Genomic DNA, 56,690 nt, shown 5'->3' with positions numbered 1-56,690 from the left:
ACGCCGGTGGTCGGGGGCCACACCAGGGGCCCCGCCCAGTAGTCCAGCTCCGCGAACCGGGTGGCGCCGATCACCCGGCCGTCGGCGGCGCCGACCAGAGCGAACGGCAGCGAGCGGCCCGCCGCCTGGTCGCGCAGCGCGCGGGCGACGTAGTCGTGTGCCGCCTCCGGACCGTCGGGCACGGGGGTGTAGGCGTACGCGGCGCGGTCCTGCGCGCCGGCCCGGGCGAGGCCCTCCGCGTGGCGCGCGGCCAGCGGCTCCAGGCGCACGGTGCGCCCGGCGAGGACAACAGGTACTGGCACGGAACCTCGGGTCTTCCACGAGCAGGGGGCCTCCCGCGCCGGCAGGGCGGCGCGCGAGGGAGGGGAGGCTCGCCGGGTCGGTGCCTTCCGCGTCACGGGGTGCGCGCGGCGGACGGACCGGTGCGGCACCGGGGGCGAGGAGGAACAGTATGCAGCCACCGCCCCGCCGGGAACAGAACCCCGCGCGAACCTCTTCGCACGCCCTGGTGAAGACCCGTCCACCGGGCGTCCCACCAGCGGTTACACCCGAAGCGGCGAGGCCGGATACGGGGCGCCGGCCGGCCGCCGCCGGGTCCTCGCGGGGGTGGGAACCGGCCACCGGGCCCCGCGGCGGGGAGCCGGTCGGGCGGTACGCGTCCCGGGCCGGCCGGGCGCTGGTTAGGCTGCCGCCCGACGGGGCCGCCCGTCGGGGTGCCGCCCGGCGCCCGCGTCCCGCCGGAGGTGCCCGTGCCGCCGTTCGCCGTGACCCCCGGGGGGTTCCTCCTCGACGGCCGCCCCTTCCGCGTGCTCTCCGGCGCCCTGCACTACTTCCGCGTCCTGCCGCCCCAGTGGCCGCAGCGGCTGCGGGCGCTGCGCGCCATGGGCCTCGGCACCGTGGAGACCTACGTCCCGTGGAACCTGCACGAGCCGCGCCCCGGGGAGTACGACTTCGGCGGACCGGCCGACCTGGACGGCTTCCTGCGGGCGGTGCGCGAGGAGGGGATGTACGCGATCGTGCGCCCGTCGCCGTACGTCTGCGCCGAGTGGGACAACGGCGGACTGCCCTGGTGGCTGGCGGCCGACCGCGAGGTGCGGGCGCTGCGCTGCCGGGACCCGGCCTATCTGGCGCACGTGGACCGCTGGTACGACCGGCTGGTCCCGGTCCTCGCGCCGCACCAGGTGACGCGCGGCGGGCACGTGCTGATGATGCAGGTGGAGAACGAGTACGGGTCCTACGGCTCCGACACCGGCTACCTGGAGCACCTCGCGGCGGGCCTGCGGGCGCGCGGCGTCGACGTGCCTCTGTTCACCTCCGACGGGCCCGACGACGTCCTCCTGACCGGCGGCACCCTCCCCGGCACGCCGGCCACGGTGAACTTCGGCAGCCGGCCGCGTGAGGCGTTCGCCGCGCTGCGGCGGCTGCGACCGCACGACCCGCCGTTCTGCATGGAGTTCTGGTGCGGGTGGTTCGACCACTGGGGCGAGGAGCACGTGGCGCGGGACGCCGCCGACGCGGCCGCGGAGCTGGCCGCGGTCCTGGAGACGGGCGCCTCCGTCAACCTCTACATGGCGCACGGCGGGACGAACTTCTCCACCTGGGCGGGGGCCAACACCGCCGACCCGGCGACGGGCGCCGGCTACCGACCCACCGTCACCTCCTACGACTACGACGCGCCCGTCGACGAACGGGGCGCGGTGACGGCGAAGTTCCACGCCTTCCGCGAGGTGCTGGCCGCCCACGCGGACGGCCCCCCGCCCGAGCCGGAGCCGCCCGCCCCGCTGCTGCCGCCGTCGCGGGTGGCGCTGACGGGGGCCGTGGCGCTGCTCGACGTGCTGGACGCGGTGGCGACCCCGCCGGTGACGGCCCCCGAGCCGCCCTCCTTCGAGGAACTGGGCCTCGCGCACGGGCTGGTGCTGTACGAGAGCCGCGTCCCGGGCCCCCGCGGCCCGTGTCCGCTGTCGGTGCGGGGGCTCGCGGACCGGGCGCACGTCCTCGTCGACGGACGGCCCGCCGGAGTGCTGGAACGGGACGCGGGCGAGTCGCTCGACGTTCCCGCCGTGCCCGCGGGCGGGGCGCGCCTGGCGCTGCTGGTGGAGTCGATGGGCCGGGTCAACTACGGCGTGGGGCTGGGCGACCGCAAGGGCGTCCGCCGCGTCCTGCACGGCCGGCAGCTGCTGCACGGCTGGACGGCGCGGGCGGTGGAGCTGGGCCACGGCACGCCGGAGCGGGTCCCGTGGGGGGCGCGCACGGCCGGGGCGGGGGCGGCGGGGCCGGTCTTCCTGCGCGGGTCCCTGGAGGTCGCCGAACCGGCCGACGCCCATCTGGGCCTGCCGGGGCTGCGCAAGGGGTACGTGTGGGTGAACGGCTTCTGCCTGGGGCGGTACTGGCCGGAGCGGGGGCCCCAGCGGACGCTGTACCTGCCGTGGCCGCTGCTGCGGGCCGGGCGCAACGAGATCGCCGTGCTGGAGCTGGACGGGGCGGTCGACCCGGCGGTCGAGGTCCGCCGCGCCCCGGATCCGCCCCGGCCGTGACCCCCCGCTCCCGGCGGCGCCGCCCCGGGCCCGGCACCACCGGCACCGGGCCCGACACCGGCACCGCCCCGCGCACCGGCACCGGACGGTGTGTCATTCCGTGCCGGGCCCGCGGACGGTTACGGTCCCGGAAAGGGGCGCCGCCCCGCCGCCCGTGCCTCGCCGGGGCTTCGTACAGGAGCAGCCCATGCCGACGATCCCTCCCACCGCACCGACGACCGGGCCGCCGACCGGTCCCTCCCCCGGCCGGCGGCCCAGAACCGTGCTGGCCATGGACCCGCCGGTGCGGAACGCCCTGTTCGACGCCGCCGCGCTGGAGCGGCTGGCCGCCGTCGCCGACACCGATCCGGCGCTCGTCGTCCGGGACTTCGCCGACCCGGCGCACGCTGAGGCGCTGGAGCGGGCCGAGGCGCTGCTGACCGGCTGGGGCTGCCCGCCGGTGACCGCGGCGGCGCTGGAGCGGATGCCGCGGCTGCGCGCGGTCGTGCACGCGGCGGGCTCGGTGAAGCACCACGTCACCGACGCGTGCTGGGAGCGGGGCCTGGTGGTGGCCTCGGCGGCCGCGGCCAACGCGCGGTCCGTCGCCGAGTACACCGTCGCCTCGATCCTCTTCGCCGGCAAGCGGGTGCTGGAGGCCCGGCGCGCCTACCGGGAGCGGCGCGGCGCGGTCGACCCGCTCGCCCTGCTCGCCGGGGCGGGCAACCACCGGCGGACGGTCGGGGTCGTCGGGGCGTCCCGGATCGGGCGGCGGGTGATCGAGCTGCTGCGCCCGTACGACCTGGAGCTGCTCCTGCACGACCCGTACGTGCCGGCCGTGGAGGCCGCCCGGCTCGGGGCGCGGCCCGTGCCCCTCGACACGCTGGCGCGCTCCAGCGACGTGGTGACGCTGCACGCGCCGGAACTGCCCGAGACGCGGCACCTGTTCGATCAGGACAGGCTGGCGCTGCTGCGGGACGGGGCGACGCTCGTGAACACCGCGCGGGGCTCCCTGGTCGACACGGCCGCCCTGACGGCGGAGCTGGTGTCGGGGCGGCTGCGCGCCGTGCTCGACGTGACGGAGCCGGAGGTGCTGCCGACCGGCTCCCCGCTGTACGACCTCCCGAACGTGCTGCTCACCCCGCACGTCGCGGGCGCCCTCGGCAACGAGCTGGGCCGTCTGGCGCACGCGGCACTGGACGAGCTGGAGCGGTACGGGCACGGCCTGCCGTTCGCCGAGCCGGTACGGGTGGAGGACCTGCACCGCTCGGCGTGAGAGGCGCGGGGGACGAGTTCGCGCCACGGGCCGACTCGAAGCCGATCACGCCGGTGCGATGGTCATATCACGGACACGACCGCTCGCTACCATGCGGGCATGGATCATACGAACGGCGGTTCCCCAACCGATCGTCGTGCCCTGTTGGCAGCCTCCGTGACCGTGGTGCTGTGGGCGTCGGCGTTCGTCTCCATCCGCGCGTCGGCGCCGCACTTCCATCCCGGAGCGCTGGCGTTGGGGCGGCTGCTGACCGCTTCGATCGTCCTCGGGCTCCTCTTCGTCCTCAGAGGGGGCACGCTGCCGGACCGCAGGGCCTGGCCCGGCATCCTCGCCTCCGGCGTGCTGTGGTTCGGCGTCTACATGGTCGCCCTGAACTGGGGCGAGGAGCTGGTGGACGCGGGGACGGCCGCGATGGTCGTCAACATCGGCCCCATCGTCATCGCCCTGCTCGGCGGGTGGCTGCTGAAGGAGGGCTTCCCCCCGATGCTCCTGGCGGGCATGGCCGTGTCGTTCCTGGGCGCCGTCGTGGTGGGCTGGTCCATGTCGGGCCACGGGTCGTCGTCGGTGACGGGCGTCCTGCTGTGCCTGCTCGCGGCGGTCACCTACGCGGGCGGGGTCGTGGCGCAGAAGCCCGCGCTGCGGTACGCCAGCCCGATGCAGGTGACGACGTTCGGCTGCTTCGCGGGCACGCTCGCGTGTCTGCCGTTCGCCGGCCTGATGCTGGACGACCTGGCCGAGGCCCCGTGGTCGGCGACGCTCAACCTGGTCTACCTGGGCCTGTTCCCGACGGCCCTGGCGTTCAGCACGTGGGCGTACGCGCTGGCCCGGACGAGCGCGGGGAAGCTGGGCGCGACGACGTACGCGGTGCCGGCCGTGGTGGTGCTGATCTCCTGGCTCTGGCTGTCGGAGGTCCCCGGCTGGATGACGCTGCTCGGCGGTGTCGTCTGCCTGGTGGGCGTCGCCGTCTCCCGGCTGCCGGGGCGGCGGAAGCCGGCGGCGCGGGAGGCGCCGGAACCGGGCCGGCAGACCGCCTGACGCCCGCCGGGTCGCCGGCCGCCCGCCCCCGGGCGGCCGGCGGCCCCGCGGGCCGGGGAACAGCGGTGCGCTCAGACGATGTACGTGGTCTCGTTGCGCCCGAGCAGGTAGCCGAGCTGGAGGCGGTTGTGCGCCCCCAGCTCCTGCTTCATGGCGGCGATATGGGCCTGCAGCGACCGCTCGCTGATGCCGATGCGGCGGGCGATCCGCTTGTCGGAGTACCCCTCGACGAGCAGTCGGCTGATCGACTCCCGTATGGCGGGCATGACCTCGTCGGCCGCCTTGGCCGCGTGGACGGGGTCGAAGGGGAAGGGGCTCGCGCGGTCCCAGGCCCGCTCGAAACTGCCCATCAAAAACCGGACAACGGCCGGTTCGGTTATCGCGACGGCCGTCGTGCGGTCGTCGTTGGCGGATATGAAGGCCACCGACGCGTCAATGATGATGAGCCGGTCGAAGAATTCCTCCAGGGTGCGCACTTTCACGCCGTATTCCGCGACGGCGCGCACATAGCTTTTGGTCGCCTCGTCGAACCGCGCCGTGTGCTGGTAGAGCGTGCGCATCGCGACGTCCCCGGCGATGAGGCGGCGCACGGATTCCAGCGCGTCCTCCAGTACGGCGCCGGGGCGCGGGCCGTCGGGCTGCGCGGTGAGGATCTCCCGCCTGGCTCCGCCGAGCATCTCGTCGATGGCCTCGCCTATCGCCTCCAGACCGTGGACGTAGCGGATCCCCGAGCGGCCGGAAGGCGCCTCTCCTACGGGGCCGCCGGCCCGTGCGGCGTGGTCCTCGGCCAGCCGGGCCAACTCGTCCAGGTGCTCGGCCATGCACCGGAGGAACTGCGCGGGGCGCGTGGTCGCGGTTGAAGGTTCCACATCTCGTTCGTCCCAATTGACATCCCGTGCACCATTCATCCCTATTCCCCACTCGGCAGGTATGTCCACTTTGACGCGATAAAGACCCCGTGACTTGCCGCACTGCGCAAACCCGAGCCACTGTAGATCTTTGTCCCCTGAGCCAGGTGCGCAAGATTGGAATGCGTCAGGTGATCTCCGGCGAATGCACATGACCGACCGCCTTCCGGAAGTCCCGCGATCCGGCGACCCGGCACAGCGGGCGGACGAGCTCCGGGGATTCACCCGTCATTCACCAGTTTTTCCTCCCCCAGAAGGGCACGAGGGCCATGAAGAAGAACACCCCCGCTCCGCACACCGGCACCCAGTCGCTCGCCCCCTCCCTCCCCCTCCGCGTGACGGTCGGCGCCCTTGCCGTCGGATTCGGACTCGTGACGTTCGGTCTCGGCACCGGCACCGGCACCGGCGTGGACACCTCCGCCACCGGGAAGCCCGTCCTGTCCGACGTCGGCTGGGACGCGGCCAAGCCGTCCGTCGCCGTCTGACCCGTACCGGGACCGAAGAAGGGTGGTGCGTTCTCCCGTGACCGATTCCCCCTGGTTCGTCACCGCCGCCCACGCGGGCGAGCCCCCCGTCCGGGTCTACTGCTTCCCGCACGCCGGCGGGAACCCCCGCTCCTTCCTCGGCTGGCAGCAGGCCCTCGGGGCCGCCGGCCGGATCGTCGCCGTCTGCCCTCCCGGCCGGGCGCACCGCTTCCGCGAGCCGACCGCCGCGTCCGTCGACGCACTCGCCGACGGGGCCGCGGAAGCCATCGCCCGGGCCGAAGGGCCCTTCCTCCTCTTCGGGCACAGCCTCGGCTCCGTCGTGGCCTTCGAGGTCGCCCGCCGACTGCGCGGGACGCCGGGGCTGCGCCATCTGGTCGCCTCCGGCTGCTCGGCGCCCGCGCTGCTGCCGACCCGGCGCGTGATCGAGACCGCGCGCCTCGAAGGCAGGGAGTTCACCGAGGCCGTCGGGTTCTTCGGCGGGCTGCCCCCCGAGGTCGTCGCCGACGAGGCCCTGGCCGAACTGCTGCTGCCCCACCTGCGCGCCGACTTCCGCATGGTGGCCCGCTACGCGTACCGCGCGGACGCCCCCCTGACGGTGCCGGTCACCCTCGTCAACGGCGTCGACGACCCGCACGTGACCGACGCGAGCCTGGAGCCCTGGGCCCGCGAGTGCGCGGACACGCCCGAACGTCGGTGGGTGGACGGCGGCCACTTCTACTTCGAGGACGACCCGGGCGCCGTGACGGGACTGCTCGGGTCGCTCGTCCGTGTGGCGTGTGACGACGGCGTGGACATCGACACGGCCGACCACGTTGAACTTATCTGAACCGGTCAGGCCACCCGTCACCCACCACGAGGACACCACCATGACCCACGCGACCGCCGACCAGCGCCGCAAGGCGGAGCACTTCCGCGCCCTGCACGCCGCCGACGAGCCGTTCGTCGTCGCCAACCCCTGGGACCGCGGCACCGCCCGCCTGCTCACGGGGCTCGGCTTCGCCGCGCTCGCCACCACCGGCGCCGGGCTCGCGTACAGCCTCGGCAGGCCGGACGGCCGCGTCACCCGCGAGGAACTCCTGGACAACGCGGCGGCGATCGTTGACGCCACGCACCTGCCGGTCACCGCCGACCTGGAGAGCGGCTTCGGCGACACGCCCGACGAGGTGGCCGAAACCATTCGGCTCGCCGCCCGGGCGGGCCTCGTCGGCGGCTCGATCGAGGACTACACGGGCCGGGCCGACGACCCCATCCGCCCGCTGCCGGAGGCCGCCGAGCGGGTCGCCGCCGCCGTCGCCGCCGCCCGCGGACTGGACTTCCCCTTCACCGTGACCGCACGCGCCGAGAACTTCTTCCAGGGCCGGCCCGACCTGGCCGACACCATCCGCCGCCTCCAGGCGTACGAGGAGGCGGGCGCCGACGTCCTGTACGCGCCGGCGCTGCCCGACGCGGACGCCGTGCGTGCCGTGTGCGCGTCGGTGAGCCGTCCGGTCAACGTCCTCATGGGCGGCGCCCTGCGCCTGTCCGTGGCGGACCTCGGCAAGCTGGGCGTGCGCCGCGTCAGCGTCGGTTCCTCGATGTCCCGCGCCGCGTACGGCGCCCTCGTGCGCGCCGCCGAGGAGGTCCGCGACCGCGGCACCTTCACGTTCGGGCCGGACGCCGTGCCCTACGCCGACCTCAACAGGCTTCTCGACACCGGAGAGTGATCCCGCACCGTGACGCCGTCAGCCCCCTTACCGTCAGCCCCCTTGCCGCCGGCTCCCTCACCGTCCGCCGCCGTCCGGGCGGACGACCCGCCCCCCGCCACCCGGACGCGCGCCCCCTCCCCCGTCGACCGCCCGCGCACCGGCACCGTCCACCTGTGCGGTCCCGCCTACGTCCTGGGTGAGCAGGACGCCGACCACACCACCCTCGCCGGACTGACCGAACGGGCCCGAGAGCTCGGCATGCCGCCCAAGGCGTCCCTGTGGGGCTGGGGCCGGGTCCGCCGCACCGAGAAGGACCTGGAGTCCCTGGCCGTGGAGAGCGGCACCGCGACCCTGCGCGCCTGCGGCGCGGACCCCGGGTCCGTGGACGCGGTCGTGCTGTGCTCGACGCGCTTCCCCGGCGGCCCCGTGACGCACGGCACCTTCGTGGAGCGCGTCCTGCGCGGCCTCGGCGTCGGGGACGCGGCGTTCACCGGCGTCACCCTCAACCGCTGCACCAACCTGCTGGTCGGCATCCGCACCGCGCAGGCCCTGGTCGCCGCGGGCCACCACCGCCGGGTCCTCGTCGTCACGACCGACAAGATCACCGACGAGTCGGTCCGCATGGAGGGCTACGCGCTGTTCAGCGACGGCGCGGCGAGCTGCCTGGTGAGCGACGAACCGCTCGGCCCCGGCGCGTACGAGATCGTCGGCGGCTCGTCCGCGCAGGACACCGGCGCGCTGGACTGGTCGCACGAGATCAGCGCCGACCTCGCCCGCACCGTGAACGAGCGGATCCTCGGCGCCCTCGGGATGACCGTGGACGACGTCGACGGGGTCCTCCACCCCAACCTGTTCCGCCCGGTCGTGGTCCTCAAGGAGCGCCAGGCCGGCTTCGCGCAGGAGCAGCTGTTCCTCGACAACGTCACGCGGACCGGCCACTGCTTCGCCGCCGACCCGCTGATCAACCTGGTGGACCGCGCCGCCGCGCACGGCACCCGGCCCGACGGGCACTACCTGCTCGTCTCCAGCGTGCCCGGCGTACGGGTCGGCGTCCTCCTCCGCACACCGCCACAGGATCCGGACCGGATACCGGCCGTCGACCTCGGGAGCCCCTCATGAGCGCGCGTTCCACGGTCCCCCCGCCCGACCTGACCACCTCCCTGCCGAACGGCCCCGTCCGGGCCGGGCACCGGGCGGTCGAGGAGGCAGCGGCGGTCCTGGCGGGTGATCCGGCGGACCTCTTCCGCCGGCTGCTCACCGACCAGGAGAGCGAGACCGCACTTCTGACGGCCCGTCAGGTGCTGCGCGGCTTCCTGGCCGGGGACGAGGCGCCCGACACCGACCCGCCGCCGTCCGCCGCCTTCGACATCGCCGCCGACACCGATGTCGACGCGGACGCCGTCGCCGCGTACGTGCTCGCCGCCCGCGGCCGCGTCGCCCCCGCCCTGGCCGCGCTGACCGGCGCGGACGCCGACCCCGAGGTGCGCGACGCCGTGCTGCGCCAGCGGGCCCCGCTCGCGCTGCTCGGCGCGTGCTGGCTGGACACCGTCTCGCAGGCGGCCACCCAGCCCGCCCTCGTCGTCAACGACCTGTTCGGCCACCACTTCCTCCTCGCCGGCGAGGGGACCTGGGACGAGGGCGCGGTCGCCCGGCGCCGCCGGGCGCTCGCCGGGCAGGGCGTCCACCTCCCGGACGTGGCGGCCGCCGCGTTCCTGACCGACGCGTCGGCGAGGCCGCTGACCGCCCTGCACGGCGCGTTCCGGCTCGCGCTGTCCCGGCTGCCCGCCTCGTTCCTGCCGGAGGTCGTCGGCTTCCACTACGCGATCCACGCGCTCGGCGTGGACGACCTGCTCCTCGGCACCGAGCCGATGCTGCCCGAGGAGGCGGTACGGGACCTGCTCGCCTCCTACCTCCGGCTCGTCGCGCAGAGCCCGACCGGCGCCGACGACCTGCGGCGGCTGCTGGCCGCCGTCCGGCTCGCGGTCCGGCTGGAGGAGGAGCACACCGCGTCGCTCACCGAGCTGGCCGCCTGGCAGTCCGGCCTGTCCCTGGACGCGAGGGTCGCGGCGATCGTGGCGAAGCACGCGGCGTTCGCCGGCCGCCAGCACCGGGCGGTGCGCCTCGGCGACCGGCGCCTGTCGGAGTGGCTGGACGACGAGGGGCTGGACCTCGCCGCCTTCATGGCGGAGTTCCGCGCGTCCCGGCAGGTGCGGCCGTCGCGGGACGGCGGCTGCCGGTTCCTCAAGGCCATCAAGTTCGGCGGCCCCATGTTCGGCATCTTCGACGAGCGCGAGGCGGCGACGTTCACCGCCTGGACCGAGGCGATCGCGTCGGGCGAGCCCGCCGACCTCGACTTCCCCCCGAACACGGCGGGCGACGCGGCCGCCGGGCACTGGGCGCGGGCCCTGGTGCGGGCGCGGGCCGCCGACGAGGTCGTCGGGCAGGAGGAGCTGCTGGCGGAGTGCGCGGCGCTCGGCCACCGCGAGCTGCTGCACCGCCTGGTGAACTTCGAGCGCTTCCCCGGCGTCCTGCCCGCGGCCCGCGCGCACGCCGAGGCCCGGCTCGCCGACGCCGAGCTGCTGTTCACCCACGGGTCGGACGGCCGGCAGACCGACGCCACGTACTTCCCGTACACGCCCGACGCCCTGATGCGCCGCGTGGAGGGCATCTACTGGGACAAGCTGGTGGACCCGTACGAGCCGCTGTCCGCGATCCCCGACCGGGACGAGGTCGTCTTCGGCCAGTCGACGTCCGCGCTGGCCAGCCTCATCGACGGCACGTGGGCGCACCGCATCGGCAACGTCGGCCGCCGGCACCGGCCCGGCGACGGCATGCTGTTCGCCATCTACGCGGACGAGATGGGGCGCGGGGACATCGCCAAGAACCACATCACGCTCATCCACCGGGTGCTGGCGAGCATGGACATCCACCTGCCGCACATCAGGGACGAGGCGTTCCTGGACCAGGACGACCTGCCGGACGACGTCTACGGGTTCGCGCTGCACCAGGCGAGCCTGGCCCTCTTCCCGGACAGCCTGTACGAGGAGATCCTCGGCTACAACCTCGGCGTGGAGATGTTCGGCCTCGGCGCCCTGCGGATGCACGAGATACAGAAGCTGCGCAGCCACGGCTTCGACACCTCCTACGAGGAGGCGCACCTGTCGATCGACAACTTCTCGGCGGGACACGCCCGCCAGTCGGCCGACATCATCGTCGCCCACCTCGACTCGCTCGGACGCGACGGGGGCGACGAGGCGGTACAGCGGGCCTGGCGGCGCGTCTGGCGGGGCTATGCCTCCTTCGCCTACTTCGTGGAGCAGCCGCTGGTGAAGCGGGCCCTGCGGGCCGAGGCCGCCCGGGAGGCCGAGGCGGCCCGGGACGGCGGGGCGGCGGCCACGGGCGAGGCCGCGCACCGGCCGGGACCCGAGGCGCCCGCCCGGGGCGACGACGACGTCGCCGAGCTGCTGCTCTGAACGCGCCGCCGCGGCGGCGCCCCGGCCGCCCGTTCCCGACCACCCCGACCTCCCGCCCCCGATCCCGCACGGAGTGACCCTGTGGACACGACGACGAGCTTCGACCCCGAGATCCTGCACCTGCCGTTCCACGACGCCGGCCACCGGCGGCTCGCCGCGGAGATCGGCGCCTGGTGCGACGACGGCACGGCGCTGTGGGAGAAGGTGCGCGCCATGGACCCGGACGAGGCGGGGCGCACGCTGGCACGGCGGCTGGGTGAGGCGGGCTGGTTCGCCGCGCTCGACCCGGCCGCCGCGCGGGCGGGCGGGACCGGCGCGGCGGCCGGGCCCGGGTCCGGTACCGAGGCCGCCTCCGGGACGGGGGCGCCGGGGTACCGCCCCGGAGACGCCCGCGCGCTGTGCCTGATGCGGGAGGCGCTCGCGTACGCCGAGGACCTGGCGGACTTCGCCTTCTCCATCCAGGCGCTGGCGGCGACGCCGGTGATCCGGTTCGGCAGCGAGGAGCAGCGCGCCCGCTGGCTGCCGCTATTGGCGCGGGGCGAGGCCATCGGGGCGTTCGCGGTGTCGGAGCGGGAGGCCGGGTCGGACGTCGCCGCCGTCTCCCTCTCCGCCGAGCGCACCGGGGACGGCGGATACGTGCTGAACGGGCAGAAGGCGTGGATCGCCAACGGCACCATCGCGGACGTCGTGGTCGTGATCGCCCGTACCGGCGAGGGCCCGGGCCCGCTGGGGCTCACCGCCTTCCTGGTGCCGACGGACACACCGGGTGTGGCCGCCGAGCGGATCGACGCGATCGCGCCCCGCTCGTTCGCGCACCTGTCGTTCACGGACGTCCGGCTGCCGGCGGACGCGGTCCTCGGCCGGCCGCGCAAGGGCTTCGTCGTCGCGGTGGACCTGCTGGAGCGGTTCCGGATGACGGTGGGGGCCGCCGCCCTCGGCTTCGCGCGCCGGGCCGCCGACACGGCCCTCGCCCACACGCGGTCCCGCTCGGCCTACGGCGGCACCCTGTCCGACCTCCAGCTGGTCAAGGCGGAGCTGGCGGACATGGAGGTGCGGCTCAACACGGCCGCCCTGCTCGTGTCGCGCGCCGCCTGGGAGTGCGACCGGGGCAACCGTGGCTACGCGCGGCACTCCAACATGGCCAAGGTCCACGCGACGGAGGCCGCGCAGGAGGTCGTCGACGCGGCGGTGCAGCTGCTCGGCGCCGCCGGGGTCGTGCGCGACGGGGTGACGGAGCGCCTGTACCGGCAGATCCGCTCCCTGCGGATCTACGAGGGCTCGACCGACGTGCTGCGGCTCGCGATAGCCGGCTCCCTGGACGTGCGCCGCGCCACCCGCCCCGCCGCGGCCCCCTCCGCTGCCTCCCCCGCCCACGCCGGCGCGGCCGCGTCCGCCGCCGGCTGAGCGACCGCCGAACACCGAGGAGACCCTGGTGCCCACCCCGATCGAAGCCGTGCGGCTGCCCGACCCCGGCCCCGTCTACACGGCGCTGCTGCGCGAGCGTCCGTTCGCCTTCGACGAGCGCGTCGGGGCGTGGGTGGCTGCTGACGCGGCGGCCGTGCGGGCCGTACTCGGCTCCGCCGCGGTGCGGGTGCGGCCGCCGTCCGAACCGGTGCCCGCCGGTCTCACCGGCACCGCGGCGGGCGAGGTCTTCGGCGACCTCGTACGGATGACCGACGGGGCCCTGCAACAGCGGCTCAAGGCCGTCGTGGTGGAGGCGCTCGCCACCGCCGACACCGCGCGCACCCGCGCCCTGGCCGCCGGCCACACTCGCGAGGCCCTGGCCGCCCACCGGGGCGGCGGGGGCCTCTTCGAGGAGCTGATGTACGGGGTGCCGGCGCGGACCGTCGCCTCGCTGTGCGGACTCGACCGCGACGCGGGCGCCGAGGCGGCGCGGGCGGTGGGCGACTTCGTCCGGTGCATCCCCGCGTCCGCCACGCCCGAGCACCAGCGGGCGGCCGCGGCGGCGGCGGCCCGGCTGCGGGAGCTCCTCGGCCCCGGCATCGCGGCCGGCGCGGACGGCACGGGCCTGCTGGCGGGCCTCGTGGCGGCGGCGACCCGGGCGTCCTGGAGCCGTACGGCACCGCTGCTCGCCAACGCGATCGGCTTCCTGTCGCAGACGTACGACGCCACGGCCGGCCTCATCGGCAACACCCTCGTCGCCCTGGCGCGCGGCACGGCGGAGGTCCCGGGGACGGCGGGCCGCACGGAGGCGCTGGTACGGGAGGTCGTGCGCCACGACGCACCCGTGCAGAACACGCGCCGGTTCGCCGCCGCGCCGCTCGCGTACGCCGGAGCGGTGGTGGAGCCGGGCGACCAGGTCCTGGTCGTCCTCGCCGCCGCCAACCTCGACCCGGCCGTCAACCCCGACCCGCTCGCCCTGCGGCCCGACCGGGCGGCCCCGGTGGTGTTCACCTTCGGGGCCGGGGCGCACCGCTGCCCGGGCGCGCGGATCGCCGTGTCCGTCGCCACGGCCGTCGTCGGCGAGCTGGTGGCCGCCGGCCTCGCCCCCGGCACCCTGCCGGGGGAACCGGAGTACCAGCCCCTCGCCAACGCCCGTGTCCCGGTGCTCTGACGCCCCCTGAAGACGCGTCACCGCACGCGCTCCGCCTGCCCCCTCGACCCCTCATCACGGACGGGAACCCACCGATGCCGGACTTGCCCCACCTGTGGATGCGCCACGAAAGCCGTGCGAGCGAACACCGCGCGCCCCTGGTGCCCGAGGACGCCGCGAGGCTCGTCGCCCAGGGCGCGACCATCACCGTCGAGGAGTCGCCGCAGCGCGCCTTCCCCCTCGGCGCCTACACCGCGGCCGGCTGCCGGACCGCGCCGGCGGGCTCGTGGACCGACGCCCCCGACGACGTCTTCGTCCTCGGCCTGAAGGAGCTGCCCGCCGAGCCGGCCGCGCTGCGCCACCGGCACGTGTACTTCGGCCACGCCTACAAGGCCCAGGCGGGCGCTCGTGAGCTGCTCGACCGGTTCGCCGCGGGTGACGGGGCGCTGCTGGACCTGGAGTACCTGACGGACGACGCGGGGCGGCGGCTCGCCGCCTTCGGCTACTGGGCCGGGTACGTGGGCGCCGCCCTCGCCGTGCTGCACCGGCGCGGGAATCTGCCCGCACCGCTCGCGCCCATGGACAAGGCGTGGCTGGACGCCGCCCTCGCGGCCGGCCCGGCCGGACCGGGTGGTGCCGACGGGGCCGACCGGGCCCTCGTCGTCGGCGCGCTGGGCCGCAGCGGCCGGGGGGCGTGCGACGCCCTGGAGGCCGCCGGCATCGCCCCGACCCGGTGGGACGTGGCGGAGACCCGCGACCTGGACCGCGGGGCCCTGCTGGACCACGACATCCTCGTCAACGCCGTCCTCGTGACCCGCCCCGTACCGCCGTTCCTGCGCCCCGAGGACCTGGACGACCCGCGCCGCCGCCTCTCCGTCGTCGCGGACGTGACGTGCGACGTGACGTCCGAGTGCAGCGTCCTGCCCGTCTACGACGGGACCACGGACTGGCAGCGCCCGGCGCGTGCGCTGCGCGGCGGGGAACGGCCCGTCGACGTGATCGCGATCGACAACCTGCCGTCGCTGCTGCCGGTCGAGGCGAGCCGGGCGTTCTCCGCCGAACTCTCCCCGCACCTGGCCCGGTTGGGTACGGGCGACCCGGTGTGGAAGCACTGCCTGGGCTCCTTCGAGGCGGCCCTGCGCGCGGACGGCACGGCCCCCGGCCGCGCCCCCGCGGACCGGCACGCCGACGCGCCCCCCGCCGACCGCGCCCGCGACCTGTCCGAGACCGAGGAGACCCGCCCGTGACCACGCCCTCCCCCACCCCCGCGAGCGGCACCGTCCACTGGATAGGCACCGGCCTGTCCACCGGCCGCTCGGGACTCGGCCTGCTGTGCGGGCGCGCCTCCCGCGTCGTCCTGTGGGACCGCACCGCGGACCGCGCCGCCGAGCGGCTGGCGGCGCTCGGCCTGACGGGGCGCGCCGAGGCGCGCGCCTTGGAACCCGGCGCCCTGGAAGCGGCCGTGGCGGCCGGGGACGTGGTCGTGTCGATGCTGCCCGCGGCCGAACACCCGCGCCTCCTGCGGCTCGCGAAGGCCGCGCGGGCGCACTTCGCCTGTACGAGCTACGTCTCGGACGAGCTCCGCGAGGAGGCCGCGCCGACCGCCGGGGCGGGCCTCGTCGTCCTCACCGAGGCCGGCCTCGACCCCGGCATCGACCACCTGATGGCGCACCGGCTGGTGGAGCGGGCCCGCGAGGACGTCGGCCCGACCGCCGGCTCCGTGGCCCTCACCTCGTACTGCGGCGGTGTGCCCGCCGTGCCCAACGACTTCCGCTACCGGTTCAGCTGGGCGCCGTACGGCGTGCTGGCCGCGCTCGGCTCGCCCGCCCGCTACATCGAGGGCGGCGCCGAGCGCACCGCGCCGCGCCCGTGGGAGGCCACGCGCGAGGTGGTCCTCGGCGGCGAGACCTTCGAGGCGTACCCGAACCGCGACAGCCTGCCCTTCGTCCGCCAGTACGGCATCCCGGACGGCTGGCACCTCGACACCTTCGTGCGCGGCACGCTGCGCAACGCGGGGTGGCGGGCCGCCTGGAGCGAGGTGTTCACCACGGTGCGCACGGGGGACGAGGCCCGACTGCGGGCCCTCGCCAAGGAACTCGCCCGGCGCCACCCGACGAGCGAGACCGACCGGGACCGGGTCGTGCTGTCGGTCGCGCTGGACGTGCGCGGCACCGCGGGCGGCGGCGGGTGGCGCGAGGCCGGGCTGCTCGACCTCACGGGCGACGAGACGGAGAGCGCGATGGCCCGCTGCGTCTCGCTGCCCCTCGCGTACGGCGTGACGCGCGTGCTCGACGGCGCGCTGCCGGCGGGCCTCAACCGGGCGGCGGAGTCGGCGGAGGAGGCCGACCGGTGGCTCGCGTTCCTCGCGGACCACGGCGTGCGCGCCACCTTCGACGACGCCCTTCCCACCGCACCGGCGCCCGCGGGGACCGCGCCCTAGCCGCCCGGCCCGGCCCAGCCGCCCGCACCGCACCGCACCGCAACCCCTGCCGCACCCCGGCGCGGCCTGGCACGCCCTCCTACCACCCGGTTCCTCCCTGTTCACCCCGCTCGACCCTGTTCATCCCTGTTCGACCCGATCGACGCACAGCGCTCCCCTCCCGCCTCCCCGCCGGCACCGGTCGGTCCGGAGGCGGGGACCCGACCCGCTCGCACCTTCCGATCGACCGCGGCACCAGCCGCCCTGAGGAGAGGTAGAACCATGGGGCAAGAGCACACCCGGTCCGCACCGGCGCACTACCGATGCGTCGGCATCGGCGTGGGGCCCGCCAACCTGAGCCTGGCCTCGCTGCTGCACGGCGTGCCGGACCTGCCGAACCTGTTCATCGACCGCAAGCAGTCCTTCAGCTGGCACGACGGCCAGCAGATGCCCGGCAGCACCCTCCAGGTGTCCATGTTCAAGGACCTGGTGAGCCTCGCCGACCCGCGCAACCCGTTCTCGTTCATGAGCTACCTGCACGACCAGGGCCGCGTGTACCACTTCCTCAACGCCCAGTTCGACGACATACCCCGGCTGGAGTTCCGCAACTACCTGGCCTGGGCGAGCCGCCGCAACGAGAACCTCGCCTTCGGCGAGACCGTCCTCGAAGTCGACTTCGACGACGTGTTCACGGTGCGCACGGACCGCCGCACGGTCACGGCGGACAACGTGGTCCTCGGCGTCGGCAGCGAGCCGTGGCTGCCCGAGCACGTGCGCGGCCGGCTCGGCCCGACGCAGTTCCACATCGGCCAGTACATGGACCTGGCCCAGGACCTCGCGGGCAAGCGGGTCGTCGTCGTGGGCGGCGGCCAGTCCGGTGCCGAGGCGGTCCTCGACCTGATCTCGCGGCCCGCGGCCGGCCTGCCGCGCCGGGTGTCGTGGGTGTCGCGGCGCCGCAACTACTTCCCCATCGACGACTCGCCGTTCACCAACGACTACTACATGCCGAGCTACGCCGACTACTTCTACGGTCTGCGCCGCGAGGCCCGCGCCTCGTTCAACGCCCAGCACATCCTCACCAGCGACGGCATCTCCGAGTCGACCCTGCGCGGCATCTACCAGGGCATCTACGTGCACCGGTTCATCGAGGACAACCCGGACCTCGTCGGCCTGCACCCCAACCGCGAGGTCACGGCCGTCACCGCCGGACCGTACGGCGGGTGGCAGGTCGCCGCGCGCCACAACGACGAGCCGGACGGCGCCGAGCTGTTCGAGGCGGACACGGTGATCTGGGCGACCGGCTTCCGCCCGGCCCGGATGGACTTCCTCGCGCCCATCGCCGACCGGTTGGAGCGCGACGGCGGCGAGCTGCGCATCGACGAGGACTACGCGGTCCGGTGGGACGGGCCGAGCGACCGGCGGATCTTCGTGCAGAACGCGGCACGCGGCCAGCGCGGCCTGGCCGACCCCAACCTCAGCCTCAACGCCTGGCGCAGCAGGCGCATCGCCGACAGCCTGTGCGGGATACGCAGCGACGAGCAACTGGCCTCGTTCATCGAGTGGTCCACCAAGGTCGCCCCGGGTACGCAGCCCCGGATGAGCGCGTGATGGGACGCACCGCGCACACGGATGTCGCGGTGGTCGGCGCCGGGGTGATCGGCTGCATGATCGCGCACCGGATCCTCGACGAGGCGCCGGGGACCCGGGTGGCCGTGCTCGACCGGGAGCTCATCGCGAACGGCGCCACCCGCAGGTCGGCCGGGCTGCACTTCCCGCGCGGCGCGACGGCCCGGGTGCGGGCCATGGCGGCCGAGAGCCAGCGGTACTACGCGGCGCTCAAGGCGCGCCGGCCCGAGCTGCCCATCACGGCCGTCGGCATGACGGTCGTGGCGCGGGAGCCGGCGCGGGAGCGGCTCGCCGAGGCGTACCTGCCCGAGGCGCGGCTGCGCCCGGTCGGGTCCGTGCCGGGCGGGATCGCCCGGGTGCCGGACGGCTGCTCGGCGTGGGACGGCGACGGCTGCCAGTACGCCGACGTGGCCGCCCTGACGCAGGAGCTCGCCGCGGACCTGCGGGCCCGGGTCGACTTCCGCGAGGCCACGCCCGTCACCGGGCTCGACCGGGGCGCGGACGGGGTCCGGCTGGCGCTCGGCACCGGTGACACGCTGTCCGCGCGCCGGGTCGTGCTCGCCCCCGGTCCGTGGTTGGCCGCGCCGGCCTGGGCGGACCTCGTGCGGCCGCTGGGGGCGCGCGTGAAGAGGATCGTCGCCCTGCACGTCGAGCGGACACCCGCCCCGGACGACCGGGTCGTGGTCTTCCACGACGAGGACGCCTTCCTGCTGCCGCTGCACCACCGGGGCCACTGGCTGTTCAGCTACACCTGCCAGGAGTGGGACGTCTCCCCGGAGACCGGCGACCCCGGCCTGTCGCCCGCGCACCGCGACGAGGCGCTCGGACTGCTGCGCCGCTACGCGCCGGCGCTCGTCGACCACTGCACCTCCGGCCGCGTCTTCTGCGACGCGTACGGTCCCGGGTTCGCCCCGCTGGTCCGTCCGGTCACCGACGACGGGCGGGTGGTGTTCGCGGGAGCCGCCAGCGGTTCCGGCTACCGCCTCGCGCCGGCCATCGCGGGTGACGTCCTCGACGCGCTGGCGCTGCCGTCCCGCACTCCCGGTTCCTCCGCTTCCTCCCCCGAAAGGACTTCGGTGTGATCATCGACACCTACGATCCCGGAGCGCTCCACGAGGCGTTCGGCATCGACATGAGCTCCGTCGACGGCATCGGCGTCGGCACCGGCTGGGGCCGCGTCGCCCCGGGCCGCTCCTCCGACAGCCACCACCACGACGAGACGGAGTTCTTCGTCATCGTCGCCGGCCGCGGCGAGATCGAGGCGGACGGCGAGCGGTACCCGGCCGAGCCCGGCACGGTCGCCCTGTTCGAGCCCTTCGAGTCGCACGTGCTGACCAACACCGGCGACACGGACCTGGTCTTCCTCACGCAGTACTGGCGTGACGCCGACCGTGCCGTGGCCTCCGCCGGGAGCGGACGGCGCGCCGATTTCGGCGAGCGGCCGGTGTTCGTGTTCTCCACGCCCCCGACGCCCAACGGGGACCTGCACCTGGGGCACCTGTCCGGCCCGTACCTGGGCGCCGACGTGTTCGTGCGGTTCCAGCGCATGAACGGCACCCGCGCCTGGCACCTGACCGGCAGCGACGACTACCAGAGCTACGTGGTGGCCGCCGCCGGCCGCGACGGCCGCACCCCCGCCGAGACGGCCGCGCATTACAGCGCGGAGATCGCGCGGACGCTGCGGGCGATGGACATCACCCTCGACCAGTACACGGTGACCGACACCGCCGAGGGGTACCGCGAGGGGCTGCAGGCGTTCTTCTCCCGTCTCGTCGCCTCCGGCGGGGTGCGGGTCGAGGAGCACGACGCCCTGTTCGACGCGGCGACGGGGCGGTACCTGTACGAGGTCGACGTCCGGGGCCTGTGCCCCGGCTGCGGCTCCGGGACGAGCGGCAACATCTGCGAGGAGTGCGGCGAGCCCAACGTGGTCGTCGACCTCGGGGAGCCGGCCTCCGGCGTGTCGGACGCCGCGCCGCGCCGGGCGCCCGCGGCCCGCTGGTCGCTGCCGCTGCACGCGTACGGCGACCGGGTGGCGGCGCACCACCGGCTCGGCCGCGTCCCGGCGCGGCTGCGGGAGCTGGGCGACCGGCTGTTCCGCCGCGACCGGCTCGACATCCCGGTCAGCCACCCCTCCGACTGGGGCGTGCCGCCCGCCGAGGACGGCGTCGACGACCAGGTCATCTGGGTGTGGCCGGAGATGTCGTACGGGTTCCTGCACGGCATCCAGTCGCTCGGCTCCCGGGTCGGCGAGGAGTGGCGGGCCGCCGACCCGCGCCGGGACTGGAAGATCGTCCACTTCTTCGGCTACGACAACAGCTTCTACCACGGCGTGCTGTACCCCGTGCTGTACGAGTTGGCGTACCCCGACTGGGCCCCGGACATCGACTACCACGTCAACGAGTTCTACACACTGGAGGGCTCGAAGTTCTCCACCAGCAGGCGGCACGCGATCTGGGGCAAGGAGATCCTCACCCCGGACTCCGTGGACGCCGTGCGGTACTTCCTGTCGCACACCCGTCCCGAGGGCCGGCGCACGGACTTCACCCGCGCCGCGTACGAGTCGGCGCTGGACGACACCCTGATCGGCACCTGGCAGCGCTGGCTGAACGACCTGGGCGAGCGGATCGTCAAGCACCACGACGGCACGGCGCCCGACGCGGGCAACTGGACGCCGGAGCACACCGCGTTCCTCGCCCGGCTCGGGTCCCGGCTCGACGCGGCCGCGGGCGCGCTGCGCTCCGACGGGTTCTCGCTGAACCAGGCGGCGGCCGTCCTCGACGGGATCGTCGAGGACGCGGTCCGCTTCTCCGAGCAGGAGGGGCGGCTGGCACAGGTCCCGGGCTGGGAGGCGGAGACGCGCACCGCGACCGCGCTGGAGCTGGCGGCGGCGCGGCTGCTCGCCCACGCGGCGGCGCCGGTGATGCCGCGCTTCGCGGGCCGTCTCGCGGCGGCGCTCGGCATGCCGGAGCCCACCGCGTGGCCGCGGACCGTGGAACTCCTCGCGCCGGGCTCCGCCGTCGCCCTCGCCGACGCCGTCTTCTTCCGCCCGTCCGGTGCGGCGGGGGCGCCCGCGTCCGGCGCGTCGCCGGTGCTGCCGTGGCTCGTCGAGGTGATGCGCGGCGCGCTGCAGCTGCCCGACGGCGAGGCGTTCGAGGACCGGCCGCTCACGGACCTGGCGATGAGCTCCCTGCAGGCGGTGACCGTGCAGTACCGGATCCTCGACGAGCTCGACGTGGACGTGGCCGTGGAGGAGTTGATGGGCGCCACCGACGTGGCCGCGCTGGCCGCCCTGGTCGAGGAGCGCGCCGAGCCGGCCGCCGTCGCCGCGCTGGAGGAGGGGGGCGCGGCATGACGTACAGGGAGGTGATGCGCGAGATCGCCGCCCGGGGCCTCACGCTGGAGCTCGCCGGCGACGACCTGCGGCTCCAGGGCGACCGGACCCGGATGGACGCGGAGTTCATCGCGCGGCTGAAGAGCGTGAAGGGCGAGCTGATCGCGCACCTGTCCGACGAGCGGTCGGCGGGGCCCGGTTTCCCGCTGTCGCCGTTGCAGCGCAGCTACCTGCTCGGCCGCAGCGGGATCTTCGAGGTCGGGGACGTGGCGAGCCACGTGTACCACGAGTTCGAGGGCGTGTGGCACGTGGGCCGGCTGCAGACGGCGCTGGAGGCGGTCGTCAACGCGCACAGCGCGCTGCGGTCGCGGTTCGTGTCCGACGAGCGCCAGGTCACCGACTACACGCCGTACGGGGTGCGCGTCGAGCGGCTGGACCTGCGGCGGGAGAGCCCTCAGGCGCAGGCGCGGATCCTGTCGGAGCTGCGCGAGAAGCGCTCGCACCGGATCCTCGCCGCGGACCGGGCCCCGCTGATCGCCGCCGAGGTGACGATCCTCGCGGACGACCGGATGGTGCTGCACGTCAGCCACGACGGGCTCGTCATGGACGGGTTGAGCATGTTCCTGTTCTTCCGCGCCTGGTGGGAGGCGTACGACACCGGTCGCGCGCCCGCCGGCGACGAGCTGCCGTACGAGGAGTACGTCGTGGCCGTCGAGGCGCACCGGGCCAAGGCGGCGGCGCGGCGTTCGCGCGAGTACTGGCTCGCCCGCGTGGACGACCTCGCCCCCCACCCGGACCTGCCGCTCGCCACGAGCCCGGCGGCGCTGACGTCGTCGCGGTTCGCGCAGCGCGCGGTGCGGCTCGACTCCCCCACGTGGTCGGCGCTGCGCAAGCGCGCCGCGCAGGCCGGCCTCACCCCGTCGGCCGCCGTGTTCGCCGCGTACGCGGAGACGCTGTCGACGTGGGGCGCGGGCCGGCGGTTCACGATCACGACGACGGTCGCGAACCGGCCGCCGATCCACCCGCGGATGCCCGACGCGATCGGTCAGTTCTCCGACACGATGCTCGTCGAGGCGGACGTGGACCGTTCGGTGACGTTCGAGGAGCGGGCCCGGTCGCTGCAGAGCAGGCTGCGCAGGGACCTGGACCACCGCTCCTTCTCCGGTGTCGAGGTGATGCAGGAGCTGGCCAGGCGGCGCGGCGGTGTGGCGGGCGCCCGGATGCCGTTCACGTTCAACAGCGCCATCGGGCACGGGGACGCCGACGGTTCCGCGCTGGAGCTGTTCGGCAAGGAGGTCTTCACGGTCAGTCAGACGCCGCAGGTGTGGCTGAACGCCTTCGCGATGGAGCAGCACGGCGGGCTCGTCGTGCAGCTCGACGGGATCGACGAGCTGTTCCCGCCGGGCCTGCTCGACGCCCTCGCGCACGGCTTCGGCACCCTCCTGGAGGCGTTGGCGGACGAGGAGGCGTGGACCCGGCACTCCCTGGACCTGCTCCCGCCCGACCAGCGCGAGCGCCGCGCGGCGGCCAACGACACGGCCGGGCCGCTGCCGCAGGTGCTGCTCGGCGACGACTTCGTCGCCCGGGCCCGCAGCGCGCCGGACGCCCCCGCGGTCCTCACCTCGTCGGGCACGGTGACGTACGGGGAGCTCCTCGCCCGGGCGGCGCGGGCCGCGGCCTGGCTGCGGGAGCGGGGCGTGGCGCGGGACGAGCTGGTGGGCCTGGTCATGCACCGCGGCCCGGAGCAGATCGTCGGCATCCTGGCGGTGGTCCTCGCGGGCGGCGCGTACCTGCCCGTCGACGCGGGCCTTCCGGCGGCGCGGCAGGAGTACATGCTGCGCGACGGGCGGGTGCGCTGCGTCCTGACGAACGCGGGGTGGTCGGACCCGCAGGGCGAGCGCGAGGTGCTGCCGCTCGACGTGAGCGCCCCGCCGGCCGGTGACCCGGCCGAGGTGCCGGAGCGGCTGCCGGGCTCCGACCCCGGCGACCTGGCGTACGTGCTGTACACCTCGGGCACGACCGGCGCGCCCAAGGGCGTGATGGTCAGCCACCTGAACGTGGCCAACGTCGTCGCCGACTGCCACGGGCGGTTCTCCATCGCCGCCTCGGACCGGTTCTTCGCGATCAGCGCGTTCACCTTCGACCTGTCGGTGTGGGACGTGTTCGGCGCCCTGTCGGCGGGGGCCGCCCTGGTCATGCCGGACCGGGACAAGGCGGTCGACCCCGGCCACTGGCTGGAGCTGTGCCGCCGGTTCGGGGTCAGCGTGTGGAACTCGGTGCCCGCCATCGTCAACCTGCTGCACGACCAGGCCGCGGCGCAGGCCGATGTGCCGCCCGCGCTGCGGCTCGTGATGATGAGCGGCGACCGCGTGCCGCCCGCGCTGCCCGCCGCGCTGCGCCGGCTGAAGGCGGACGTGGAGGTGGTCTCGCTGGGCGGACCGACCGAGACGACGATCTGGAACATCCTGCACCCGGTGGGCCCCCACGAGGACGGCAGCGAGTCCATTCCCTACGGCAGGCCCAACGCCAACAACCGGGCGTACGTCCTGGACCGGGACGGGCTCGACGCACCGGACTGGGTGACCGGCGAGATCTGCGCGGCGGGCACCGGTCTCGCGCGCGGCTACTGGGGCGACGAGGAGCGCACCGCCGAGCGGTTCTTCGCCGACGCGGCGCGCGGCGAGCGGATGTACCGCACGGGCGACCTCGGCCGCTACCTCCCGGACGGCGAGATCGCGATCCTGGGCCGCAGCGACTTCCAGATCAAGGTGAACGGCTACCGCATCGAGGCGGGCGAGGTCGAGACCCGGCTCGTGGCCGTGGACGGGGTCGCGAAGGCGGTGGTCGCCGGGGTGCCGGGGGCCCGCGGGGACCGGCTGGTGGCGCATGTGGTGCCGGCCGGCGCCGAGAGGCCCTCGCCGGCGGTGCTGCGCACCGCGCTCCGCGCCGACCTGCCGGACTACATGGTGCCGTCGGTGTTCGTGTGGCACGACGAGCTGCCGCTGACCCGCAACGGCAAGGTCGACCGGGCGCGGCTCGCGCGGAGCCCGGTGGACGGCGAGGAGCCGGCCCCGGCCGGGGCGGCGGACGCGGACGGCGGCCCCGCCGACGACACCGAGCGGGCGCTCGCCCGGATCTGGGCGTCGGTGCTGCGCCGTGAGGGCGTCGGGGTCCACGACGACCTGGCCTCGCTCGGCGGTGACTCCATCGCGGCGGCGCGGATCCTGTCGGCCGTCCGCAAGGAGTTCGGCGTGACGCTGACGCTCGACCGGTTCGTGGAGCTGGAGACGATCCGCGCCATGGCGCCCCTCGTCGCCGAGGGCGCGCGGACCCCGGAGGGCAGCCGGCGATGACGGAGGACCGCATGACCGACAGCCGCCCGGCGCAGGGCCGCGCCGCGGAGGGCCGCGCGGCCGCGAGCCGCACGGCGGGGAACCTGCTGGACCGGGTGGCCGGGTCGCCCCCGCTCGGCGGCACGATCACCTTCGCGCGGCTGGTCGGCTCCGAGAGCCTGCCGCTCACCGAGCTGTACGAGCGGTCCGGCCGGGTGGCCCGGTGGCTGCGCGCCCGGGGCATCGGCCCGGGCGACCGCGTCGGCATCCTCGCGGCGAACTGCCTGGAGTGGGTCATGCTCGACCTCGCGGCGCTGCGGCTGAAGGCGGAGACGGCCGGCTTCGAACCCGGCAAGTTCGAGCCGACGGCCGAGCTGATGGAGCGGTACGGGATCGGGCTGCTGTGCACGGACCGGGCGACGGACGCGCCGGGCGCGGTGTCGATGCGGGAGGTGCGGGCCGCGTCGGAGGCGCAGCCGGCCGACGACACTCCCCTGCCCGCCGTGGTCTGGGGCGACCGCGACGTGACCACCATCAAGTTCACGTCCGGCAGCACCGGCGAGCCGAAGGGGCTGGGGGCGACGGCGGGCAGCATCGGCAGCTCCCTCGCCGCCGTGCAGGAGGTCTTCGCGCACAAACCGGACGACGACCTGTTCGTCTTCCTGCCGCTGTCCCTGCTCCAGCAGCGGTACTGGGTGTACTCGGCGCTGCTGCACGGCCACGACGTCACCATCACCACGTACGAGGCGGCCTTCGCGGCCCTGCGCCGGGTGCGGCCCACCGTCGTCATGGGGGTGCCCGCCCTCTACGAGACGGCGAAGCGGCAGATCGAGACCCGCCTCGCACGGGCCGGGGACGGCACGGGGCCCGCGCAGGCGGCACGGGCCGTGTTCGGCGACCGGATCCGCTACCTGTGGACGGGGTCCGCGCCCGCGAACCCGGACACGCTGCGCTTCTTCACCGAGGCGGGCCTGCCCCTGTACGAGGGGTACGGGCTCAACGAGACGTGCATCGTCGCCAAGAACCACCCGGGCGCGAGCCGCGAGGGCAGCGTCGGCCGGGTCCTGCCCGGCAAGGAGGTGCTGATCGACGACGACGGCCTCGTCCGGGTGCGCGCCGAGCACCCCGTCAACACCCGGTACGCGTACGCGGCGCCGGGCTACTCGGAGCGCGTCTTCGCGCCGGACGGCACCGTCGTCACCGGCGACCTGGGCCGGATCGACGAGGACGGGTTCCTGTACATCCTCGGCCGGGCCGACGACGTGATCGTCCTCGACAACGGCAAGAAGGTCGTCGTCCGGCCGATCGAGGAGCACATGAAGGCGGACCCGGCGATCGCCGAGTGCGTCGTGTTCTGCCCCGCCCAGACCGAGCTGGTCGCCGTCGTGTCACCGGCGTCGGTGCCCGCCGACCGGGACGCCATCGCGGCCCGGCTCGCCCTGACCAACTCCTCCCTCGCCGCGGACGAGCGGATCAGCCGGGTCGTCGTCGCCGACCCCCCGTTCGACATCGGCAACGGGCTGCTCACCTCCCAGTACAAGCCGAAGCGGCGGCAGATCCTCGCCGCCCACCACTCCGCCGTACACGACTCCACGGAAGGCATCCATGCTCCCTGAGCCGCGCACCGAAGACGTTCCCACCGCCATGGAGGCGGCCGCCCGCGAGCAGCTGTCGGCCGTGCTCACCCCCGAGGTGGCCCCCGACGCGCTCGACCCGGACGCCGACATGACCGGCGCCTACGGGCTGACCTCGCTCAACAAGGTGCTCTTCCTGACCGAGGTGTGCGAGGCCACCCACGTGGACCTCGCCCACTTCACCGAGCACGACCTCGCGGAGATGAAGACGCTGCGCGACGTCACCGACGCACTGACCCGTCACGCCGGCAAGGGAGCCTGACCGCCATGGGCATCGAGACCGACTGGGCGGCGGACGCCGCCGCCGTCCTGGAGAACGACCGCGTACGGCTGGCGCCGGTCACGGAGGCCGATCGCAAACCGGTCCGGGCCGTGGCCATGGACCCGGACATCTGGCGGTACTTCGTCACGGCCGTGACGGACGAGACCGACTTCAAGGAGTTCTTCGACACGGGCCTGGCCGACCAGGCCGCGGGGCGGCGCGTGGTGTTCGCCATCACGGACAAGGAGTCGGGCCGGATCGCGGGCAGCATGAGCTACGGCAACATGGCCGAGGCCGACCGCCGCCTGGAGATCGGCTGGTCGTGGCTCGGCCGGGACTTCCGCGGCCGGGGCGTCAACCGGTGGGCGAAGTACCTGCTGCTGGAGCACGCCTTCGAGCGGCTGGGCGCGGAGCGGGTCGAGTTCAAGACGGACGTGCTGAACACGCAGGCGCGGCGCGGGCTCGCCAACATCGGCGCCGTGGAGGAGGGCACGCTGCGCAGCTTCAACTTCATGCCGGGCGGCCGGCGCAGGGACGCCGTCTTCTACAGCGTCCTGCGGGACGAGTGGCCGCAGGTCAAGCGGGAACTGGCGGCGCGGCCGAAGGTGACGCCGAAGGCACCGGAGCGTTGAGCGGGCCCACGGCCGTCCCGTTCGTCAGGGCCGCCGGCGACCCGTACACCGTCGGCCGGACGCACGGGGCGGCGCTCGGGGCGAGCCTGCGGGCCTTCCTCGGGGACTCGCTCGCCCGGCTGGACAAGGTGCTGCCGGCGCCGGTCACCCTGGACGGGCTGCGGCCCTCGATCGCCGCGCACCGCAGGGAGATCACGGCGGCGCTGCCCGACCTCGCGGAGGAGGTCGCGGGCCTCGCCGCGGGGGCGGGCATCACCGAGGACGAGGCGTGGCTCCTCCAGGTGCGGCGGGAGATCATGGGCTACCGGAAGGTGCCCACCGCGGGCGACTGCACGACCTGGGCGCTCGCGGGGTCCGGCCCCGCGGGCCCCGTCCTCGCGCAGACCGTCGACCTCAACGGCGACCTGGACGACGTGCTCAGCGTCCTGGAGGTGTCCCGCGCGGGCTCGTCGCGCCGCTCCCTGCTCCTCAGCTTCCACGGCCTGCTCGGTTACCTCGGCGTCAACAGCGACGGTCTGGCCGTGGGGCTCAACCTGGTGCTGGGCGGCGAGTGGAAGCCCGGCGTCCCGCCGTACCTGGCGATCCGCCACATCCTGGACGAGGCGGGCAGCGTGACGCAGGCCCTGGAGCTCCTCGCCCGCCTCCCCCTGGCCAGCTCCCGCTCCCTGACCCTGTGCGACCGGGAGCGGGCCGTGTGGGTGGAGTTCCTCGACAAGGACCTGCGCGTCCACGAGGGCGAGCGGACGGTCCACACGAACCACTTCCTGCACCCGGACTTCGCGACGGCCGACGAGATCAACGTGTTCGCGCGCAACTCGTCGGTGCGGCGCCTGCGCGCGGCGACCGACGGACTCGCCGCACTGGGCGCGGACGCCGGACCGGAGGACCACTTCGCCCTGCTGTCCCGGTCGCCGATCCGCGTCCCCGACCGGGGCGACGTACGGGCCGAGCGCACGGTCGCGGCGGTGGTGCTGCTGCCCGCCGAGGGCCGGCTGCACCTGCGGCCCGGCGACCCGGCCCTGTCCCGGACGCAGGTCTTCGCCTTGTGACCGGGGAGCGGCGGATGGACGCCTGGCTGGTGGACCTCGACGCGGCCGGCACGGCGCGGCTGCCCGACCACCGGCCGGGCGGCCTCACCGCGCGGGAGGCCCGCCGCGTCGCGGCCTGCGCGAACCGGGAGGCGGCGCGCCGCCTCCTCGGCACGGGGCGGGTGGTGCGGCACCTCCTGGCGGGGTGGTTGGGGACCGCGCCGGCCGAGGTCCGCATCGCCCGCGGCCCCACCGGGAAGCCGTACCTGCCCGACCACCCGGAGCGGCACGTCAGCTGGTCGCGCTCCGACGGGCTGCTCCTGCTCTGCGCGGCGGCCGACGGGCCCATCGGTGCGGACGTGGAAGTCGTCCGCCCGCTGCGCTCCGCGCTCGACGTGCTGTCGGTCGTCGTGCCGGATCTCCCCCCGCAGGCCGTCCCGGAGTCCTTCTTCCCCGCCTGGACGCTGCTGGAGGCGGCGGTCAAGGCGACGGGGCAGGGCCTCGCCGAAGGCGCGGGGTCGGTGCGCCTGTCCTTCGCGCCGGGCGGCGCGGTGGGGCTGCGCGGCATAGCCGGGCACCCCCCGGGCGCCTGGCACGCCCGTACCACCGTGCTGCCGGCGGCCCGCGCGTCGAGCGCGGCGGTGGCGTCCTTCGTCTCACCGGCGGCCCTGCCCCCGGTGGCGGTCCGCCGATGGCCCGGTGCGGACGGCGCCGGTACGGGCGAGCGCGCCGGGGGCCCTCAGCCCCACCTCTGACGGTCGGTCCGGTCGCAGGGCCGGGTGCGCAGCCCGGCGCCGCTGTCGTCCAGGCACGCCCCGGTGACCCGGCTCCTCACCTCGGTGGACTCGTCGCTCCACACCGTCACCGACCACGTCTGCGGCCCGCTGTCACCCGCGCCGCAGCGCACCGCGCGCAGCCCGGCGGCGCCGTCTTCCAGGCACCGCCCGGTCGCGTGGTTGCGCAGGCGCCGGGAGCCGTCGTCGAGGGTGTGCACGGTCCACCACTGGTAGCTCATGCCGTTGCACTTGTACGTGCGCAGCCGCTCGTCGAGGCTGTCGTCGAGGCAGCGGCCGGTCTCCCGGCTGACGAAGACCCGTACGTGCCGGGGCGCCCCCGCCGTTCCCCCCGGCTCCGGGGTGGCGTGCGGTGCGGGGGCGCCGGGCGGCGCCGAGGCGGGCACCTGGGGCACGGCGAGCGAGGCCAGCACGGCGCCCAGGACCACGCCCACGACGGCACCCCCCGCGGCGCAGGCCCGTCGGCCGGGCAGCCGCGCGCGGGCCCCGCCGAGCCACCGCCGGAGGCGGGTGCCGGGCCCGGACCCCGCACCGGGCGCCGGCGCGGGGCCCGGTGCGGGGCCCGGGTCGCCGGAGCCGGCCGCGCCGGCGCCCGGCGCGGCCGGTACGCCGGTACGGACGGCGTCGGTCCGCGCTCCCGCCGTCTGGCCGCGGTCCGCCGCCTCCCACAGGGCCCGGTACTCCGTCGGGTCGGCGCCCAGCGCCCGGCACAGGTCGCGGACGGTCGACCAGGGCGGGACGGTGCTGCCCCGGAAGTAGCGGGAGAGCGAGGAGTCGCTGATCGGCACGTCCTCCTCCAGGGAGCGCAGGGTGCGCCCGGACCGCTGCTGCAGCGCGCGCAGGGCCCTGCCCAGCCGCTGCGCCGGCGCCTCGTCGGGCCGCCCGCCGTCCGCCATGCTCCGCCTCCTCCATCCGCGGGCCCGACCGCCGCCCCGCACGCCGTTCCCGGTCCCGGGACGAGGACGTCCCAGCAGGTCAGAACCCTAGGGATCCCGACATCGGCGAAGCAAACGGGACACTCTTGCGAAGGGTGACGCACCGCCACAAAGCTCTGCTCCCCGGCCGACCCGCGGCCGGCCCGGCGCCCACGCCGCGAACACGGGAGAGAACCATGTCCGAGACCCCGCACCAGACCGGAGCCCGCCACTGGGGCGCGGTCGCACTGACCGCCCTCGCCTGCCTGGCGTCCACCGCCCTGACGGCCCCGCAGGCGCCGGCGGCGGCGCCCTCCGAGCGGACCGCCGTCCGCGCGGCCGCCGTCGGGGCGGCGGCGCCCACCCTGACCCGCGCGCAGGTGCCGGAACGCGCCAAGACGTGGCTGACCGCGAACAGCGGCCGTCCCGTGCCGTACGCCCAGGACAAGTACTGGAAGGACGGCCACCGGCAGGACTGCTCCGGCTGCGTCTCCATGGCGCTCGGCCTGTGGAAGCCGGGACCGAACACCGTCAGCCTGAAGAAGGCCGACCACACCCGCCCGATCGCGATGAGCGACCTCGCCCCCGGCGACCTGGTGATCAAGGCGGACAGCGACAACCCGAACCAGCGCCACGTCGTCGTCTTCGACGGCTGGGCCGACGGGGCCCGCACCGCGTACAAGTCCTTCGAGCAGGCGGGTGGGGTCGGCACCCGCTGGAAGCAGCACTCCTGCGGCGTCAGCGGCGGGGACGGGCACCACGCCTACCGGCCCGTCAACATCGTCGACTGACCCGTCCCCACGAACCCGCCCCGATCCGAAAGCCGCCATGCCGCCCGTACCGTCCCGCGCCGAGGCGCTGGCCCTGCTGCTCACCACCGTGGTGGCGCTGCTCGCCGTCATGGCGGCGGTGTGGCGGGGCCTCGGCCCGCCGGCCGCCCCCGCCGCACCGCCGCCGGTCTCCCGTGCTCAGCAGACGGGCACGCCCGGGACCTGGTCGCCCGGGGAGGAGAGGTAGATGTTGGTCATGTAGCCGCCGTACTGCGGCAGGTAGGCCCACCACTCGTTGGTGTACGGGGGGATCGACACCTGCCCGCCCCGCTTCTGGCAGGAGACGAGCACCTCCACCCCGGCGGGCAGGGTGGTGAGCGCCTGGGAGGCGGTCGTGGCCTCGGCCCGGACCCTCACCTCGCTCCCCCAGGTGCCGATCCACTTGCCCGCGGGGCGCGTCGCGCCGGGGACGTCGAGGGACCGGGTGAGCCGCCCGAGGTCGGTGTACGCCTTGCCGTACGCCGTGCCGCGCGGGTGCAGCGTGAGGACGGCGACGATGGTGCGGTCGCCGGCCCCGACGACGCCCGTGGTGTGGAGCGCGGGCCGGTCCAGGTCGACGGCGGCGGGCCCGGCCGCCTCGCGCGGAGCCCTCCCGGGGATACCGGTCGCGCCGGCGGGGGCCGGGGTGCCCGTGCCGGCGGCCGTGGTGGCGGTGCCGGCGGCCGTGGTGGCGGTGCCGGGGGCCGTGGTGGCGGTGCAGCCGCCGGAGGAGAAGCCCGACCAGCCCTGCTTCACCGCCCACGGGCGGTCGAAGGCGCCGGCGACGCCGAAGTGCTGGTCGAAGCCGTCGGTGGCGCAGCGGGTCGACTGGCGCAACTCGCCGAGCACGAAGTCCCGTACGCCCGGCGTCGCGGTGTCGAGCAGGTGGCGGTAGACACGGACGGTGTCGCGGGCCGACAGGGCGGTGTACCCCCAGTAGCCGGGGTGGGAGGCGGGGGGCCGGGCGGTGTCGGTCAGGCCGAGGCGGGCGACCATGCGGTCGATCAGGGCGCCCTGGCCGCGCCCGGCCCAGTAGTGGCTCGCGGCGGCGTCGTCGCTGCCGCGCAGCATGGCGCGCACACGGGACCGGTCGGCCGCGGGCAGGGCGTCGGGGCCGCGGTCCCACACGAGGTCGAGCGCGATGAGGATCTTCACCACGGACGCCGACCGGAACCGCGCTGCGGGGTCGTGCTGCGCGGTGAACGCGCCGGTCCGCCGGTCGAGGACGGCGACGCCCGCCGTCACCCCGGCGGGCGGCTCGACCGCGGCGGCGCGGTGGGGGGACGGCTCGGGGTCCGCCGCCGCGGCGGCGGGCGGCAGCGCCACGAGGGCGAGGGCGGCGACGCCGGTCAGGGCGCGGCGGACGAGGTGGCGGGGGGCAGCCATGGCGTACGGCCTTCCAAAGTGGGTGGGGGCGAAGGCCGGCCCGGAGGGTGCGGGCCGGTGGGTCCGGGCTCGCCCGGGGCCCGTGGCACTGTGGCACGCGCGGACGGCCCACCACGAGCCCTCGCCCGCCATTCGGGTGACGCCCCGTCAGGGCGCGCGCGGGCGGCGCGACCACCGGCGGACGCGGCGTGGAGGTCGGCCGGAAAACGCCCCCCGAACCGGCGCGCGGGACGTGATCACGTCGCTACGGTGCGTCAGATCAGCCATCCCTCACCCGAGGAGCACCGCGACGTGGACCGACTGCGCGCCCTCCTGTCCGCACTGGCCCTGACCCTCACCGCCCTGTCCGCGACGGCGTCGCCCGCCGCCGCGGCGCCTCCGACCGCCGACGCTCGCGAGGAGCGTCCCGCCGCGTGCAGCGGGGAGTTCCAGTCGGACGCCCGACTCGGCCCGAAGTACCTGCCGCGACCGCCCGAGCGGCCGGTGGGCCCGCTGCTCACGGGCTGGCGGCGGACCGGCGGCATGTCGCCGCAGGCGTTCCTCGCCACCTACTGGAAGGAGGAGGGCCCGGACGGGCCGGCCGGTTGGAAGTACCCGCCTCACGACGGGTTCGCCGAGGTCAACGGCGAAGTGGACCGGCGCGTGACGACACTGCGCCCCGGCGAGCGGCTGGACCGGTTCGGCTCCGAGTACGGCGCCTACCTCGCCCCGGCGGGTGACGCGTACGCCCGGCGGGCCCTGCCGCCGCAGAGCCTGAACACCCGTGACGCGGCCGTCCCCTGCGACTACCGGGTGTACCGGGTCGAGCGGCCGTTCTCCGTGTGGCGCGGCGGCATCGCGCCGTGGTTCGGGCAGCCGGGCGGCGGACAGCAGATCAAGCTGGACCCCGCGCTGTTGGACCCGGGGCCGGGGCAGCGGCTGAACGTGCGCCGGCTTCTCGACCAGGGCTATCTGACCGCCGTCCGCCCCTGAGCCACCACCCCGGTCCCACCGGCCCCGGGTTCGGGGCCGGGTCCGGAGCCGGGTCCGGGGCCGGGGCGTCCTACCTGTCGGTCGGGCGGTGGGGTTCGCGCCACATCGCCCACAGGGTCGGCCCGCCCCCCGGCAGCCGCGCCTCCCCGCGCACCCGGAAGCCGAAGTGCTCGTAGAAGGGGAGGTTCTCCGGCTTCGACGACTCCAGGTAGGCGGGCACGCCGGCCGCGTCGGCGCGGGCGAGGCCCGAGCGCAGCAGCGCGGCGCCGTGTCCGCGGCCCTGGGCGGCCGGGTCGGCGCCGATGACCGCGAGGTACCAGTGGGGCTCCCGCGGCGTGTGCTCGCCGGCCGCCTCCACCGCGTCCCGGAAGGCGGGAGCACGGTCGCCCAGGATGTCCAGCAGGTCGCGGACGGTCTCCGCGTCGGGGACGGCCTTGTCCCGGGACTCCGGCGGGACCCAGAAGGCCGCGGCCGCCTCCGTGTGCTCGCAGACGCCGTGGCGCGCGTACTGGCGGGTGTGGAGCGTGGCGAAGTACCGTTCGACCCCCGCCGCGCGCGTCGCGCCGTCCGGGAAGAACCAGCGGATCATCGGGTCGTCCTCGAAGGCGCGGGCCAGGAGCCGGCTGACCAGCGGGGTGTCGTCGGCCGTGGTCGTCCGCGGACGGTTCGTCATCGACATGCGCCCCATTCTCCACTTGTGGATCTCGGACTCGCCGCCGGGCCCGTCCCGTCCGCCCTCCGGGCTCTCCGGCGGTGGGGGCGGCGTTGGTTCAGCCGGTGGGGTGCTCGGCGGTCAGCTCCGCCGCGCGGGCCAGCAGCGCGGCGCGGTCGACGGCGTCGGTCCGCGTCGAGGGCACCGTGCACGCGTGGGCGCCGGCCACGGCACCGAACAGGGCGCACCTGAGCGGCGGTTCGCCGGCGAGCCGGCCGAAGAGGTAGCCGGCGGCGAAGGCGTCCCCCGCGCCGTTGGAGTCCACGACGGGCGCGGGCGGCGCCACGGCGGGGACGTGGGTGAGTTCGCCGTCGGTCAGCAGGTAGGCGCCGTCGGCCCCGGCCGTGGCGACGGCCTCGACGGCCCGGCCGCGCGCGGTGATGTCGCGCAGGGTGCGCTCGGGGTCGTCGAGGGCGGCGGCGGAGACGAAGACGACGTCCGCCGCGAGGGCGAACGCCTCGTGATAGGGGTTCTCTCCGTCCCAGTCGTGCAGGTCGGTGGAGAGCGTCACCCCGGTCCGGCGCAGTGCGGGCAGGGCGTGGACGCACGGCTGGGTGATGCAGACGTGGACGTGGCGGCTGGCCGAGGCGAGCGCGGTGACGGTGCCCTCCGGGAGCCGGTCCGACTCGCCGCAGCGGGTCGCGTCGTAGAGGGAGAGCCGCCGCCCGTCGGGGCTGACGAAGTTGACGGCGCGCTTGGTCCCGGCGCCGAGGGGGACGGTGGTGAGGGGGATGCCCCGGTCCCGGTGGAGGGCCCGGACCAGGTCGCCCTCGGGGTCGTCGCCGAGCACGTCGAGGTGGTGGGTGCGCAGGCCCAGCGCGCTCAGGCCGAGCGCGAGGAAGTCGCCGGTCTGCCCGGCCCGGGTCCGGATCCCGGGCCGGATCATGTGGCTGTCGGCGAGGGGCAGGGGCAGGTCGGGCACGTACACGATGGTGTCGACACCCGCGCCCCCGAGGACGAGGACGTCGGTCTCCGGGGTGCTGCTCATGGGGTCCTCTCGGTGGGCCGCCCCCGCCCGGCAGGGCCGGAGCGGAGCGGGGCGGGGGCGGGGCGGTGCGATCAGAAGGCGCCGTAGTCGACCTGCCACGTCGGCAGGCCCATGCGGCGCCACACGGCGACGACGCGGTCGCGGTCGTCGAGGGAGACGCGGACGGCGTAGCGGCCGCGGACGTGGCGGTCGAACAGCTCCGCCTTCACCACGTCGTCGCGCCGGACGTCGCCGGCCGCGCGCATCCACAGCTCGTCGTACGGCACGTCGTGGTGGCGCAGCCACGCCTCGGTCATCGGCCGGTGCTCCTCGCCGCGGCCCGACAGCAGGACGACGGCGTCGCCGTCGGCGTGGCGGAAGGCGCGCAGGGCGTGGCGGACCGGGGCGTTCGGCAGGTCCTCGTCGCAGCGGGTGAAGTCGTACGGGCCGCGCTCGCCGCGGAGCGCGAGCGTGCCGTCGATGTCGCACAGGACGGCCGACGGCAGCGCGGGGTCCGCGGCGTAGGGCTCGACGGGCGGCTGGTCGTTCATCCACTGGTCGGTCAGCCGCCAGCCGCCCCTGCGCGCGGCGGTGTGCTTCTCGGCGAGGATCCGGATGATCTCCTCGCCGACGGGGCGGGCGCGTCCGGCGTCGCGCCGGAGGCACTCCTCCACGGGGACGTCGGTGAGGTCGTGGACGACGAAGGTGGCCCGGCCGAGGAGCGCGGCCTTGAGCCGCCGGGGTATGTGGGGCGTGAGGTGGGTGTTGTCGACGACGACGTCGAAGCCGTCCTCCACGGCCGCGCGGACGGCCGCGTCCTGCACGGCCAGGACGGTCTGCTCGTGCGCGCGGGACCGGCCGCGCTCCGGGTCGGGGAGGTCGAGCATGGTGCGCAGGTCGTCGAGGTTGACCCGGCGCATCCGGCCTCCGGACGCGGCCTGGATGCGGCGCGCCTCGGTCGTCTTGCCCGAGCCGGGCAGCCCGGTCATGACGTGGACGACGGGCGGGGCGGGCGGTGCGGACACGGGGTCAGTTCTCCTCGTCGCTGGTGAAGGGGGCGGCCGCTTCCGGCCGGACGGAACGGTACGTCATGAGGACGGTGGGCCGGCCGTCGAGGCGCTGGAACATCGCGGGGCGGACGGCCGGGTCGGGCAGGGCCCGGACGGCGCGGGCGAACGCGGCGCGGTCGGCGGCCAGGTGGGCGACGGTCCGGTACGCCTCGTCGATCGCCCGCTCCCGGTCCTCGACCTGCTTGTCGATCCGCGCGACGACGCCGCGGACCCACGCGTCGAACTCGTCGGGGACCTGCTCCAGCAGGGCGTCCAGCGGCCGGCCGCCGGAGGCGGCCGCGTACTCCGGCGGGCAGCCCAGCGCCTGGGCGACCTGCCGGACGGGGAGGCCGGCGAAGCGCTGGACGCCGTGTCCGCGCCAGAGGTCCCGCTCGGTGACGCCGGTCAGGATCCGGTGGAGGCGTACGTACTCGGAGAGCTTGGCCTTCGCCCGGAGCCCCGACGCGAAGCGCAGGACGAACCCCTCGGCGTCGGTGCCGGTGGCGGGGGTGCCGTCGGGGTGCTTGTCGGCCTCGGTGAGGGCGAGCAGTTCGGCGAGCGGCAGGGCGGGCCGCAGGGCGACGACCGAGCCGACGGTCCGCCAGGCGGGCGCGGCCTCGGCCAGCGGCGTCTCGGTGCCGTCGGCGCCGAACGCGGCGAGCAGCACCAGGTCGCGGCGGTCGCCGTAGTCGACGACGATGCGGTTCTCCGGGTGGACGATCTCCGCGAGGTACGTCGTGCCGGGGGTGAGGGCGCGGGTGTCGCGTCCGTCGAGGCGGCGCTGCGCCCAGGTCGCCTGGGTGCTGGTGAAGGACCCCTTGGTGGCGACGCGCCACCGGCCGGCGTAGTGGAAGACGACGGCGAGGCTGCCGTCGACCTTGTCGTACACCTCGAACGGCTCGTCCGGCAGCGGCGGCGCGTAGGGCTGTCCGGCGGTGTGCTCGCCCACATTGAAGAACTTGGGCAGGGGCAGGGCCACGACCTCGCCCGTGGTGTCGTCGGCGACGAGGCCGCGGCAGCGGACGGTGACGCGGTTCCACACCCGTTCGTACTGCGCCGTCCGCGTGTACGTGTAGAGGGAGAGCGGCAGTTCGGGGTGGCGCTTGCGGGCAACGTGGCCGGCCGCGACGGCCGCGGCCAGCTCGTCCGGCGGTATCAGGGCGTCGAGCGTCGGACGCGTCGGGCCGGTCATGGTGGTTCCCCCGTTTCGGTGATGCCGCATTCTCACCCGCCCGGGGGGCGCGTGAACAGCGAATATGGCGGGCCGCGCGCCCCACGCGCGGTGCACCGGCGGGGCGGTGGCCCAGGCGCGGGCCCGGCGGCGGGCGTCGTGGGGGCGCGCGGACGGCGTACGTTCACCGGTTCGCCGCGGAGCCGGCCGGTTGGCCGTCGCGCGCGGGGGGCAACTCTTCCGGGACCCGAGTGAGTTGTCCCTACCTGTGGGGGTTCGTGATCGTGAGACGTCTGTGGTGGCGGTCCGGTGTGCTCGCCGCGCTGCTGGGGTGTGCGGTGACGGGGGCGGGGCTCGCCACTCCCCCCGCGGCCGGTGCGGAGACCGCGTCGGCGCGGTCGGGCGCGGCCCCGGCGCCGGGGGCGGCGCCCGAGGCGCGGGCCGTCGCGGAGGGCGTGGCGTACCGGACGCTGGACGTGCCCTCGCCGCGCGGCACCGCCCGCGTCCACCTGGTCTCGGTGGACCTCGGTGTGGCGCGGGTGTCGACCGGTCTGCTGTACCCGGGGGTGGTGGCCGCGCGGGCCCGGCTGTCCGCGCTGGCGGACGGGGCGGGAGCGGTGGCCGGGCTCAACGGCGACTTCTTCAACCTCTCCGAGAGCCAGCACCCGGGGGTGACGCCGACCGGCGCACCGGTGGGCCCGGCGGTCGCCGACGGGGTGGCGCTCAAGGGGGCCGTCCCGCGCGGGCAGCGCTTCGGCCCGGCGCTGCCGCCGGGGACCAACACCCGCATGGTGCTGGGCGTCGACACCGCCGGGCTGGCCCGGGTCGGCGAACTCGTCCTGGAGGGAGAGGTCCGGACGCCCTCGGGGGCCTTGCCGCTCGGCGGGCTGAACCAGTACGCGCTGCCGGTCGGTTCGGTCGGGGTGTTCACCCGGCACTGGGGCTCGGTGTCCCGGCTGCGCGCCACGTGCGGCACGGACACCGACCGCGCGGCGCCGTGCAGCGAGGAGACGTACGAGGTGTTGCTGCGCGGCGGCAAGGTGGCGTCGGTGTCCGAGACGCCGGGCTCGGGCACGGTCGCCGCGGGGACCGAGGTGCTGGTGGGGCGGGAGGCGGGCGCGCGGCGGCTGCGGGAGCTGGCGGTGGGCGACCGGGTGACGGTGGCGCACCGGCTGGTGCCGTCGGGCACGGACGCGGGCGGCCCGTTCCGGTTCGCGGTGGGCGGGTTCCCGGTGCTGCGCGGGGGGAAGCCGCTGGCCGGGATGGACGCGGTGACCGCCGCGGTGCGCTCGGCGGCGGGCGTCGCGGACGGCGGGCGCCGGCTGCTGCTCCTCGCGCTGGACGGCGGTACGGCGTTCCGCTCGGGGCTGACGGTGGTGGAGCTGGCGGGGCTGCTGGGCGATCTGGGCGCGTCGGACGGCGTCAACCTCGACGGCGGGGGCTCGTCCACGCTGGTGGCCAGGACCGGCGGGGCCTCCGCGGTGCGGGTGCTGAACAACCCCAGCGGGGGCGCGGAGCGGCCGGTGCCGAACGGGATCGGGGTGTTCGTCGGCCCGTGACGCGGCGGCGCAGTCCCTACGGCTTGACGCTGCTGACCGCGTCGGCGGTGGCGGCGACCCCGTCGTAGATGGACGGCGCGAGGCTCGTCCCGGCGAGGAAGAAGCCGAGCAGGGCGCAGACCACCGCGTGGCTGAGCTTCAGGCCGCCGCTGCGCAGGAAGACCACCGCCAGGATCAGCAGAAGCACCAAGACGGAGATGGATACGGCCATGTGTCGCCCTCCTCGGCCAGGTGCCGCACGGTGCGTACGGCGTTCGGCGGCCAGTCTGGCCCAGGCCGGGCGCCGGACGGCCGTACGGCGCGACGGCCGAACGGGTGGGAATGGGCGGCGGCCCGTTACACGCCCGCCGGGACGGCCTTGCCGTGGCGGGCGCCGCCGGTCAGCGCGTCCCAGTGCACGGTGCGGTCGCACCAGCGGTCGAGGAGGACGTGGTCGTGCCCGACGGCGAGGAGCCCGGCCCGGTGTTCGCGCCGGTACTCCTCGACGACGGCGACCAGCGCCGCCGTGGTGGACGCGTCGAGCATGGCGGTCATCTCGTCGCAGACGAGCCAGCGCGGCCGGAGCACCAGGGCGCGGGCCAGGCAGGCGCGTTGCAGCTGTCCGTCGCTGACCTCGTGGGGGCGGCGGGCGAGCAGGTCGTCGGTGAGGCCGACGCGGCGGGCCAGTTCGGCGGTGCGGGCGGGGGCCTCGGCGCGGCGGCCGGTGGCGCGCAGCGGTTCGGCGATCAGCTCGCGCAGGCGCAGCCGGGGGTCGGCGGAGAGGCGCGGCTGCTGGAAGACGACGCCGACGGCGGTGCGCAGCTCGCGCGGGGCGCGGTGGCGCCAACCGGCCACCCGCCGGCCGTCGAGGGTGACGTGGCCCGCGTCGGGGCGGTGCAGCAGGGCGGCGACACGGGCGAGGGTGGACTTGCCGCAGCCGCTGGGCCCGAGCAGTCCGACGGCCTCGCCGGGGGCCACGGTGAGCGACACGTTCCGGAACACGGGGTCGCCCGGGTCGTACCCGGCGGTGAGGGAGGTCAGTTCAAGCACGGGGGGCCTCCTCGGCGGGGCGGGTCCGCGGGGCGTGGTGGCAGGCGACGCCGTCCTCCGAGCGCGGTACCGCCCGGCAGGTGTCGTCGCGCAGGGCGCAGCGCGGGGCGAAGGCGCAGCCGTCGGGCAGGGCGTCGAGTTCGGGGGGCATGCCGGGGATCGGGGTGAACTCCCGTTCCGGGAGGGCCGCGAGGAGGCCCCTGGCGTACGGGTGGCGGGGGCCGGGAGCGCCGAAGAAGCGGTCGGCGGCGGTCAGTTCGACGATGCGGCCCGCGTACATGACGGCGACGCGGTCGGCGATCCGCTGGGCCGCCGCCAGGTCGTGGGTGATCAGGAGCAGGGCGCGGCCGGTGTCGGTGTGGCGCCGCAGTTCGTCAGCGGTGCGCTCGACCAGGTCGCGGTCGAGGCCGGTGGTCGGTTCGTCGGCGAGGAGGAGCGGCGCGTCGCCGACGAGGGCGAGGGCCGTGGCGGCGCGCTGCGCCTGGCCGCCGGAGAGCTGGTGGGGGTAGTGGTCGAGCAGGTCGGCGGGGAAGGAGGCGCGCCCGGCGGCGGCCACGGCCGCGGCCCGCAGCTCCGCGCGCCCGGTGCCCGCCAGTTGGCGCAGGGTCTCCTCCAGCTGCGCGCGGACGGTCCGCACGGGCGTGAGGTGGGCGGCCGGCGACTGCGGGACGAGGCCGACGCGCCGGCCTCGGACGGCGCGGGCGAGGGTGCGCTCGTCGGCGGCGAGCAGGTCGATGCCGTCGACGACGGCCGTGCCGGCGGTCTGCGCGTTGCCGGGCAGCAGCCCGAGCAGCGCGGAGGCGAGGACGGACTTGCCGCAGCCGCTCTCGCCGACGAGGGCCAGACACTCCCCCGCCGCGAGGTCGAAGCCCACGCCGGTGACGGCGGCGACGTGGCGGCCGCCGCGCATCCGGAAGCGCACGGACAGGTCCCGTACGGAGAGGACGGGGCTCACAGCATCAGCTCCGATCGGCGGCGGGGGTTGAGCCGCTCGCGCCACGCGCCGGCGAGGCCGGCGATGGCGAGCGTGGGAATGATGAGGAACAGCCCGGGGAAGAGCGTCGGCCACCAGTCGCCGGCGAGCAGCGAACCGCGCGCCGTCTGCACGAGGTTGCCGAGGCTGGCCTGGTGGGCGGGGAGCCCCAGACCGAGGAACGACAGGGCGGACTCGTGCCACATGGCGTGCGGCACCATGAGGACGGCGGCGAGGCCGGCCTGCGGGAGGACCGCGGGCAGCAGGTGGCGGACGGTCACCCGCCACCGGGAGGCGCCGCCGGAGACGGCCGCGTCGATGTAGGGGCGCGAGCGCAGCGACAGCACCTCGGAGCGCACGATCCGGGCGGTGGACAGCCAGTGCGTCAACGCGACGGACACGATGACCGGCCAGACGCCGGGGCGGAACATCGCCACGATGAAGATGCCGAGCAGCAGGTGCGGTACGGACGAGAACGTGTCGACGAGCCGCATCACGAGCCGGTCGGTCCAGCCGCCGAACGCGGCGGCGGCCGCGCCGACGGCCGTGCCGATCACGGTGGCGACGAGCGCGGCGACCAGGCCGACGAGGAGCGAGACGCGCAGGCCGTACACGCAGCGCAGCAGCAGGTCGCGGCCGACGTCGTCGGTGCCGAACGGGTGCGCGAGCGAGGGCGGTCGGAGCTTCAGCGACAGGTCGACGGCCTGCTGGTCGAGCTGGACCAGCGGCGGTACGAGCAGCACGGCGAGGGCGACGGCCCCGACGATGACGGCGGACGTGGAGACGCGGACGGCGCGGGTGGAGCGGCGGGTACGCCCGCGGGACGTCCAGAGGGTTTCAGCCATCGAAGCCCACTCTCGGGTCGGCGAGTCCGTACAGCAGGTCGGAGAGGAGGTTGCCGAGGAGGACCGCCGCCGTGGCGAGCACGGTCAGCGCGGCCAGCAGCGGGAAGTCGACCGAGGTGGCGGCCTGCACGGTGGCGGCGGCGATGCCGGGCCAGCTGAAGACGGACTCGACGAGCAGGGCGCCGGTGATGAGTTCGGGGACGCGCGAGCCGATGAGCGTGAGCATGGGCAGCATGCCGGAGCGCAGGGCGTGCTTCAGCAGCACGGTGCGCTCGTCCAGTCCGCGGGCGCGGGCGCCCCGTACGGGATCCTCGTCGAGGGCGTCTGCGACGCCCTGGCGGACATAGAGGAAGAACCAGGGCAGTTGCGAGACGCCGAGGACCAGGGCGGGCAGCACCAGGTGCGTGGCGACCTGGTCGAAGGTGACGGTGTCGCTGGCGGTGTCGGTGAGCCCGCCGGCGGGCAGGACGCCCAGCTCCAGCGCGAAGAACCAGATGGCGAGCAGCCCGAGCCAGAAGGCGGGGGCCGCCTCCAGGGTGTACGCGGCGGAGCTGACGCACCGGTCGAGCCAGCCGCCGCTGCGGCGTGCGGCGAGGACGCCGAGCGCCGTGCCGAGGAGGATGGCGACGGCGAAGGCGGTGGCGGCGAGCAGCGCCGACCAGCCGATGCGTTCGGTGATGACGTCGGCGACGGGCTGGCGCATGACACTGGAGTCGCCGAGGTCGCCGGTGGCGGCGGAGGTCAGCCAGTGCCACCAGCGCGGGACGAGCGGCTGGTCGACGCCGAGGTTGGCGCGCAGTTGGTCGAGGTTCTCCTGGGAGGCGGTGAGTCCGGCGGTGCCGGCGTACGCCTTGACGGGGTCGAAGGGGGAGGCGGCGGCGACGGCGAAGACGCCGAACGTGACGACGAGCAGGACGGGGACGGCGAACAGGGCCCGCCGTCCCGCCATCCGTGCCATCGCGCCCCAGGGGAGGCGCCGCGTCACTTGTCGGCGCCCTTGGGGGTCCAGTCCTCCACGTTCCACCACGGGCCGGAGGCGAGGCCGTGGTCGTGCGGCTCGACCTGGGTGGACAGGCCGTCCCAGGAGTCGTCCACCACGTACAGGTGGTCGATGTGGGTGAGGAAGGTGTAGCCGGGGTTCTTCACCAGTTCGCGCTGGACGGTGTCGTAGGCGGCCTTGCGGGCGGCCTTGTCGTCGGTCCTGCGGCCGGCGTCAAGGGCCTTGTCGACGGCGGGGTTGTCGTACCGGCCCATGTTGTTGAAGCCGTCGCCGCCGAGGGTGGACTTCAGCAGCAGGTACTGGTCGAAGTCCGGGTCGCCGGGCGAGCCGCCGCCGGCGAGGACCGCGTCGGTCTTCATGCGCGGTTCGATGACCTCCCAGGTGCCGGCCTGGGTCTTGATCTCGATGCCGGCCTTCTTGGCGTCGGAGGCGTAGGCGAGGGCGTGGTCCTGGCGGAGCTTGTCGCCCGAGAGGTACCAGAGGGGGAAGGAGGCGCGGACGCCGTCCTTGACGCGGACGCCGTCGGGGCCGGGCTTCCAGCCGGCCTCGTCGAGGATCTTCCGGGCCCGGTCCAGGTCGTGGGGGCGCTCGGTGCCCTTGGTGAACCACTCGCTGTCGGTGGGCACCGGGCCGTAGGCGGGCTTCCCGGCGCCTTCGAGGATCTTGTCGACCATGGCGCGGCGGTCGACGGCGACGTCGAGGGCGCGGCGGACGGCGACGTCGCCGGTGACCTGGTGGTGCGTGGGGAGGGTCACCAGGCGGTAGTCGTAGGTGGTGGCCGCGTACGTCTTCTTGGCGCCGTCGCCCTTGAAGCCCTTGGCGAGGTTCGGCGGGAGGATCGCGCCGTCGAGGTCGCCGGAGCGCAGCCGGGTCGCGCGGACGTCGTCGTCCTTGATGATCGCCATGGTGAACTTCTTCACCTTCGGCGCGCCGCCCCAGTAGTCGGGGTTGGCCTTGAAGGTGATCTTCTCGCCCTTGGACCAGTCGGCGAGGACGTAGGGACCGGTGCCGATCGGCTTGGTGGTGAAGGGGCCGCTGTTGACGTCCTGCTTGCCCGCGACGTGCTCGGGGGCGATGCCGAGGACGGTCCGCTCGGCGAACGGCGCGTACGGGTAGGCGAGGGTGAAGACCACGGTGTCGTCGCCGACGGCCTTGACGTCCTTCAGGGCGTCCAGCTCGGTCTTCGAGGCGTTGTTCGTCTTCTCGTCGAGGATGGTGCGGTAGGTGAAGACGACGTCCTCGGCCGTGAGGGGCTCGCCGTCGCTGAACTTCACGCCGGGGCGGAGCTTGTAGGTGTACGTCAGGCCGTCCGCGCTGACCGTGGGCAGGGCGACGGCGAGGGCCGGCGTGAGCTTCAGGTCGCGGTCGAAGGCGAGCAGCCCGTCGAAGATCTTGGAGTTGCCGTCCTTGCCGTAGCCGAGGAGGGGGCTGAGCGACTCGGGCTCGTAGGCGATGCCGACGACCGCGCTGTCCTTCGCCGCGGAGGCGGAGCCCGTGGAGCCGGGGTTCGAGCAGGCCGCCGCGGTGATGGCCAGGGTTCCGGCCAGCGTGGCGGCGGCCATGCCGCGTATGGATCGGGCGGTCATGGTTCCACACCCCTCGGGTAGCTAGTGGAGATCGACTGTTGTTGCGAACGACTCGCAATTAAACAGTACGTAGAGGGGTGGGTTCCTCTTGTGCTCCTTACGTGGAGGCTGAGGGGGCGGGCAGGTCCGCGAGCCGGGCCAGCTCCTCCTTGTGGCGGCCCGCCGACCCGAGGGCGGTCTGATCGGCCTTGGCCCGCTTCAGGTAGAGGTGGGCGGGGTGCTCCCAGGTCATCCCGATGCCGCCGTGGAGCTGGACGCACTCCTCGGCGGCGTGCACCGCGACGCGCGAGCAGTACGCCTGGGCGACGGCCACGGCGAGCGGCGCCTCGGGGCTGCCGGCGGCGAGCGCGTCGGCGGCGTTGCGGGCGGCGGCGCGGGCGCCGACCACCTCCAGCCACAGCTGCGCCATGCGGTGCTTGAGCGCCTGGAAGGAGCCGACGGGCCGGTTGAACTGGTGACGTTCGCGGGTGTACCGGACCGTCTCCTCCAGGCACCACTCGGCCACGCCCAGCTGTTCGGAGGCGAGCAGCCCGGCGCCCGCGAGCAGTCCGCGGCGCACCGCCCGGCGGGCGGCGGCCGCGTCCGCGAGACGGGTGCCGCCGGCCTCGGCGGTCACGGTGGCGAGCGGACGGGTCAGGTCGAGCGGCGTCCGCGGGACGACCGAGGCGTCGGCGGCGTCGACCGCGTACAGCCCGTCGGGGCGGACCACGAGCAGGACGTCGGCGTGGACGGCGTCCGCGACGCCGCCGACGGTGCCGTCGGCGGCCGGGACGTGGTCGGGCCCGGCGGAGAGGGGGACGGCGAGCACGGCGACCCGGCGCCCGGCGGCCAGGTCGCCCAGCAGGTCGGCGGCGGTGCCGGTCCCGGCGGCGAGGAGCGCCTCGGTGGCGACGACGGCGCTGGTGAGGTACGGGACCGGCGTCACGGCTCGGCCCAGCTCCTCCAGGACGACGGCGGCCTCGCGATGGGAGGCGCCCTGGCCGCCCAGCTCCTCGGGGACGAGCAACCCGGCCGTACCCATGTCGGCGGCGAGCGCCTTCCACAGGGCGGGGTCCATGCCGCCGTCCTCGACGCGGCCGGGCAGGTCCGCCGGCGCGGCGCGGTCGGCGACGAGGGCGCGGACGGCGGCCCTGAGGTCGGTCTCCGTCTCGGAGTACAGCAGGTCCGGCCGATGCGCCCGGTCCGTGCCGTCGGGCTGCTCCGCCTGCTCGGGCCCTCCCGGCAGTTCCCGCTGTGCCTTCCGTGCCTGCTGCGCTGTCATCGGGTCAGGTCCTTCCAGGCGACGTCCTTGTCGGTGCGCGGTTCCGAGGGCAACCCGAGCACGCGTTCCGCGACGATGTTCAGCAGCACCTCGCTCGTGCCGCCCTCGATGGAGTTGCCCTTGGAGCGGAGGTAGCGGTAGCCGGCGTCGCGGCCGGTGAAGTCGACGCGGTCGGGGCGGCGCATCGTCCACTCCCCGTACAGCAGCCCCTCGTCGCCGAGGAGTTCCAGCTCCAGGCCGCTGATCTCCTGGTTGAGGCGGGCGAAGGCGAGCTTCATGGCGCTGCCCTCCGGGCCGGGCTGGCCGGCGACGAGCTGCTGGCGCAGCCGCTCGCCGGTGAGCCGGGCCACCTCCGCCTCCACCCACAGGTCCAGCAGCCGCTGGTGGAGGTCGTGGGTGCGCAACTCGGGCCGTTCGCGCCAGGTACGCGAGACGGGGCCGATCATGCCCCCCTCGCGGGGGATCCGGGCGCCGCCGATGGAGACCCGCTCGTTCATGAGGGTGGTCTGCGCGACCTTCCAGCCGTCGCCGACCCCGCCCAGGCGGTGGGCGTCCGGGATGCGCACGCCGGTGAGGAAGACCTCGTTGAACTCCGCCTCGCCGGTGATCTGCCGCAGCGGCCGCACCTCGACGCCCGGGTCCGTCATGTCGCACAGGAAGTACGTGATGCCCCGGTGCTTGGGGGCGTCCGGGTCGGTGCGGGCGATGAGGATCGCCCACCGCGCGACGTGGGCGCTGGACGTCCACACCTTCTGGCCGTCGACGACCCAGGTGTCGCCGTCGCGCACCGCGCGCGTGCCGAGCGCGGCGAGGTCGGACCCGGCGCCGGGCTCGCTGAAGAGCTGGCACCAGACCTCCTCCCCCACCCACAGGGGGCGCAGGAAGCGGCGCTTCTGCTCCTCGGTGCCGTAGGCGAGGATCGTCGGCGCGGCCATGCCCAGGCCGATGCCGATGCGCCGCGGGTCGTTGTCGGGTGCGCCGGCGGCTGCGAGTTCGGCGTCGACGACGGCCTGGAGGGAGCGGGGCGCGCCCAGGCCGCCCAGCCCCTCGGGGTAGTGGACCCAGGCGAGGCCGGCGTCGAAGCGGGCACGGAGGAAGGCGGCGCGCTCGGTGGTGGCGGGCGGGTGCGCGGCGAGCAGCGCGCGCGTGCGCTCGCGCAGGGCGGTGGCGTCGGTCACCTGCCGGCTCCTTCCGGGAGCACCACGACACGGCCGGTGGTGGTGCCGTCGGCGACGCGCTGTACGGCGGCGGCCGCGTCGGCGAAGGCGACCCGGTCGCTGATCAGCGGTTTGATCAGGCCCTTGGCCGCGAGGGTGGTGAGCGTGTCGTGGCAGCGGCGGACGGCTTCGGGGTCCTCGCGGTTGTACAGGCCCCAGTGCAGGCCCATGATCGAGTAGTTCTTGACCAGGGCGTGGTTGAGGGCGGGGGCGGGGATGTCGCCGCTGGCGAAGCCGACGACGACGATGCGTCCTTCGAAGGCCGTGCACCGGGCGGAGGCGGTGTACGCGTCGCCGCCGACCGGGTCGTAGACCACGTCGGCGCCCCGGCCGCCGGTGGCGTCCTTGACGGCCGCGACGACGTCCTCGGCGCGCCGGTCGACGACGACGTCGCAGCCGAGCTTCCGGGCGGCGGCGGCCTTCTCGGCGCCGCCGACGACGCCGATGACGCGCGCGCCGGCCGCCTTGCCGAGCTGGACGGCGGCGCTGCCGACACCGCCCGCGGCGGCGTGGACGAGGAGCGTCTCGCCCTCGCGCAGCCCGGCGCGGCGGTGCAGCCCGAACCAGCCGGTCTGGTAGCCGATGTGCAGCGCGGCCGCCTCGGCGTCGTCGAGCGCCTCGGGCGCGGGGAGGACCGCGGCCGCGTCGGCGACGGCGTACTCGGCGAAGCCGCCGTGCGGCAGCGCGGCCGTGGCGATCACCCGCCGGCCGTCCTCGGTGTCGGCGCAGACCTCCACGCCGGGGGTGAAGGGCAGCGGCGGACGGACCTGGTACTGGCCGCGGCACAGGAGCGCGTCGGGGAAGTTGGTGTTGGCGGCCCGCACCCGCAGGAGCAGCTGTCCGGGGCCGGGCGTGGGCCGGTCGGTCTCCTCGCGTCGCATCACCTCGCTCGGTTCGCCGTTCCGGTGCACGCGCCATGCCTGCATGGGGGCCTCCACAGAGAGTCGGGCTGTACCGCAGTGGCTCGCATACTAAGCGGTCGCTTGCCTTCGAGGGAACAGCAGGCCGCGGATTTCCGGCCGCCTGCCGCCCCGTCGGGGGGCCGTCCGGGGACGGCCCCCGCACGTCAGCGCGGGAAGAGCTCGAACGTGACGGCGGGGACGCCGCCGAACCGTTCGGCCGCGGCCCGCGCGTGGCCCGTGAGGAAGGCGCGGGAGTACTCCTCGGGATCCTCGTCCGTCAGCGCCTCGATGTACGTGCGGTGCTCCAGGAGGGAGCGGACCGCGCGTTCCATGCCCGGGGTCGCGTCCACGGCGTGGGTGGGATTCGGCGAACCCGCCACGGCCACCCAGCGCACCCCGTCCCACGGTTCGAGGCCCTGCTCGGCGAGGTCGGGGAAGATCCAGCGGTTGCCCGCGTCGGCCGCCGCGTCGAGGGTGGCGCGGCCCACCGCGACGTGGTCGGGGGTGTTCCAGGCGACGCCGCCCCAGGTGTCGCGGTGATTGAGGGTGACGAGCAGCTCGGGGCGGTGGCGGCGGATCGCGGCGGCGATGTCCCGGCGCAGCCCGGTGCCGTACTCGACCACGCCGTCCCGGTGGTCGAGGAACTCGACCCGCGAGACGCCGACGACCCGGGCGGCGGCCCGCTGCTCGGCCTCGCGCAGCGGTGCGCAGACGTCCGGGGCGAGCGTGGCGATGCCCGCCTCGCCGCGCGTGGCGAGGACGTACGCCACCTCCCGGCCCGCGTCGGTCCAGGCGGCGACGGCCGCCGAGCCGCCGTACTCCAGGTCGTCCGGGTGGGCGACGACGACGAGGGCGCGCCGCCAGTCCTCGGGCATGGGCCGCAGCGGGGCGGCTTCCTGACGGGGCGTCGGCCCGCTTTCCTGATCGCTCATGGGCGCAGGATAAGGGCCGGTGGGGGCCCTTCCGCCGTCAGACCTCGCCGCGGACCAGCGCCAGCAGCCGGTCCAGGACCCGGGCGCCGCCGGCCCGTACGCCGTCGTGCTCGTACTCGTCGGTCACCCAGGTGCGCAGGCCGCGGACGGCGCGGGCGGTCTCCAGCGAGTGGGCCGTGTCGACGTACAGGTCGTCGTGGTAGACGGCCGCGGCGGTGGGCACGGTGTTGGCGGCGAGGCGTCCCGCGTCGTAGAGGGGGGCCCAGTCGGTGCGGGCGGCGAGCAGTTCCGCCGTCTCGCGCAGCGGCACGAGGGCGGGGTCGGTGGTGAAGTGCCAGGGGTGGATCGTCTCGCCGGTCAGGAGCAGCGGCGCGTCCCCGGCGAGCGCGGCGGCGGCGTCGAAGTCGGGGAACTCGCCGCGCACCCGCTCGGCGGCCCAGTCGGTCGGGGCCCTGCCGTCGGCGTAGATGGACTCGTGGAGCACGGCGTAGAGGGGCCGGGAGGCGAAGGAGAGGTGGCCCCGCACCGCCTCCAGGAAGGGGTCGGACAGCTCGCGCCCGGCGGGGGTGCGGACGAAGGCGTCCTCCAGCAGGTAGTGGAGATGGTCGCCGCCGTCGCCGGTGCCGAGGAGGGCGCCGAGCGACTGGAACGCCTCGACGGTGAGCCGGTGCCCGCCCGGCAGCACCGCCGGGCGTTCGGCGAGGTGGGCGGCGATCCGCCGGGCCGCCTCCACGTCCTGCGGGTAGCGGTCGTAGTGGGCGAGGACCTTGCGCCGCATGCGCGGGTAGGCGGCCCGGTAGACCTCGTCGGCGCCGGCGCGCAGGGAGGGCAGGCCGCCGGTGACGAGCACCGCCTCCAGCCCCTCGGGGGCGGTGGAGAGGTAGTGGGTGGCGCAGAAGCCGCCGTAGCTCTGGCCGAGCACGGTCCACGGGGCGCCGCCGGTCAGCCGGCGGCGGACCAGTTCGCAGTCGCGGACGATCGCGTCGGCGCGGAAGTGCGCGAGGTAGGCGGCCTGTTCGCGGGGGCCGCCGCGCAGCGGGAGCGTCCGGCGGTCGGCGGGCGTGGAGCGGCCGGTGCCGCGCTGGTCGAGGAGGAGGACGCGGTACTCGGCGACGGCGCGGCCCAGCCAGGCGGGCGCGCCGCTGAAGCGCCGGACCGCGCAGCCCGGACCGCCCTCCAGGTACACCAGCCAGGGCAGGCAGTCCACGTCCCGCCGCCCGGCGGCGACGACCTCGCGCCCGTACAGCTCGATGGTCTCGCCGTCGGGGTCGGCGTGGTCGAGGGGGACGGTGAAGCGGTGGTCGGTGAGGACGACACCGGGCTGGCGGTACGTGGTCAATGCTCCTCCTGGCAGGCGGTCTCAATCGCCGGTCGGCCGGTCGCGGGAGGGGCGTGGGGCGCCCCCGCCCGCACAGTGGACCACAGGGGTCCGCGGCGGACGGGGGCGGGGAGGGGCCGGGGGGAGTGACCGTGTGGGGGGGCGGGGTCAGCCGGTGGGGAAGTCGTCCGGGGTCCGGATCCGGTCGCGGATCCACACGCCCGCCGGCTTGAGCGGGGCGGTGCCGGTCCACGGGCCGCCGGCGCCGCAGGTGCCGGGCTTGAAGACGGCTCCGGTGCGGTGGTCGTCGGAGAAGTTCCAGTTCACCCAGCTGATCTTCTTGGCGGCCATCAGGTCCAGGTAGCGCTGGGACATGGCGAAGTCGTCGGCGCCCTCGCCGGCGTAGTTCTGGGTGCCGAACTCGGTCACGAAGACCGGCAGTCGGTCGGCGGCCCGGGACAGGGTGTCGAGGTAGGCCTCGCGGTGGGACGAGGCGTAGAAGTGGAAGGTGTACATGATGTTGGAGGCGTTCACCGGGGCGGCGACGACCTCCGACTCGTTCGCGCCCTCCGAGACGCCGAACGACGACCAGGCGCGGGTGCCGACGAGGACGGGCGTGTTCGGGTCCTGCGCGCGGATGACGGGGATCAGCTGCTCCGCGTAGCTCTTGATCCTGGGCCAGCTGACGCCGCTGGGCTCGTTGGCGATCTCGTACAGCAGGTTGGTCTTGCCGCGGTGGCGCTGGGCGATCTCCGTGAAGAAGGTCTTCGCGCGGCTGAGGTTGTAATGCGGGTCGCCCGGGTCGAGCATGTGCCAGTCGACGATGGCGTACATGCCGCGCGCGGTGGCCTGTTCGATGACGGAGTGGACGAGGTCGGTGTACTTGCGCGGGTCGGTCTCGTACCCGCCCTCCTGCACGTACATGGAGACCCGCAGGACGTCCGCCTTCCAGTCGGTGGCGAGGGCGTCGAGGGAGCCGGACGTGACGCACTGGCGGTACCACTGCAGGCCGTGCGTGGACATGCCGCGCAACTGCACCGGCTTGCCGTACTGGTTGCACAGCTTCGTGCCGCAGACCCTGAGCCGGCCGTTGACCGCGGCGGGGGTGGCCGCCGCGGCGGTGCCGTCCGCGGTGGGGGCGGCCGGGGCCGCGGCGGTCGGGGCGGTGGCGGCGACGGTCGCGCCGGCCGGGGCCGGGCGGGCGGCCGGGGCCGCGGGCGCGGTCGGGGCCGTGGCGAGTCCGAGGAGGAGGGCGGTGGCGAGGGCGCCGGCTGCGGCGCCGGTGCCACGGGTCCAGGTCCGTGCCGATCTCATGGGATCTCCGTTGCGGATGGGGGCGTGGGAGCCGAGGACTGAAAGGAAACTTTCCTAACCAATGGGTAGCAGCTCCCTCGACGGGGCCGCAAGACCCTGTCGGGTGGGTGGCCGCACCACGTACGGTGAGGCCGTCCCGACCCGATGATCAAGGAGGCCGCGCGATCATGGCACGCTTCGACCTGCCCGTCGACGAGCTGCGTACGTACCGGAGTTCGTCCGAGGAGCCCGCCGACTTCGACGCCTTCTGGGCCGGCACGCTCCAGGAGGCGTCGGCCCACGCGCTCGACGCCCGGTTCGAGCCGGTCGCCACCGGGCTGACCGCCGTGGAGGTGCACGACGTCACCTTCGCGGGCTTCGGCGGCCACCCCGTCAAGGGCTGGCTCGTCCTCCCCGCCGGGACGACCGGGCCGCTGCCGGTGGTGGTGGAGTTCGTCGGCTACGGCGGGGGGCGCGGCCTGCCCCACACCCATCTCCTGTGGGCCTCCGCCGGATTCGCGCACTTCGTCATGGACACCCGCGGGCAGGGCGGCACCTGGGCGGGCGGGGACACCCCCGACCCGGTGGGCAGCGGCCCGGCCGCGCCCGGCTTCCTCACCCGGGGAGTCGAGGACCCGGCGACGTACTACTACCGCCGGCTGTACACCGACGCGGTACGGGCGGTGGCGGCCGCCCGGTCGCACCCGCGGGTGGACGCGGCCCGCACGGCCGTCGCCGGGGTGAGCCAGGGCGGCGGCATCGCGCTGGCGGTCTCCGGGCTCGTGCCCGACCTGCTGGCGGTCCTGCCCGACGTGCCGTTCCTGTGCGACTTCCCTCGGGCGACGACCATCACCGACCGGAACCCGTACCGGGAGATCGGCGCGTACCTGAAGACGTACCGCGGGCGGACCGGACAGGTCGGGCGGACGCTGGCCTACTTCGACGGCGTGCACTTCGCCGCGCGCGCCACGGCGCCCGCCCTGTTCTCGGCCGCGTTGGAGGACCTGACGTGCCCGCCGTCCACGGTGTTCGCCGCGTTCAACGCGTACGCGCACGCCGACAAGGAGATCGAGGTGTACGCCTTCAACGACCACGAGGGCGGTGAGTCGTACCAGCAGGCCGCCCAACTGCGGTGGCTCCCGGCACGGCTGACCGCCTGACACGGGGCGGGGACGGACCCGGCCGCGGGCGCGACGGGCCCGTCGGGGGCGGGCGGGCCGGATCCGGCGGGTCGGGACCGGGTCCGCGGTGGGTGGGGGGTCGCGGGTCCGCCGGCGCTGGATAGGCTCCCGGGGTGACCGGAGACCGGGCGGGACACTCGTCGGCTGCCGCGCGACGCGGCCCGACCGCGCCGGCCGTCCGGCGGGAAGGGCCAGTCAATGACCAGCGCACACCGTGGGGCGTCCACGTCCCGCACCCCCGTCCGACTCGCCGCGCTGCTGGTGGGGGTGGTCTTCCTGCTCATCGGCGGCCTGGGCTTCGTCCCCGGCGTCACCAGCGGCTACGACACGCTGGCCTTCGCCGACCACGAGTCGGACGCCCGGCTCCTCGGGCTGCTCCGGGTGTCGATCCTGCACAACGTCGTGCACCTGGTGTTCGGCGCCGTGGCGCTCGTCGCGGCGCGGACCCCGGGCAACGCCCGCCCGTTCCTCCTCGTCGGGGGCCTGATCTACCTCGCGCTGTCGGTGTACGGGGTGATCATCGACCTGGACAGCGAGAGCGGCGTCGTGCCCGTCAACACACCGGACACCTGGCTGCACTTCGCGTTCGGCGCCGCCATGGTCGCCCTCGGGCTCCTGCTCCCCCGCCCGGCCGAAACCGACCGGGACGCCGGGCCGAGTGGCACCGGGCCGGAGGGTGTCGGGCCCGGGGGCGACGCCTGAGCGCCGCCCCCGGCCCCGCACGCGGGCGTCAGACGGCCGCGGGCAGCTGCTGCCGTACGGCGACGGCGTCGACCCGCAGCGCGAACGGCGCCACGTCGTCCACGGTCAGGGCGCGGGCCGCGGGCCCGTCGAGACCGATCGTCGCGTCGAGGCGCAGGGCGACGGCGTGGACCGCGTCGCCGGTCTCCTCGTCCTGCAGCGCGAACAGCAGGTGGCAGCGGTACCCCGTGCCGCCGTCCGCCCCGTCGGCGCGGGACGGACGGGCGCCGCGCTGCCCGCCGAGGCCGACGAAGACGTCGGTGAGCGCCCGTTCGACCTTCCGCCAGAACCCCGCGTTGGCCGACGGCGCGGGCAGGGCCTGCCGTACGACCTCCCTCAGCGACAGGACCATGACGCCGACGGGGGCGGTCTCCCGCAGTCCCCAGCCGCGCACGGTCCGCACGGCGCCGCCGTGCGCGACGGCGGCCGCCGCGCGGCTGATCCGCCCGAAGTCGGCGTCGGCACCGGCACCGCCGCCGGTGGCGTCCGTGTCGGCCGGGCGGGGGGCGAGGGCCTGCCGGAAGTGGCCCGCCAGGGCCTGAGCCTGGGCGAGGTGGGACGGACCCACCTCGAAGACGGGCAGGAAAGCCGCCCGCCCGGCGTCGCCTTCACCCACGGCCCCTTCGGCGGCCGTCCCCGCGCTTGGCCCGGCGGCTTCCCCGACGGCCTCCGCGCCGGCCTCTCCGGTGGCCTCTTCGGCGGTCTCCTCGACGGTGGGCTGGTCGGCCATGTGGCTGCTCCTCTGGCTGGAAAGGGTCGCGCCGCGCCGCGGGCCAGTATGCCGCCCCCGCTGTCCGGGCCGCCCACCGGGCGGCCGGCTGCCCGGTGCCCCGCCGCGGTGACCCCGCCTCAGAGGGCGGCCGGCTCCGGCCGCACGCCGCCGCCGAGGTTGCTCTCCAGCAGCGCGGTCGACTCGGCCACGCCGACGCCGCCCGGCTCGGCGGCCGGGTCCGGGAGCAGCCCGTCGGCGGCCTTGAGGGCGGTGAGCGCCCCGTCGATCGCGCGGTGCGCGGCGAAGAGGCACGGCGTGCTGTAGATGGCGGCGTCGACGCCGAGCGCGTCCAGTTCGCTCAGGGACAGGCGGGGGGACCTGCCGCCGCCGATCTGGTTGAACAGCAGCGGCTTGTCGCCGGCCGCCTCGCGGACGCGGCGGATCGTGTCCACGCCCCGTACCCCGTCGACGAGGACGACGTCGGCGTCCGTCCCGGCGAAGGCCGCGGCCCGGCGCAGCATCTCCGCCTCGTCGACCGCGTCGGTGCGGGCCACCACGAGGAGGTCGTCCCGGTCCTCCAACACCCGATGCAGCTTGGCCAGGTACTCGTCCAGCGGCAGGATCCGCTTGCCGTCGGCGTGGCCGCAGCGGCGGGGGCGCCGCTGGTCCTCCAGGACGACGCCGGAGGCCCCGCACCGCTCCAGCCGCCGCACGACGTGGGCGGCCACCTCCGTGTCCACGTACCCGTCGTCGATGTCGACGAGGAGGTGCGCGGCGGGGAGCGCCGTGCGCAGCCGCTCCACGAACGCCACCATGTCCGGCCAGGCGATGAACCCGATGTCGGGCAGGCCGTAGTGGGAGGCGGCGAAGCCGAACCCCGAGACGAACAGCCCCTCGTAGTGGCGTGCCGCGAGGGACGCCGAGTACATGTCGTAGACACCGATGAGCGGTGTCGTGCCCGGCGCCGAGACGGCCTCGGCCAGCTTGCGCCCGTACTGCAAGGAGAACCTCCTGGGGTGTCGCGCCCTGTGCGCCCTGCCTGCCCTGTGCGCCGAAGCTTCGCGGGTGGGCGCGGGCCACGCCAAACGGGCAACACCCGGACGGATGAACGCGATACGGGCCGGAGGGCGGCCGGCCTTCGACCGGAGGCGGGCCGGAGACGGATCCGCGTCGGGTCGCGACCGGATCGGCCACATCTCGACCACCTCCCACCGCTCAGCGCACGCGGATTACCACTTTCCGATCATGAGGACAACCTGACCCGAACGGCCGCTGGCTGGTTATGATCGGCACCCCCATGCGTCACCGTAGCCGCACCGGCAGTCCCGCAGCCCCTCCGCGGGGCCGCGCCGGGGCGGCGGCCGAACGTCCCCGCTCCCCGCTCCGAGGGCTGATGTCTCCCACGCCACCCGAGGGCGCCCGAGGCCCGTCGACCCGTCGTCGACGGCGCACCGTGCGTCTGCGCACCCTGCTCGTCCTGCTCGCCGTCGTGCCCACCGCCGCGATGGCCGCCCTGGTGGCCGTGACCGCCGACCGCCTGCTGGACCGGTCGAGCCACCTGCGGTCCGACGTACTGGCCGGCGAGCGGCTCGGGCTGCCGCTGTACGAGCTGATGAGGGGGATGCAGGCGGAGCGCACCGCCGCCGCGGCGCGTTGGGCCGACCCGTCCGTACCCGCCTCGGCGCTGCGCGCCCACCGGGCGGCCACGGACCGCGCCGCGGCCCGGTTCCGCGCCGCCGCCGCGACCACCGGCGGCGGCTCCGAGGAGGCCGACCGCCGGCTGCGCGAGGTGCTCGACGGCCTCGACGCGCTCGGCGCCCAGCGCGAGCGGGCGGACTCCCGCACCGGCGGCCCCGACAGCACGGTCGCGTACTACGACGGCGTGGTCGGCCAGATGATCCGCTTCTACCAGGACGCGTTCGGCCACACCGAGGACGGCGAGCTCGGCCAGGAGAGCCGGGTCCTCGTCACGATGTTCTCCGCCTCCGAGATGGTGGCGCGGGAAGGCACGCTCCTGGCGCTGGCGGGCCCGTCGCGGAAGCTGGAGACCACGCGCTTCGCGGAGTTCGTCAACGCGGTCGGCGCGCACCGGTACCTGTACGACCGGTGGGTGGTCCCCCACCTGCCGCCCGCGGAGAGCGACCGGTACGCCCGGCTCGTCGGCTCCGAGGCGTGGCAGGCGAAGACCCGCGTGGAGGACCGCGTCCTCGCCGGCCACGAGGACCTGCCGTTCGGCGTGCGGCTGCCGCGGGAGGCGGAGGGCTGGACGGCAGCCCACGCCGGGTGGTCCGACGACCTGGCGGCCCTCGACGCCGCCCGTCTGCGCGGCCTGCTGGACCACGGGGACGCCAAGGCGACGGGACTGGAGCGGGAGGTCACCCGGCTCCTCGCCGTCACCGGCGGGGCGCTGCTCGCGGTCGTCGCCGTCGTCGCGGTCACCACCCGCTCGGTACTGCGCCGGCTGCGGCTGCTGCACGACCGCACCGTGGCCGTCGCCGAGCACACCCTGCCGGACGTCGTGGAGCGGCTGCGGCAGGGCAGGCGAGTCGACGAGGACGCGCTGCCCCGGGTGCGGGGCGAGCGGGACGAGGTCGGGCGGGTCAGCGACGCGTTCGCGCGGGTCGTCGCGGTCTCCGTCGACGGTCAGCGGCAGCTCGCCGCGGAACGTGACGGCTTCGGCGGCTTCGCCGCGGGCATCGCCTCGCGCACCGGGAACCTGGTCAGCCGTCAGCTGGCCCTGACCGAGGAACTGCAGGACGCGTTCGGCGGTGACGAGGCGCTGCTGGGCGGGTTGATGCGCGCCGACCAGCTCACGGTGGGCATGCGGCGGCAGGTCGAGAACCTGCTGATCCTCGCGGGCGGCGAGGTCCCCGACCCCCACACCGAGCCGATGCGCGTCGCCGACCTGCTGCGCGAGGCCGCGGCGGAGGTCGAGGACTTCCGGCGGATCGACCGCCACGCGCTCGACGAGATCAGCGTCGAGGCCGGCGTCATCAGCCAGGTCAGCCACCTGCTGGCGGAGTTGCTGGACAACGCCACCCGCTTCTCCCCGCCGCGCTCCCGGGTGGTGATCCGGGCGGAGCTGGTCGCCGACGGCCTCTCGGTGGAGATCGAGGACCGCGGACCGCGCGTGAGCGCCGAACGGTACGCGGAGATGAACGCCCGTCTGCACTCGGC

At 75.4% G+C, this 56,690-nt stretch carries 50 protein-coding genes (2 of these 50 only partly in view); 28 read left to right on the top strand and 22 right to left on the bottom strand.

The window, feature by feature from the left end; translation table 11 throughout:
* On the bottom strand, positions 1 to 302 hold the 5' portion of the coding sequence (locus tag LPA54_RS19150) for a GNAT family N-acetyltransferase (RefSeq protein WP_228979375.1). It extends 424 nt beyond the left edge of the window; only the first 302 of its 726 coding nucleotides appear in the window; it begins with the start codon at positions 300 to 302; its stop codon lies off the left edge, out of view.
* A 447-nt stretch (positions 303 to 749) separates the two neighbouring features.
* On the opposite strand from LPA54_RS19150, the gene LPA54_RS19145 reads away from it, so the two are divergent.
* The 3 genes from LPA54_RS19145 to LPA54_RS19135 all read left to right on the top strand — a co-directional run bounded on the left by LPA54_RS19145 (position 750) and on the right by LPA54_RS19135 (position 4,821).
* A complete protein-coding gene (locus tag LPA54_RS19145) occupies positions 750 to 2,534 on the top strand; it encodes a beta-galactosidase family protein (protein WP_228979368.1) in 1,785 nt (594 codons plus the stop codon).
* A 271-nt stretch (positions 2,535 to 2,805) separates the two neighbouring features.
* On the top strand, positions 2,806 to 3,786 hold the full coding sequence (locus tag LPA54_RS19140) for a hydroxyacid dehydrogenase (RefSeq protein ID WP_228979480.1): 981 nt from the start codon (positions 2,806 to 2,808) through the stop codon (positions 3,784 to 3,786).
* 99 nt (positions 3,787 to 3,885) lie between these two features.
* Positions 3,886 to 4,821: a DMT family transporter gene (locus LPA54_RS19135; protein ID WP_228979366.1), complete on the top strand. Its 936-nt coding sequence runs from the start codon at positions 3,886 to 3,888 to the stop codon at positions 4,819 to 4,821.
* A 71-nt stretch (positions 4,822 to 4,892) separates the two neighbouring features.
* Here the strand turns inward: LPA54_RS19135 and LPA54_RS19130 are convergent, their stop codons facing one another.
* On the bottom strand, positions 4,893 to 5,642 hold the full coding sequence (locus tag LPA54_RS19130) for a LuxR C-terminal-related transcriptional regulator (RefSeq protein ID WP_228979363.1): 750 nt from the start codon (positions 5,640 to 5,642) through the stop codon (positions 4,893 to 4,895).
* Between the two features lie 356 nt (positions 5,643 to 5,998).
* On the opposite strand from LPA54_RS19130, the gene LPA54_RS19125 reads away from it, so the two are divergent.
* From LPA54_RS19125 to LPA54_RS19040, 18 genes are all read left to right on the top strand, one after another.
* On the top strand, positions 5,999 to 6,214 hold the full coding sequence (locus tag LPA54_RS19125) for a hypothetical protein (protein ID WP_228979362.1): 216 nt from the start codon (positions 5,999 to 6,001) through the stop codon (positions 6,212 to 6,214).
* Between the two features lie 37 nt (positions 6,215 to 6,251).
* Positions 6,252 to 7,040, top strand: a complete 789-nt coding sequence (locus tag LPA54_RS19120) for a thioesterase II family protein (protein WP_228979360.1) — start codon at positions 6,252 to 6,254, stop codon at positions 7,038 to 7,040.
* A gap of 40 nt (positions 7,041 to 7,080) precedes the next feature.
* Positions 7,081 to 7,917, top strand: a complete 837-nt coding sequence (locus LPA54_RS19115) for an oxaloacetate decarboxylase (protein ID WP_228979357.1) — start codon at positions 7,081 to 7,083, stop codon at positions 7,915 to 7,917.
* A 42-nt stretch (positions 7,918 to 7,959) separates the two neighbouring features.
* Positions 7,960 to 9,018: a 3-oxoacyl-ACP synthase gene (locus tag LPA54_RS19110; protein WP_228979355.1), complete on the top strand. Its 1,059-nt coding sequence runs from the start codon at positions 7,960 to 7,962 to the stop codon at positions 9,016 to 9,018.
* Positions 9,015 to 11,372 carry an iron-containing redox enzyme family protein gene (locus LPA54_RS19105; protein ID WP_228979353.1) on the top strand — a complete coding sequence of 786 codons (2,358 nt, stop codon included), beginning with the start codon at positions 9,015 to 9,017 and terminating at the stop codon, positions 11,370 to 11,372. Before LPA54_RS19110 ends, LPA54_RS19105 begins: the two co-directional genes overlap by 4 nt.
* An 81-nt stretch (positions 11,373 to 11,453) precedes the next feature.
* On the top strand, positions 11,454 to 12,776 hold the full coding sequence (locus LPA54_RS19100) for an acyl-CoA dehydrogenase family protein (protein ID WP_228979351.1): 1,323 nt from the start codon (positions 11,454 to 11,456) through the stop codon (positions 12,774 to 12,776).
* Positions 12,777 to 12,804: 28 nt separating this feature from the next.
* A complete protein-coding gene (locus LPA54_RS19095) occupies positions 12,805 to 13,947 on the top strand; it encodes a cytochrome P450 (RefSeq protein WP_228979348.1) in 1,143 nt (380 codons plus the stop codon).
* A gap of 74 nt (positions 13,948 to 14,021) precedes the next feature.
* On the top strand, positions 14,022 to 15,173 hold the full coding sequence (locus tag LPA54_RS19090) for a saccharopine dehydrogenase (protein ID WP_228979347.1): 1,152 nt from the start codon (positions 14,022 to 14,024) through the stop codon (positions 15,171 to 15,173).
* Complete coding sequence (locus LPA54_RS19085) at positions 15,170 to 16,366, top strand: saccharopine dehydrogenase C-terminal domain-containing protein (RefSeq protein WP_228979344.1); 1,197 nt, start codon at positions 15,170 to 15,172, stop codon at positions 16,364 to 16,366. The genes LPA54_RS19090 and LPA54_RS19085 overlap by 4 nt, the downstream gene beginning before the upstream one ends.
* Before the next feature lie 261 nt (positions 16,367 to 16,627).
* Positions 16,628 to 17,953, top strand: a complete 1,326-nt coding sequence (locus tag LPA54_RS19080) for a lysine N(6)-hydroxylase/L-ornithine N(5)-oxygenase family protein (protein ID WP_228979342.1) — start codon at positions 16,628 to 16,630, stop codon at positions 17,951 to 17,953.
* A complete protein-coding gene (locus LPA54_RS19075; RefSeq protein ID WP_228979340.1) occupies positions 17,953 to 19,053 on the top strand; it encodes an FAD-binding oxidoreductase in 1,101 nt (366 codons plus the stop codon). Before LPA54_RS19080 ends, LPA54_RS19075 begins: the two co-directional genes overlap by 1 nt.
* The gene (locus LPA54_RS19070; RefSeq protein WP_228979339.1) at positions 19,050 to 21,323 is read left to right on the top strand and encodes a class I tRNA ligase family protein; all 2,274 of its coding nucleotides are present in this window, start codon (positions 19,050 to 19,052) and stop codon (positions 21,321 to 21,323) included. The genes LPA54_RS19075 and LPA54_RS19070 overlap by 4 nt, the downstream gene beginning before the upstream one ends.
* Complete coding sequence (locus LPA54_RS19065) at positions 21,320 to 24,655, top strand: non-ribosomal peptide synthetase (RefSeq protein WP_228979337.1); 3,336 nt, start codon at positions 21,320 to 21,322, stop codon at positions 24,653 to 24,655. The genes LPA54_RS19070 and LPA54_RS19065 overlap by 4 nt, the downstream gene beginning before the upstream one ends.
* Before the next feature lie 11 nt (positions 24,656 to 24,666).
* A complete protein-coding gene (locus LPA54_RS19060; RefSeq protein WP_228979335.1) occupies positions 24,667 to 26,250 on the top strand; it encodes an AMP-binding protein in 1,584 nt (527 codons plus the stop codon).
* Positions 26,240 to 26,530 carry an acyl carrier protein gene (locus LPA54_RS19055; RefSeq protein ID WP_228979330.1) on the top strand — a complete coding sequence of 97 codons (291 nt, stop codon included), beginning with the start codon at positions 26,240 to 26,242 and terminating at the stop codon, positions 26,528 to 26,530. The genes LPA54_RS19060 and LPA54_RS19055 overlap by 11 nt, the downstream gene beginning before the upstream one ends.
* Before the next feature lie 5 nt (positions 26,531 to 26,535).
* The gene (locus tag LPA54_RS19050) at positions 26,536 to 27,162 is read left to right on the top strand and encodes a GNAT family N-acetyltransferase (RefSeq protein WP_228979329.1); all 627 of its coding nucleotides are present in this window, start codon (positions 26,536 to 26,538) and stop codon (positions 27,160 to 27,162) included.
* The gene (locus tag LPA54_RS19045; RefSeq protein ID WP_228979327.1) at positions 27,159 to 28,211 is read left to right on the top strand and encodes a C45 family peptidase; all 1,053 of its coding nucleotides are present in this window, start codon (positions 27,159 to 27,161) and stop codon (positions 28,209 to 28,211) included. Before LPA54_RS19050 ends, LPA54_RS19045 begins: the two co-directional genes overlap by 4 nt.
* Positions 28,212 to 28,225: 14 nt before the next feature.
* Positions 28,226 to 28,945 (top strand): 4'-phosphopantetheinyl transferase superfamily protein, encoded by a 720-nt coding sequence (locus LPA54_RS19040; protein WP_228979324.1) that lies wholly within the window; start codon positions 28,226 to 28,228, stop codon positions 28,943 to 28,945.
* On the opposite strand, the gene LPA54_RS19035 is transcribed toward LPA54_RS19040, so the two are convergent.
* Entirely contained in the window at positions 28,930 to 29,880 is a 951-nt protein-coding gene (locus LPA54_RS19035; RefSeq protein WP_228979323.1) for a helix-turn-helix domain-containing protein, read from the bottom strand. The genes LPA54_RS19040 and LPA54_RS19035 overlap by 16 nt on opposite strands.
* Positions 29,881 to 30,095: 215 nt before the next feature.
* Here LPA54_RS19035 and LPA54_RS19030 point away from each other — a divergent pair, with 215 nt between their 5' ends.
* Both LPA54_RS19030 and LPA54_RS19025 read left to right on the top strand, forming a co-directional pair.
* The gene (locus LPA54_RS19030) at positions 30,096 to 30,689 is read left to right on the top strand and encodes a hypothetical protein (protein ID WP_228979320.1); all 594 of its coding nucleotides are present in this window, start codon (positions 30,096 to 30,098) and stop codon (positions 30,687 to 30,689) included.
* A gap of 37 nt (positions 30,690 to 30,726) precedes the next feature.
* Complete coding sequence (locus LPA54_RS19025) at positions 30,727 to 30,915, top strand: hypothetical protein (RefSeq protein ID WP_228979318.1); 189 nt, start codon at positions 30,727 to 30,729, stop codon at positions 30,913 to 30,915.
* On the opposite strand, the gene LPA54_RS19020 is transcribed toward LPA54_RS19025, so the two are convergent.
* Positions 30,867 to 32,093, bottom strand: coding sequence for a hypothetical protein (locus LPA54_RS19020; protein ID WP_228979315.1), 1,227 nt, complete (start codon positions 32,091 to 32,093; stop codon positions 30,867 to 30,869). The two genes, LPA54_RS19025 and LPA54_RS19020, sit on opposite strands and share 49 nt — an antisense overlap.
* A gap of 291 nt (positions 32,094 to 32,384) precedes the next feature.
* On the opposite strand from LPA54_RS19020, the gene LPA54_RS19015 reads away from it, so the two are divergent.
* Positions 32,385 to 33,065 carry a TNT domain-containing protein gene (locus tag LPA54_RS19015; RefSeq protein WP_228979474.1) on the top strand — a complete coding sequence of 227 codons (681 nt, stop codon included), beginning with the start codon at positions 32,385 to 32,387 and terminating at the stop codon, positions 33,063 to 33,065.
* Positions 33,066 to 33,135: 70 nt separating this feature from the next.
* Here the strand turns inward: LPA54_RS19015 and LPA54_RS19010 are convergent, their stop codons facing one another.
* From LPA54_RS19010 to LPA54_RS18995, 4 genes are all read right to left on the bottom strand, one after another.
* Positions 33,136 to 33,753, bottom strand: coding sequence for a GNAT family N-acetyltransferase (locus LPA54_RS19010; protein WP_228979313.1), 618 nt, complete (start codon positions 33,751 to 33,753; stop codon positions 33,136 to 33,138).
* An 82-nt stretch (positions 33,754 to 33,835) separates the two neighbouring features.
* Positions 33,836 to 34,765: a PfkB family carbohydrate kinase gene (locus LPA54_RS19005; RefSeq protein WP_228979311.1), complete on the bottom strand. Its 930-nt coding sequence runs from the start codon at positions 34,763 to 34,765 to the stop codon at positions 33,836 to 33,838.
* Positions 34,766 to 34,836: 71 nt separating this feature from the next.
* The gene (locus LPA54_RS19000; protein ID WP_228979309.1) at positions 34,837 to 35,769 is read right to left on the bottom strand and encodes an AAA family ATPase; all 933 of its coding nucleotides are present in this window, start codon (positions 35,767 to 35,769) and stop codon (positions 34,837 to 34,839) included.
* A 4-nt stretch (positions 35,770 to 35,773) separates the two neighbouring features.
* Positions 35,774 to 36,985, bottom strand: a complete 1,212-nt coding sequence (locus LPA54_RS18995) for a T4 RnlA family RNA ligase (RefSeq protein WP_228979307.1) — start codon at positions 36,983 to 36,985, stop codon at positions 35,774 to 35,776.
* 317 nt (positions 36,986 to 37,302) lie between these two features.
* On the opposite strand from LPA54_RS18995, the gene LPA54_RS18990 reads away from it, so the two are divergent.
* The gene (locus tag LPA54_RS18990) at positions 37,303 to 38,523 is read left to right on the top strand and encodes a phosphodiester glycosidase family protein (protein WP_228979472.1); all 1,221 of its coding nucleotides are present in this window, start codon (positions 37,303 to 37,305) and stop codon (positions 38,521 to 38,523) included.
* A gap of 16 nt (positions 38,524 to 38,539) precedes the next feature.
* Here LPA54_RS18990 and LPA54_RS18985 read toward each other — a convergent pair whose 3' ends face one another.
* From LPA54_RS18985 to LPA54_RS18930, 12 genes are all read right to left on the bottom strand, one after another.
* Positions 38,540 to 38,734, bottom strand: a complete 195-nt coding sequence (locus tag LPA54_RS18985) for a hypothetical protein (RefSeq protein ID WP_228979305.1) — start codon at positions 38,732 to 38,734, stop codon at positions 38,540 to 38,542.
* Between the two features lie 125 nt (positions 38,735 to 38,859).
* Positions 38,860 to 39,552 carry an ABC transporter ATP-binding protein gene (locus LPA54_RS18980; RefSeq protein WP_228979304.1) on the bottom strand — a complete coding sequence of 231 codons (693 nt, stop codon included), beginning with the start codon at positions 39,550 to 39,552 and terminating at the stop codon, positions 38,860 to 38,862.
* The gene (locus LPA54_RS18975; protein WP_228979471.1) at positions 39,545 to 40,462 is read right to left on the bottom strand and encodes an ABC transporter ATP-binding protein; all 918 of its coding nucleotides are present in this window, start codon (positions 40,460 to 40,462) and stop codon (positions 39,545 to 39,547) included. The genes LPA54_RS18980 and LPA54_RS18975 overlap by 8 nt, the downstream gene beginning before the upstream one ends.
* A gap of 41 nt (positions 40,463 to 40,503) precedes the next feature.
* The gene (locus tag LPA54_RS18970) at positions 40,504 to 41,370 is read right to left on the bottom strand and encodes an ABC transporter permease (protein WP_228979303.1); all 867 of its coding nucleotides are present in this window, start codon (positions 41,368 to 41,370) and stop codon (positions 40,504 to 40,506) included.
* Complete coding sequence (locus LPA54_RS18965; protein ID WP_228979469.1) at positions 41,363 to 42,328, bottom strand: ABC transporter permease; 966 nt, start codon at positions 42,326 to 42,328, stop codon at positions 41,363 to 41,365. Before LPA54_RS18965 ends, LPA54_RS18970 begins: the two co-directional genes overlap by 8 nt.
* A gap of 23 nt (positions 42,329 to 42,351) precedes the next feature.
* Complete coding sequence (locus LPA54_RS18960) at positions 42,352 to 43,956, bottom strand: ABC transporter substrate-binding protein (RefSeq protein ID WP_228979302.1); 1,605 nt, start codon at positions 43,954 to 43,956, stop codon at positions 42,352 to 42,354.
* 97 nt (positions 43,957 to 44,053) lie between these two features.
* A complete protein-coding gene (locus LPA54_RS18955; RefSeq protein WP_228979301.1) occupies positions 44,054 to 45,217 on the bottom strand; it encodes an acyl-CoA dehydrogenase family protein in 1,164 nt (387 codons plus the stop codon).
* Complete coding sequence (locus LPA54_RS18950) at positions 45,214 to 46,395, bottom strand: acyl-CoA dehydrogenase family protein (protein WP_228979300.1); 1,182 nt, start codon at positions 46,393 to 46,395, stop codon at positions 45,214 to 45,216. The genes LPA54_RS18955 and LPA54_RS18950 overlap by 4 nt, the downstream gene beginning before the upstream one ends.
* Positions 46,392 to 47,360, bottom strand: a complete 969-nt coding sequence (locus LPA54_RS18945) for an NADPH:quinone oxidoreductase family protein (protein WP_228979297.1) — start codon at positions 47,358 to 47,360, stop codon at positions 46,392 to 46,394. The genes LPA54_RS18950 and LPA54_RS18945 overlap by 4 nt, the downstream gene beginning before the upstream one ends.
* 140 nt (positions 47,361 to 47,500) lie before the next feature.
* Entirely contained in the window at positions 47,501 to 48,268 is a 768-nt protein-coding gene (locus LPA54_RS18940; RefSeq protein WP_228979295.1) for a PIG-L deacetylase family protein, read from the bottom strand.
* Between the two features lie 37 nt (positions 48,269 to 48,305).
* Positions 48,306 to 49,607, bottom strand: a complete 1,302-nt coding sequence (locus LPA54_RS18935) for an alpha/beta fold hydrolase (RefSeq protein WP_228979293.1) — start codon at positions 49,605 to 49,607, stop codon at positions 48,306 to 48,308.
* A 147-nt stretch (positions 49,608 to 49,754) separates the two neighbouring features.
* Complete coding sequence (locus LPA54_RS18930) at positions 49,755 to 50,900, bottom strand: glycoside hydrolase family 5 protein (RefSeq protein ID WP_228979291.1); 1,146 nt, start codon at positions 50,898 to 50,900, stop codon at positions 49,755 to 49,757.
* 167 nt (positions 50,901 to 51,067) lie between these two features.
* Here LPA54_RS18930 and LPA54_RS18925 point away from each other — a divergent pair, with 167 nt between their 5' ends.
* Together LPA54_RS18925 and LPA54_RS18920 are read left to right on the top strand one after the other, a co-directional pair.
* Complete coding sequence (locus LPA54_RS18925) at positions 51,068 to 52,039, top strand: acetylxylan esterase (RefSeq protein ID WP_228979289.1); 972 nt, start codon at positions 51,068 to 51,070, stop codon at positions 52,037 to 52,039.
* 219 nt (positions 52,040 to 52,258) lie between these two features.
* Positions 52,259 to 52,762 carry a DUF4383 domain-containing protein gene (locus LPA54_RS18920; RefSeq protein ID WP_228979287.1) on the top strand — a complete coding sequence of 168 codons (504 nt, stop codon included), beginning with the start codon at positions 52,259 to 52,261 and terminating at the stop codon, positions 52,760 to 52,762.
* Between the two features lie 28 nt (positions 52,763 to 52,790).
* Here the strand turns inward: LPA54_RS18920 and LPA54_RS18915 are convergent, their stop codons facing one another.
* Together LPA54_RS18915 and LPA54_RS18910 are read right to left on the bottom strand one after the other, a co-directional pair.
* Positions 52,791 to 53,531 (bottom strand): Type-2Aa cytolytic delta-endotoxin, encoded by a 741-nt coding sequence (locus LPA54_RS18915; protein WP_228979285.1) that lies wholly within the window; start codon positions 53,529 to 53,531, stop codon positions 52,791 to 52,793.
* 119 nt (positions 53,532 to 53,650) lie between these two features.
* Positions 53,651 to 54,514, bottom strand: coding sequence for an oxaloacetate decarboxylase (locus LPA54_RS18910; protein WP_228979284.1), 864 nt, complete (start codon positions 54,512 to 54,514; stop codon positions 53,651 to 53,653).
* A gap of 452 nt (positions 54,515 to 54,966) precedes the next feature.
* Between LPA54_RS18910 and LPA54_RS18905 the strand changes: the two genes are divergently transcribed.
* A protein-coding gene (locus LPA54_RS18905) for a nitrate- and nitrite sensing domain-containing protein (RefSeq protein ID WP_228979282.1) crosses the window boundary here: on the top strand, positions 54,967 to 56,690 show its 5' portion. 691 nt of this gene lie beyond the right edge of the window; the window shows 1,724 of its 2,415 coding nt (coding positions 1-1,724); it begins with the start codon at positions 54,967 to 54,969; the stop codon falls past the right edge of the window.

Source organism: Streptomyces sp. DH12, assembly GCF_020873895.1.
Lineage (GTDB): Bacteria > Actinomycetota > Actinomycetes > Streptomycetales > Streptomycetaceae > Streptomyces.
Note: the sequence above shows the minus strand (reverse complement) of the source record. Positions and strands in the feature narration are given on the sequence as shown.

Bases quoted from the DNA above. Each gene is read 5' to 3' on its own strand.
- LPA54_RS19060 (WP_228979335.1), top strand. From the start codon at position 24,667: ATGACCGACAGCCGCCCGGCGCAGGGCCGCGCCGCGGAGGGCCGCGCG.
- LPA54_RS19125 (WP_228979362.1), top strand. From the start codon at position 5,999: ATGAAGAAGAACACCCCCGCTCCGCACACCGGCACCCAGTCGCTCGCC.
- LPA54_RS18930 (WP_228979291.1), bottom strand. From the start codon at position 50,900: ATGAGATCGGCACGGACCTGGACCCGTGGCACCGGCGCCGCAGCCGGC.
- LPA54_RS19140 (WP_228979480.1), top strand. From the start codon at position 2,806: ATGGACCCGCCGGTGCGGAACGCCCTGTTCGACGCCGCCGCGCTGGAG.
- LPA54_RS18965 (WP_228979469.1), bottom strand. From the start codon at position 42,328: ATGGCACGGATGGCGGGACGGCGGGCCCTGTTCGCCGTCCCCGTCCTG.
- LPA54_RS19005 (WP_228979311.1), bottom strand. From the start codon at position 34,765: ATGAGCAGCACCCCGGAGACCGACGTCCTCGTCCTCGGGGGCGCGGGT.
- LPA54_RS18920 (WP_228979287.1), top strand. From the start codon at position 52,259: ATGACCAGCGCACACCGTGGGGCGTCCACGTCCCGCACCCCCGTCCGA.
- LPA54_RS19040 (WP_228979324.1), top strand. From the start codon at position 28,226: ATGGACGCCTGGCTGGTGGACCTCGACGCGGCCGGCACGGCGCGGCTG.
- LPA54_RS19080 (WP_228979342.1), top strand. From the start codon at position 16,628: ATGGGGCAAGAGCACACCCGGTCCGCACCGGCGCACTACCGATGCGTC.
- LPA54_RS19010 (WP_228979313.1), bottom strand. From the start codon at position 33,753: ATGGGGCGCATGTCGATGACGAACCGTCCGCGGACGACCACGGCCGAC.
- LPA54_RS19130 (WP_228979363.1), bottom strand. From the start codon at position 5,642: ATGGCCGAGCACCTGGACGAGTTGGCCCGGCTGGCCGAGGACCACGCC.
- LPA54_RS18960 (WP_228979302.1), bottom strand. From the start codon at position 43,956: ATGACCGCCCGATCCATACGCGGCATGGCCGCCGCCACGCTGGCCGGA.
- LPA54_RS19105 (WP_228979353.1), top strand. From the start codon at position 9,015: ATGAGCGCGCGTTCCACGGTCCCCCCGCCCGACCTGACCACCTCCCTG.
- LPA54_RS19090 (WP_228979347.1), top strand. From the start codon at position 14,022: ATGCCGGACTTGCCCCACCTGTGGATGCGCCACGAAAGCCGTGCGAGC.
- LPA54_RS19075 (WP_228979340.1), top strand. From the start codon at position 17,953: ATGGGACGCACCGCGCACACGGATGTCGCGGTGGTCGGCGCCGGGGTG.
- LPA54_RS19035 (WP_228979323.1), bottom strand. From the start codon at position 29,880: ATGGCGGACGGCGGGCGGCCCGACGAGGCGCCGGCGCAGCGGCTGGGC.
- LPA54_RS19115 (WP_228979357.1), top strand. From the start codon at position 7,081: ATGACCCACGCGACCGCCGACCAGCGCCGCAAGGCGGAGCACTTCCGC.
- LPA54_RS19050 (WP_228979329.1), top strand. From the start codon at position 26,536: ATGGGCATCGAGACCGACTGGGCGGCGGACGCCGCCGCCGTCCTGGAG.
- LPA54_RS18925 (WP_228979289.1), top strand. From the start codon at position 51,068: ATGGCACGCTTCGACCTGCCCGTCGACGAGCTGCGTACGTACCGGAGT.
- LPA54_RS18970 (WP_228979303.1), bottom strand. From the start codon at position 41,370: ATGGCTGAAACCCTCTGGACGTCCCGCGGGCGTACCCGCCGCTCCACC.
- LPA54_RS19135 (WP_228979366.1), top strand. From the start codon at position 3,886: ATGGATCATACGAACGGCGGTTCCCCAACCGATCGTCGTGCCCTGTTG.
- LPA54_RS18975 (WP_228979471.1), bottom strand. From the start codon at position 40,462: ATGCGCGGCGGCCGCCACGTCGCCGCCGTCACCGGCGTGGGCTTCGAC.
- LPA54_RS19025 (WP_228979318.1), top strand. From the start codon at position 30,727: ATGCCGCCCGTACCGTCCCGCGCCGAGGCGCTGGCCCTGCTGCTCACC.
- LPA54_RS18955 (WP_228979301.1), bottom strand. From the start codon at position 45,217: ATGACAGCGCAGCAGGCACGGAAGGCACAGCGGGAACTGCCGGGAGGG.
- LPA54_RS19065 (WP_228979337.1), top strand. From the start codon at position 21,320: ATGACGTACAGGGAGGTGATGCGCGAGATCGCCGCCCGGGGCCTCACG.
- LPA54_RS19055 (WP_228979330.1), top strand. From the start codon at position 26,240: ATGCTCCCTGAGCCGCGCACCGAAGACGTTCCCACCGCCATGGAGGCG.
- LPA54_RS18940 (WP_228979295.1), bottom strand. From the start codon at position 48,268: ATGAGCGATCAGGAAAGCGGGCCGACGCCCCGTCAGGAAGCCGCCCCG.
- LPA54_RS18995 (WP_228979307.1), bottom strand. From the start codon at position 36,985: ATGACCGGCCCGACGCGTCCGACGCTCGACGCCCTGATACCGCCGGAC.
- LPA54_RS19020 (WP_228979315.1), bottom strand. From the start codon at position 32,093: ATGGCTGCCCCCCGCCACCTCGTCCGCCGCGCCCTGACCGGCGTCGCC.
- LPA54_RS18985 (WP_228979305.1), bottom strand. From the start codon at position 38,734: ATGGCCGTATCCATCTCCGTCTTGGTGCTTCTGCTGATCCTGGCGGTG.
- LPA54_RS19030 (WP_228979320.1), top strand. From the start codon at position 30,096: ATGTCCGAGACCCCGCACCAGACCGGAGCCCGCCACTGGGGCGCGGTC.
- LPA54_RS18915 (WP_228979285.1), bottom strand. From the start codon at position 53,531: ATGGCCGACCAGCCCACCGTCGAGGAGACCGCCGAAGAGGCCACCGGA.
- LPA54_RS18945 (WP_228979297.1), bottom strand. From the start codon at position 47,360: ATGCAGGCATGGCGCGTGCACCGGAACGGCGAACCGAGCGAGGTGATG.